The following is a 57671-nucleotide window of genomic DNA, read 5'->3' as shown; positions in this document are numbered from 1 at the left end:
CTGCCTTTGCCGCGACTCTCGAACCAGTCGATCAGCGCACGCAATTGTCGGCGAGAATCCTCGTCGAGCTCGGCCGGATCGAAGGTCGTGGGATCGAACAGCGCAAAGTGAGACACGTGGTGACCTCTCATAGTCGTTGACCCGAAGCTACCAGCGGGTAAACAACCGCGCAGAGAGATCGCGAGACTGTTCTACGGAGTGCGGCGCACGGCCTTCACGATCTCCCCGACCGCCGAGTCGATGTCCAGCTCGCGACTCTCACCGGAGAAGCGATCGCGGATCTCGACCTTGCCGTCGGCCCAGCCACGGCCGAGAACGACCACCAGCGGGACGCCGATCAGTTCCGAGTCCTTGAACTTCACTCCTGGTGAGGCCTTGCGATCATCGAAGAGTACCTCGATGCCCTGCGTATCGAGTTGTGTCGCAATCGATTCCGCACCGGCGCGAGCCGCGTCGTCCTTGTTCGCGATCACCAGATGGACATCGGCGGGCGCAACCTCCGACGGCCATCGCAGACCCTTGTCGTCGTGCATCTGCTCGGCGATCACGGCGACCAGACGGGAGACGCCCACACCGTACGAACCCTGAGTCAGGCGAACCGGCTTGCCGGTCTCACCGAGGACGTCGACCGAGAACGCATCGGTGTACTTGTAGCCGAGCTGGAAGATGTGCCCGATCTCGATTCCGCGAGCACTGACGAGCGGGCCGCGACCGTCGGGAGACATGTCGCCGTCGCGCACCTCGGCTGCTTCGATGGTGCCGTCGGGAACGAAATCGCGACCGGCGACGAGGTTCACCACGTGCTTGCCCTTGACGTCCGCGCCGGTGATCCACGACGTTCCGTCGACGACCCTCGGGTCGACGAGGTAGCGAACACCGTTGGCCTGCAACGCGCGGGGCCCGATGTACCCCTTGACGAGGAACGGATTGGCAGCGAAGTCCGCGTCGGTCAACAGGGCGAACTCGGCAGGCTCGAGAGACGCTTCGAGGCGCTTCTCGTCGACCTCTCGGTCACCGGGCAGGCCGACGGCGAGCAGTTCCCACTCCCCTTCGGCGTTGCGCACCTTGAGCAGAATGTTCTTGAGCGTGTCCGCGCCGGTGACGGTGCGTCCGAGATCCGCGGAGTTGGCCCACTCCACCAGGGTCGCGATGGTCGGGGTGTCGCCGGTCTCGTGGTCGACGGCGGCCGGCTGCCCCTCGATGGGCAGCGGCGCCGGTACCGGAGTGGTGACGGCCTCGACGTTGGCCGCGTATCCCGATTCGATGCAGCGCACGTAGGTGTCCTCACCGATGTCGCTCTCGGCCAGGAATTCCTCGGAGGCACTGCCTCCCATGGCACCGGACGTCGCGGCGACGATGACGTAGCTGACACCGAGGCGGGCGAATATGCGCTGGTACGCCTCGCGGTGGGCGGCGTAGGACTTCTTCAGTCCGTCCTCGTCCATGTCGAAGGAGTACGAGTCCTTCATCACGAATTCGCGGCCACGCAGAATGCCGGCGCGGGGACGTTCCTCGTCGCGGTACTTGGTCTGAATCTGATACAGCGTGACCGGCAGGTCCTTGTACGAGTTGTATTCGGCCTTGACCGTCAACGCGAACAATTCCTCGTGGGTGGGACCGAGCAGCATGTCGTTGCCCTTGCGGTCCTGCAGCCGGAACAACGCGTCGCCGTATTCGGTCCACCGATTGGTGGTCTCGTACGGCTCGCGCGGCAGCAGTGCGGGCAGAGAAATCTCCTGCGCACCGATAGCGTTCATCTCCTCGCGCACGACACGCTCGACCTGCCGCAGCACCCGCAGACCCAGCGGCAACCAGGAGTAGACGCCAGGCGCGATACGACGGACATAGCCGGCGCGGACCAACAGCTTGTGGCTGTCGACCTCGGCGTCGGCGGGGTCGTCGCGAAGGGTACGAAGGAACAACTGCGAAAGACGGGTGATCACGGGTTGTCAGACTAGTCGCTCACGCAGTGCCTGTGAGCAGGCGGCCGTACAGTGAGTAGCCTCGTGCCCGTGCTGATTCTGCTGCCTCCCTCCGAGACGAAGTCCGACGGCGGTTCCGGAGCACCTCTCGATCTGGACCGACTGTCGTTGCCCACGTTGACACCGCTCCGCCGAAAGCTCGCCGACGCGCTGGTGGAACTCGCCGGCGACGTCGATGCATCGATCGCGGCGCTCGGCCTCGGCCCCACCCAGAAGGACGAGATCGAACGCAACGCCCGAGTGTGGACCTCACCGACCACACCTGCGCTGCAGCGGTACACCGGCGTGCTCTACGACGCCCTCGATGCGGCGTCGTTCACTCGGGCCGGTCGCGCCCGAGCGGACGCGCGGCTGTGGATCGGCTCGGCCCTGTTCGGAGCCGTCCGTGCCTGCGACCCGATTCCGTACTACCGACTCTCCGGTGGATCGACCGTTCCGAATTTCGGCACCCTGCGCTCACACTGGAAGCCCGAACTCTCCGACGCCATCGACGCCGAGGACGAGGGGATCGTCGTCGACCTCCGATCCGGCACCTACCAGCAGCTCGGTCCCGTCCCCGGTGCGATCACCGCCACGGTGCTCACCGAGAAGCCCGACGGCACCCGTTCGGTGGTGAGCCACTTCAACAAGCATCACAAGGGCCTGCTGGCACGCGCGTTGACTCTGACCACCGCCGAGCCGAAGGACGTGAAAGCCGTTGCGCGCGTGGCGTCCAAGGCCGGACTGCGAGTCGAAGTGGCATCGAGCACCGAATTGATCGTGCTCACCGAATGAGCGAGATTCCTGGACTGCTCCGCCGCGGCGCCGACGCCTCGGTCGGCAAGACCAAGAGCCAACGCGTCGCCGACGACGTCGCGGATCGACTGGTCTCGATGGACGCGACCGAACTCGGCTCTCGCGCGCTGACGAACATGATCGAGACGATGTACGAAAACGGTTGGCAGCCCATGGATCTGGTGCACGTCGTGCGGCGTCAGCACACGGTGGCCGTGGCCGATCTCGCTGCCGCGGTACTGCTGCATCAGGCCGATCTCGCCGACGCGGACTCGCGGGCTCCACAGGACTGGGTGGATCAGATGTCCACGATCTGCGAGCAGTTCCCGAAGGTTGCGGCCCGGGTCGAGTCCACGCCCGATTTCCTGACCGCGTACCTGACCTCTTCCGGTAAGACCGATTACATCGCGGCCAGTGATCAGTGGCTCGACGTACTGACCCTGCTCGGTCGATGGCAGACACTCCCCCGGTGGCCTCAGCTCGGCCCGAAACCGTCCCAGTGGCCGCGCACTCGTCCCACGGTGACGGGTGTTTCCGGTTCCGACTCCCCGAACACCAAGATGCTGAGCAAGATTCGCGGCTTACTGGCCAAGGCCGACGCCACGGACTTCGAGGAGGAGGCCGAGACGCTGACGGCCAAGGCGCAGGAGTTGATGACGCGCTACTCCATCGACACCATGTTGCTCTCGCAGGGCCACATCGATATTCACGGCCGACGCGTTCATGTCGACGGCCCGCATGCCCCGGCCAAGGCGCAGCTGTTGCACGTCGTCGGAACCGCCAACCGCGTCAAGGCGATCTGGGACCCGGAGTTCGCCGTCGCAACTCTGGTCGGAGCGCCGGTGGACGTGGAGCAAACCGAGTTGCTGTTCACCTCTCTGCTCGTTCAGGCCACACGCGCCCTCGGGCATTCACCGCAGGCGAAGAAGCGCAAGAAGGCCGGATCGGCGGCGTTCGGCAAGGCATTCCTGTACGCGTACGCCGTCCGTATCGGAGACCGTCTGACCGACGCCGATGCGAACGCCCTCGAGGAGGCGAGTCACGAATCCGGTGATCTACTACCGATACTCGCCGCACAGACCGTCGCCGTCGAAGCCGAATTCGATCGACTGTTCCCGACGGCGAAGCCGATGCGCGGCCCACGCCTGGACGCCGAGGGATGGGATTCGGGCCAGGCTGCGGCGGATCGGGCCGATCTCTCGCGCTGAGGTATGTGAGTCGACCGCCCGTTCGCAAGGCAAAATGGTTCTGTGCCCGAAACTCTCGACGACATCATGACGCGAACGTCCGAACTCCTCACCGCCCGTGACATGGCCGCCCTGTCCACTCTGATGGGCGAGCTGTCGACGACCGATGCGGTGCGCATGCTCGAGCGTGTCGACTCGTCTCGACGCGCGGTGTTGTTTCGCCTTCTGCCCAAGGACGAGGCCGTGGCGGTCTTCGAACGCTTCGACGCCACCGTTCGCGGTGAGTTGTTCGAGAGTCTGCGCAGCGACGATGTGATCGCGCTGTTCGAGGATCTCGACCCGGACGACCGTGTCGAATTGCTCGACGAACTCCCCTCCAATGTCGCGCATCGACTGTTGGTGGGCCTGTCCCCCGACGAGCGCGCACTCACCGCGCCCATGCTGGGGTACGACCGCGGGTCGGTCGGCCGCCGGATGAGCCCGGAGTTCGTTCGGCTACGGACCGCCGCGACCGCCGGCGACGCACTCGTCGCCGTGCGGCGGACCGGCTCGGACGCCGAGTCGGTGTATCTGTTGCCGATCACCGACGATCACCGAACTCTGCTGGGGGTGGTGACCCTCGCCGATCTGGCGACGGCGGCACCGAGCACTCCGGTCGGGGATCTGTACTCGGATCATCCTGTGGTCGAGGCCGATTCGTCGGCGGAGGAGGCTGCACGGCTGTGCTTCGAGCACCGCAGTCCTGCGGTGGTGGTGGTCGATTCCGAGCAACGGCTGATCGGCATTCTCACACTCGAACAGTCCTCTCGAATCCTGGAGGAAGCCGAGGACGAGGACGCCGCTCGCGCGGGTGGCTCGGAGCCGCTGCGTCGGCCGTATCTGTCCACGCCGGTGCTGTCCATCGTTCGCTCGCGCGTGGTGTGGTTGCTGGTGTTGGCGCTGTCGGCCATCCTCACGGTGCAGGTTCTAGAGATCTTCGAGCACGCGCTCGCCGCAGTCGTCACTCTCGCGCTGTTCATTCCGCTGCTGACCGGGACCGGCGGCAACACCGGCTCGCAGGCCGCGACCACTGTCACGCGGGCACTTGCGCTGGGTGACGTGCGACCGCGGGACATCGCCTCGGTGCTGTTTCGCGAGGTTCGCGTCGGCGCGACGATGGGTGCGATGCTCGGCACCCTGGGCTTCGTCATCGCCGGACTCGTCTACGACTGGCACCTCGGGGTCGTCATCGGTACGACGCTGTTGTCGATCTGCACTCTCGCAGCCACGGTCGGCGGTGCGATGCCGCTGATCGCCAAGAAGATCGGGGTGGACCCGGCGGTCTTCTCGACGCCCTTCATCTCCACCTTCTGCGACGCGACGGGGTTGATCGTCTACTTCCTCATCGCCAAGGCCGTACTGGGCGTGTGATCGGCCCTGCTCGTCAGCCCTTCTGGGCGTCTTCCTGAGCGGCCTGTGCCTGCGCGACCTGCTCCGGGGTGAAGCGAATGAACACCGCAGCGATTCCCGCGACCACGGCGCAGACTGCGCAGCAGAAGAGCGCGAACATGTAGCCCGAGCTCAACGCGTCGAGTTGGCTGTCGTTCATCAACGTTGCCGGTCCGGAGATGCCACCGAGAGACAAGGTTCGAGAGGTCACCAGCGCACCGATCACGGCCAGCGCCAGCGGCCCGCCGAGGGTCTGGGCAACCAGGGCGATGGCGGTCAACGGGCCGATCTCGGTGGGGCTGACTCCAGCGATGGCGCACAGCGGGAGTGGCACGACCGTCAGGCCGACGCCGAATCCGATGCCGATGACGGGGAAGAACAGTCCGGGGAAGTACGACGAGTCGGCGTTCATCGTCGCGACCGACACCATCAGCCACCCGACCATGATGACGGCACCGCTCAGTATCAGCCACCGTGGGGCGATGCGCGTCACCAGCTGCGAGGCGAGGAATGCGGCGGCACCGAGTCCGAAGGCGAACGGCACGAACGCCAGGCCCGCATGCAACGGGCTGTATCCCAGGATGTCCTGGACGAACAGTGCCACGTAGGCGGCGAGGCAGAACATCACGCCACCGGCGAAGAAGATGGCCACGAACGTCGCCACCCGGTCTCGGCTGCCGAACAGCGAGAACGGCAGCAATGGGTTGTCGGCACGACGCTCGACCAGCAGGAACAGCCCGAGGAAGAGCAGACCGGCGATCAGCGAGACGATGACGATCGGATTGGTCCAGCCGAGTTCGGTGCCCTCGCTCAGAGCGAGCACCACTCCGGTGCAGCCCAGCGTCGCCAGAATCGCTCCCGGCACGTCGAGCGGTAGCTTCGCCCCCACCGTCTCCTGCAGCGACACGACTGCGAGCACCACGATGACGACACCGATCGGCACGTTGATCAGGAAGATCCACCGCCACGACACCTCGGTCAGCGCACCGCCGATGATCAGGCCTGCGATGGAGCCGACACCGGTCATGGCCGCGTAGATCGCGATGGCCTGGTTTCGTACCGGGCCCGGCGCGAAGGTGGTCGCCACCAGCGCGAACGCCGTGGGCGACGCCACCGCGGCTCCTACGCCCTGGAGCGCGCGTGCCGCTACCAGCGTCGCCTCGTTGACCGCGAGCCCGCACAGCAGGGACGCGATGGTGAACAGCACGACGCCGGCCAGGAACATCTTCTTGCGACCGAAGGCATCACCGAGTCTGCCGCCGAGGAGCATCAGCCCGCCGAAGGCGAGGGCATACGACGTGAGCACCCAGTTGCGTCCGGCATCGGACAGGCCCAGATCCGCCTGCAACGGAGCAAGTGCCAGATTGGCCACGGTGCCGTCGAGCACCACCATCAATTGCAGGCCGCTCAGGACGATGATCGCCAACCCGAACGCTCGGGTCGTCACCGGGTACTTGACCTCGGTACTGGAGGTATCGGACATCGATGATTCAGGCACGGGCGTTCACGTTACCGGCGTGTACAGAGAAACCGGCAACGGTTCCGATGACCACGATCGCCGGAGGCCTGATCTCCGCGTCGCGAACCGCATCGGCGACGGTGCTCAGAGACGCGCGAACTTCACGCTGGGTGCGCATGGTGCCTTCCTGGACGACGATCACCGGGGTGTCGGACGGCCGACCACCGGCAATGAGAACGTCGGCGAACAGCCCGATGCGTTCGACGGCCATCAGCAACACGATGGTGCCCTTGAGTTTGGCCAACGCGTCCCAGTCGACGAGCGAATCGGGATGGTCGGGTGCCACATGGCCGCTGACAACGACGAACTCGTGGGTGACGGCGCGATGCGTCACCGGGATCCCGGCGGACGAGGGCACCGAAATGGCGCTGGTGATGCCGGGCACCACGGTGACCGGAATTCCCTCGGCAGCGAGCGCTTCGAGTTCTTCGTATCCCCTACCGAACACGTAGGGGTCCCCGCCCTTGAGTCGGACGACGAACTTGCCTGCCTTCGCCCCGTCGATCAGCGCCTGGTTGATCGCCTCCTGCGCCATCGCGCGGCCGTACGGAATCTTCGAGGCATCGATGACCTCCACGTGCGGGCCCAGTTCGGCCAGCAGCTCGGGCGGCGCGAGCCGATCGGCCACCACGACATCGGCATAGGCGAGCAGCCTGCGCCCGCGGACGGTGATGAGGTCCGGATCGCCGGGTCCGCCCCCGACCAGCGCGACGCCCGTCAACGGCGCACGGTCCGAGTCGGCGACCACACCGGACTGCAGGGCTTCCATGACGGCATTGCGTACCGCGGCCGATCGACGGTGCTCACCGCCGGCGAGCACTCCGAGGGTCAGCCCGTCCCATTCGGCGGACGCCGGGGTGACCGCGGTGCCGTCCTTGGCGATGTCGGCTCGCACGCAGAAGATCTTGGACGCGGTGGCCTCGGCGACGATGGCGATGTTGGTCGCGGCCTCGTCGGTGCACGCGACGGCGTACCAGGCGTCGGCGAGGTCGCCCTCGCGATAGTCACGCAACTCCATGGTCACCTGACCGGCAGTTGCCATCGCCTCCACAGCGGGCGTGGCCTCCCGAGTGATGACGTGAACCACGGCACCGCAGGAGATGAGCAGCGGCAATCGGCGCTGCGCGACGGTGCCGCCACCGACCACGACGACGCGTCGACCTTCCAGATTGAGGCCGACCAGATAGGGAGAGTCAGTCGCGTTCACGAGAGGAAACGCTACCGCGCGCGCTGCACCCGCTTCTCGTCCCATACGGGCTCGTTCGATTCGTAGGCCTGACCGGTGCTGCCGAACACGAGGAATCGGTCGAAGCTGCGCGCGAACCAGCGGTCGTGGGTCACGGCGATGACGGTGCCGTCGAACGCGGCGATGGCGTCTTCGAGTGCGTCGGCGGACATCAGGTCGAGGTTGTCGGTCGGCTCGTCCAGCAGCAGCAGGGTGGCCCCGGAGAGTTCGAGCAGCAGAATCTGTACGCGCGCCTGCTGGCCACCGGAAAGATTGTCGTAGGTCTGTTCGGCGGCTCGGGCCAGACCGTAGCGGTCCAGTGCCCGGCCTGCGGCCTCCCGGCCCATGCCGTCGCGGTGTTCGTTGCCCATGTGCAGGATGTCGAGGAGTGTGTTGCCCGCGAGATCGGGCCGAGTGTGGGTCTGCGCGAACAGGCCGGGCCGAACGCGAGCGCCGAGCACCGCGGTGCCGGTGTGCGGAACGGGATCGAGTGCCAGTTCCTGAACCGGCTCGTGCTCCTTCTCCGGATCGGTTCCACCGTTGGCGAGCAAACGCAGGAAGTGCGATTTGCCGGAACCGTTGGAGCCCAGCACGGCGACGCGGTCTCCGTACCAGATCTCGGTGTCGAAGGGCTTCATCAGTCCGGTCAGTTCCAGTGCCGTACACACCAACGCGCGCTTGGCTGTGCGGCCGCCGCGCAGACGAACGGTGACGTGCTGCTTCAACGGCACCGCTTCCGGCGGTCCGGCCTCCTCGAACTTCGCCAATCGAGTCTGAGACGCGTGGTAGCGCGCAGCGACCCCGTCGTTGAACTTGGCCTTCTCCCGCAGGCGCAGCACCAGTGCACGGAGTTTGACGAGTTCCTCGTCCCACCGCCGTCGCAGTTCGTCGAGCCGAGCATTCCGGTCCTCACGCGCAGCGTGATACGTCGCGAACCCGCCGCCGTGCACCCAGGAAGTGGCACCGCTGACGCCCGGTTCCAGGGTCACGATCCGATTCGCGGCGTTGGCGATGAGCTCCCGGTCGTGACTGATGAACAGGACGGACTTGTCGGAATCACGAATGGTCGATTCGAGCCAGCGCTTGCCCGGCACATCGAGGTAGTTGTCCGGTTCGTCGAGAAGCAACAGATTGTCCGAGCCCGCGAACAACGCTTCGAGCACCAGGCGCTTCTGCTCACCGCCACTGAGAGTCGATGCAGCGCGCCACTTCGCGCGGTCGAACGGCATTCCGAGGGCCGCCGTGGTGACCTTGTCCCAGAACGGCTCGAGGTCGTAACCGCCGACATCGCCCCAATCCGACAGGGCCTGCGCGTATTTCATCTGGGTCTTCTCGTCGTCGACCTCGATCATCGTGTTCTCGGCAGTGTCGAGGGCAGCGGCGGCCGTCCGCACGGCCGGGGACGCAACCGACAGCAGCAGATCACGCACTGTCGAGTCGTCTCGTAGCTGGCCGACGAACTGCCGCATCACTCCGAGCGAGCCCGAACTCGACACCGATCCCTCGTCGGGGGTCTCGTCACCCGCGATGATGCGCGTCAGCGTGGTCTTACCGGTTCCGTTGGGCCCGATGAGGGCGGTCTTGGCACCGTCGCCGACACGAAACCCGACACCGTTGAGCAACTGCCGCCCGTCGGGCAGGAAGTAGACGATGTCGTTGAGTTCGAGGTGGGCCACAACGAACCAGCCAACCTCATCGGCCCGGCTATGGCCAATCGTTTACCGTTCGCTAGGCGAGGGCCAGGGTCGACGTCTCGGTGAGCACCTGCTTGCCCGCGTCGTCGACATGAGCATGGTGCACCCGCAACCGGGCGGAGTCGCCGTGCAGAGTCAGCAGCATGACGCCGTTGGCGAACCATGGCCCGGCCTCGGCCTCCCATTCGACACCGGAGGGGCCCACGTGGGCAGCGCGCGCCAGCTTCGACAGAATTCGGGCGGCGGGACGCTTGATGGCCAGCTTGTTGACCGCGCGAATCGGCAGATCGAGTGGATTGCGGAACGGCGACATAGTGAGCTGATACGTGGCCGGTACCTCGCGCCCGCCGACACCGAAGTCCGCGTTCGCCACGTAGGAGCAGTGCACGTCTCCGGACAGCCACATGATCGAGGCGGGTTTGTTCTCGCCGCGGGAGAGCTCACGCGTCAGAGCGGCCATGTCGTTGAACGAGTTGGTGAAAGCGGCCCAGTGTTCGAGATCGAGACCGATCCGCATCTTCTCGGCCACCTTTGCCGACATCGAGCCCCAACTGCCCTGCGCCACAGCCTCGTTCCACTGTTCCAGGTAGTGCAGCGCGGGCAGCATGAGGTAGGGCAACGACGATCCGAACAGCAGATGCCGCGGAGTGGTCTCGAGCGCGCGTTCACGTACCCACGCCCACTCCTTCTCGTCAACCATTTCTCTGTTGTCCGGATCCAGGTTTCGCGAGCAGCGCGAATCGATCATGATCAGCCGCGTGTCGCCGAAGTCGCGGTAGAAGCTCCAGCGTCCGGTCTCGGGCCGCCGGTCGACTCGTAAAGCGAAGTCGGACAACAACTTCTCGCGCTCTGCGTCACTGGCGGCCGATCGTACCGCGGCATACATCTCGTCCTGCGCAAGCTCCTTGGGCGAGAGGTTGCCCAAGTGCTGATACACCCAGTACGACGAATACGCGCCGACCACTCGGTCGTTCCACCAGGGCCGCGTCACGATGTCTCGACGCCAGGAAGCGGATGAATTCCAGTCGTCGCGCAGGTCGTGGTCGTCGAGGATCATGCACGACGGGATGCTCGCCAACAGTGTCCGCACCGGCTCGAGTCCCCAGGACTCTCGGTACAGCCACGAGTACTCCTCGAAATCGCAGATCTCGTTCTCCGCGTCGGTACCGACGGCACTGCGTGGACCCTCGCCGGACCGACGCCGCGCCTGCAGCCGTTCGACGATTTCCGGCGACGGATCGTCGGCGTAGACCTGATCGCCCAGGAGCAGCAAGGCCTGCGGCCACCGGCTCGGGTCCTCCTCGATCAGCGCGTTCCCGAGCCCGGCCAACGCGTCGGCTCCGATCTCCTTCAAGGATTCGTCGCTGTAGTTGTCCCCTCGCCGACAGGATCCGAATGCCAGCGTGACAGGCCCCTCCGCGTCGACCGTGTGAATGGCGGCCCTTCGGCCTTCCGGCGGCCACACTCGACGCTCGTCGACGAACACCTCGTAGTGCACCGGAGAGTTGGCGGGCAGACCTTCCAGTGGCACCAGCGCATAGTGGTGTCCGTGCACGCCCCACGTTCGTTCTTCTGCGCGGACGCCGACGTCGGTCACGACCGTTACGGTCGACGATTCGGCCATCTCGAACCACAGGGTCGCAGTCTCGGTGCCGACGTACCGGACGATCGGGCCGAGTAGGACGAGGCTGTCGGAAGTCATTGGATCCAGATTGCCTGCGTCGGCCCGCTTTCGCCAGTCAGTGGCGCGGATCGGTCCTCACGAGCGGGATGCGATCACAACCTTTCCCCGTACGTGCCCGGTTTCGACCAACCGATGCGCTTCGCGCAGCTGCTCGGCATCGATCGGAGACAGAACCGTCGTGACGGTGGTGCGCACCGAACCCGCATCGACGAGCTCGGCCACCCTGGTCAGTAGCTCGTGCTGGCGAATCAGATCCGGCGTGTCGTGCATCGGACGCGCGAACATGAACTCCCAGTGCCACGAGATCGCCTTCGTCTTGAGCGGCAGAACGTCGAGGGTCTCCGGATCGTCGATCGCCACGATCTGACCGAACGGCGTCAACAGGTCCGCGTAGATCTCGACCTGCCCGGAGGAATGAGCAGTGAACACGTAATCGACGCCGTCGGGCGCTACTCGGCGTACTTCCTCCCGAAGATCGCGTCGGTGATTCACCACCTCGGCTGCACCGAGAGAACGGACCCACTCCATGGCGTCCTCGTCCGCTGCCGTCGCGATCACGCGGACGCCAGGAACGAGGCCCCGAACCAGCTGCAGCACAACGGATCCCACACCCCCGGTGGCGCCCACCATCAGCAAAGTTCCGGTGGTCTCGGCAGTGATGCGGAGCTTGTCGAACAGACCTTCCCAGGCAGTGATCGCAGTCAGCGGCAATGCCGCAGCCTGTGCGAAATCGAGGGTGGTCGGCTTCTTCGCCACGATGCGTTCGTCCACTGCATGGAACTGCGAGTTCGTTCCGGGTCTGCCGATGTCGCCCGCGTAGTAGACCTCGTCGCCGGGCGCGAACATGGTGACGTCGGCACCGACAGCGCGCACCACACCGGCGGCGTCGAACCCGAGGACCTTCGGGGTGCCCTGCGGATCGTTGCCGGCGCGGACCTTGACATCCACCGGATTCACCGACACGGCACGCACGTCGACCAGAAGATCGCGCGGGCGCACGGTGGGCACGTCGATGACCGCATCCGTAAGGCTGGCAGGATCGTAGATCGGAAGCGAGCGGGTGTAGGCAACGGCTTTCATCGTCTCGGTCATACCTACAGGATGGCCCGAACCCCCTGTCCACCGTCAAGGCAGAGCTCGACCACGGCAACGGTGACACCGTCCAGACCGAACCTGGGTACCGTCACCTCCGTCGAACGACCGGCCAGCAGTGCCGCTGCTTCGGCGACGCTGGCGCATCCGACGGCATCGAGCACACGCACCGACACGGTGGGTGTCACGACGGTCGACAGTTCGAGCGCGGAGTACGTCACGCCCCGAACCCCCATGCTCGACGCCACCGCGGCAACCAGGTCGGCTTTCCGGTCGATGGAGGCGATCGCCTCGACGCTCCAGTCCGGTTGCAGCACCGTCGAGATCGCCGCCTCGACGTCGGCGGCATCGACGCCGGCTCGGGCACCTATTCCGACGACGACCCGCATTCTCGCGATCCCTCTACACTCGCGCGTAGTCGACTGCGGCGGCAACGAACCGGGTGATGGATCCGGGATTGCCCGCCGCATGGGTGTGCAGGTACGACGCGTGAACACCGCCCTGCACGAATCCCTCGCGCGCCGCAGTTCTGCCGTCGGGGCTCTGCTTGTGCCAGCCCCACGCGGCCGAGGCGCTCTCGCGCACGTCCACGAGTTTCGTTCGGTGGAACTCGTGGCCGGTGACGCGGGTACCCGCGTCGAACAGTGTGGACGATTCGAGGGCAACCGCATCGCGGTATCCCAGCGTGAGGGTGTTCCCGAATTCCGCGTCCACGTCGACGACCCCGGCCATGGCATGACCGTCCAATCGGCTTGCCAGATACAGCAATCCGGCGCATTCGGCATGAATGGGCAAACCCTTGGCCGCGGCCGTCCTGATATCGGCCAGCAGCAGTTCGTTCGCCGCCAACGCGGCCGCATGCTCCTCGGGGAATCCACCGGGAAGAACGACTCCTGCTGTGCCGGGCGGCAATCCGTCACGCAGCGGATCGAACACGGCCACGTCGGCCCCGGCTGCGCGGAGCAGTTCGACGTGTTCGGTGTATCCGAAGGTGAATGCGGGGCCACCGGCCACCGCGATCACGGGCGATCCATCGGAGCTGTGTACCTCGTTCTCCGGGGACCACTGCGGCGCTGTCACCGACGATCGAGCCAGGGCGCTCACTGCCTCGATGTCGACGAACCGGGAGACGAGTGCGCTCATCGCGTCGACGGCATCGGTTGCGGCACCACCGTGTTCGACTGCGGTGATCAGCCCCAGATGCCGTGACGGGACGACCAGTTCGCTCATGCGCGGCAACGCGCCGAGTACCGGAACACCTACCCGTTCGCACGCTTGACGCAACACGTCCTCGTGCCGCTGACTGCCGACGCGATTGAGAATCACACCGCCGATGCGGACGCTGGCGTCGAACGTCGAGAACCCGTGCAGCACAGCGGCAAGCGACTGACTGTGTCCACGGGAGTCGACCACGAGGATCACCGGGGCACCGAGCATCGCGGCCACCCGTGCGGTCGATCCCTCGGCGGAGGCCTCCCCCGGTCCGGTCATGTCGATCTTGCCGTCGAACAGTCCCATGACGCCCTCGACGACCGCGATGTCGCACCCCCGACTGCCGTGTCGGAACAGGGGCCCGATGCGGTCGGCACCGACCATCACGGCGTCGAGGTTGCGGCCCGGGAGCCCGGCCGCGAGCGAGTGATATCCGGGGTCGATGTAGTCCGGCCCCACTTTGAACGGTGCGACGGTGCGACCGGCGTTGCGCAGCGCACCCATCAGTCCGGTGGCCACCGTCGTCTTTCCGCTGCCCGACGCGGGGGCCGCGATCACCACTGCGGGACAGGACGCGTTCACCATTCGATGCCTCGCTGACCCTTGCGTCCCGCGTCCATCGGATGCTTGACCTTGGCCATCTCGGTGACCAGGTCCGCTGCCTCGATCAGTTCACGGGGTGCGTCGCGTCCGGTGATGACGACGTGCTGATTGCCGGGTCGGTGGGTCAGGACGTCGACCACCTCGGCGACGTCGACCCACCCCCACTTGAGTGGATAGGTGAACTCGTCCAGTACGTAGAACCGGTGCGACTGCTGCTCGATTCGTCGAGCGATCTCCCGCCAGCCCTCTGCCGCAGCCTCGGCATGGTCGACATCGCTGCCCTTCTTGCGAGTCCACGACCAGCCCTCGCCCATCTTGTGCCATTCGACGGCTCCGCCGACCCCGGTGCTCTCGTGCAGTTCGCCGAGGGTGCGAAATGCCGCTTCCTCGCCGACTTTCCACTTGGCACTCTTGACGAACTGGAACACTCCGACGTCGAAACCCTGATTCCAGGCCCGCAACGCCATGCCGAATGCGGCGGTCGATTTCCCCTTGCCCGGGCCGGTGTGCACGGCAAGGACGGGCAGATTGCGGCGCTGACGCGTCGTGAGGCCGTCCTGCGGAACGGTTCCGGGAGCCGGTACACCCTGAGGCATCGCGTACCCCCTACGCCGCTGCGCGAACGACGGCAGCGACCTGCTCCGCCGACAGATCCGCCAGGGCCACGTAACCGCCGCCGAGGCACGCCGCGAAATCTGCGGCGAGTCCGAGGCGGACCATTCCCGATTCGCAGTCGACGACCACGGAGGCGATCTTGTCCGACGCGATGCGTCCCGCGGCGATCCGGGCCCGGCCGACGGGGTCGGTGCCTCCGGTGGCACGGCCGTCGGTCAACGCGACGACCAGAGCGCGGCGCAGTGGGTCTCGAACACGCTCTCGCAGAACGAGTTCCCGTGCCTGCAGAAAGCCCTGCGCCAGTGGCGATCTGCCACCGGTCTTCATCTTCCGCAACCGCGTCACCGCCACGTCCACCGACGACGTCGGCGGCAACACCGTCTCGGCTTCCGTGCCGCGCACGGTGATCACCGCAACCTTGTCGCGGCGCTGATACGCATCGCGCAGCAGCGAGAGCACCGCACCGGTCACCGCGGACAGTCGATCTCGCGCAGCCATCGAACCCGAGGCATCGACGACGAAGACGATCAGGTTGCCCTCGCGGCCCTCCTTGATCGCGCCCCGCAGATCCGCGGGCTCGAGCTTCAGCCGGCCGGAGGTGCGGCCGCGGACGACCTGCTGCTCGGCCGCGGCGAACAGGGTGCCAACCAGGTGCAGGCCCTTGCCCGACTCGACGGTGGGACGTACCGATCGTCCGTGCGCGGACCGTGACCGCGAGCGTCGACCAGGCGCACCCTCGCCCACTCCGGGAACCTCGAGCAACCGGGCTCTGAACTGTGCTCCCGGAGTGCCTGCCTGCTTCTCGCTGCCGGTACCCGAGGGCGGCGGTGGTTGCGCCGAATCCTCGTTCGAATTAAAGGACTGTGTGTCGGAGGACGGGGACTGGGAGGCGTCGTCGGGAGCCTCGGGATCGGGAGCTCCCCCACCACCGTCGGGGTCTGGATCCGGATCCGGCTGCTGCTCGGCCTGTTCGGCCGCGTCCCGCATGGCGTCGTCCAGTTGCTTGTCGTCGATGCCCGGCTCGTCGAAGGGATCGCGCCGACGCCGGTGCGGCAGAGCCAGTTCGGCGGCAATCCGCACGTCTTCCTCGGCCACGTCGCTTGCGCCTCGCCAGGCGGCGTGGGCGGATGCGGTGCGAGCGAGCACAAGATCGGCGCGCATACCGTCGACGTCGAATGATGCGCAGAGCGCGGCGATACGCCGAAGTTCCTTGTCGCTCAACACCACATCGTCGAGAATCTTTCGGGCGGCCAGAATCTGCTCGGCCACGGCGATGTCCTCGTTGCGGTACTCGGCGGCGAATGCGTGCGGGTCACGCTCGTAGTTCATCCGGCGGCGGACGACGTTCATGCGAACGTCCACGTCCCGCGACGCCGTCACCTCCACTGCCAGACCGAACCGGTCGAGCAGCTGCGGGCGAAGCTCGCCCTCCTCGGGATTCATCGTGCCCACGAGAACGAATTGCGCTGGGTGAGAATGAGAGACTCCGTCACGCTCGACATGCACCCGACCCATCGCGGCCGCGTCGAGCAACACGTCGACCAGGTGATCGTGCAGCAGATTCACTTCGTCGACGTAGAGAACACCACGGTGCGCAGCCGCGAGCAGACCGGGTTGAAACGCACGTTCGCCGTCGCGCAGAACCTTCTCGAGGTCGATGGACCCCACCACTCGGTCCTCCGTTGCCCCCACCGGAAGTTCGACGAGCTTCGCCGGACGCGAGCCGTCCTCGTCTTCCACGGCGGGCAGCAGTGCCGCGAGTGCGCGCACCACCGTCGATTTCGCTGTGCCCTTCTCTCCTCGCACCAGTACACCGCCGATACCGGGGTGCACGGCACACAGAATCAGCGACAACCTCAGCTGATCCTGACCGACGATCGCACTGAACGGATATCCCGGTTCGGGAACACTCCCACTTCGCTGCACAGCCAATTCCCTTCGTGCCCGGAGTTCCGCGCCGGACGTTCGGTCGAGATACGCGAAGCCGAGCGGCGATCTGGCTGACAGGGGAATCTCCTCGAGCGAAAATTCTCCTGAACACAGTGGCGGGACCGCGCCTGATTGACACAGGACTTCTCCGCGACCGACTTCGAACGGAACACTACCGCCGAACGAACGAATGCCACGCACGGTAGGGCCGTGTGTGGCATTCGTTCTTGTCGTACTACAGGGAGGTCAGCTCTCGCTCCAGGCGGTGCCGCCACCCCGACGCATCGGCGTGTGCGGGATGCCGTCCTCGAGAACTTCCTCACCGTCCGGCAGGAAGCCGTGCTTGGCGTACATGTCGACGAGGTAGCTCTGAGCGTTGATCCGGCACGGGGCCGAACCGACCTCGGCAAGCGCGGCTCGCAGAATTCGCGTGGTGTGGCCCTGTCCCCTGGCCGAGCGCTGCGTGCAGAGCCGGCCGATACGGAACGCCTTCTCGCCGTCGTCGTGCTCCTCGAGCAGGCGAAGTGTGCACACCACTTCGCCGTCCCGTTCGAGCCAGAAGTGCCGTGTCTCGGTCAGCAGGTCACGCCCGTCCAACTCCGGGTACGCACACGCCTGCTCGACCACGAACACCTCGACACGCAGCTTCAACAGGTCGTACAACGTGCTGTTGGACAGGTCTAGAGCCCATGATCGTTTGAGAGCTGCTGCTTGCGTATTCATACCTTTTGCTATCACACACCCGTGGGCTGTGCGAGCTCACGAGCATTTTCCAGTTGCAGTGTCTTGGACGTCCAGCCCCAGACCTCGTCGAACAACGAGCTGTTCTGCGCCAGCTTGACCCCCAGCGACGGGACCATTTCCTTGAGCTTGGGCTGCCACGCGTCGTACTTGTCACCGAAGCACCGCTGCAGCACGTCCAGCATGGCCGGAACGGCGGTGGATGCGCCGGGAGAGGCACCGAGCAGTCCGGCGATGGTGCCGTCCGCTGCGTTGACCACAGCGGTGCCGAACTCGAGCACACCGCCGCGACCCTTCTTGCGGATCACCTGGACGCGCTGACCCGCGGTGACCAGCTCCCAGTTCTCGCCGAGCACCGAGGGCGCGAACTCGCGCAGCGTCTCGACACGATCTGCCTGCGACTGAGCCAGTTCACTGACCAGATACTTGACGAGTCCGAGTTCGGTCACACCGACCCCGAGCATCGACATCAGGTTTCCGGGCTTCACCGAGGTGGGCAGGTCGGTGATCTTGCCCTGCTTGAGGAACTTGGGCGACCAGCCGGCGTACGGGCCGAACAGCAGACCCTGCTGGCCGTTGATCACGCGGGTGTCGAGGTGCGGGACCGACATCGGCGGAGCACCGACCGAAGCCTTGCCGTACACCTTGGCCGAGTGCTGCTCGATCAGAGCCGGATCGGTGCACCGCAACCACTCGCCGCTGACCGGGAAGCCGCCGAATCCCTTGATCTCCGCGATTCCGGACTTCTGCAGCAGGTGCAGTGCGCCGCCGCCTGCGCCGACGAACACGAACTTGGCGTTGACGGTCTTCTTGACGCCGGTGCGCTGGTTGGCGACCTTGACGTCCCAGCTGCCGTCGGACTGCTTGGTGATGTTGCGCACATCGTGTCCGAAGTGCACTGTGCCGCCCGCGGACGACAGGTAGTTCAGCAGTTGCTTGGTGAGCGCACCGAAGTCGACGTCGGTGCCTTCCTGACTCCAGTTCAGGGCCACGGGATCGGAGAAGTCACGGCCCTTGGCCATCAACGGCAGTCGCGCCGAGAACTCGTCCTTGGAGTCGATGTACTCCATGCCTGCGAACAGTGGGTTGCCCACGAGCGCCTCGTACCGCGCACGGAGGTACTTCACGTTCTCGGCCCCGTGCACGAAGCTCACGTGCGGAATGGGGTTGATGAAGTTCTTGGCGTCGGAGAGCACACCGGTCTCGATGCCGTGTGCCCAGAACTGACGCGACACCTGGAACTGCTCGTTGACGTTGAGCGCCTTGGCGATATCGACGCTGCCGTCCTTGTTCTGCGGCGTGTAGTTCAGTTCGCACAGTGCCGAGTGGCCGGTGCCCGCGTTGTTCCACGCGTCGCTGCTCTCGGCTGCGGCCGCGTCGAGCCGCTCGTAGACGTCGATCGACCAGTTCGGCTCGAGCTGACGGAGCAGCGCACCGAGGGTGGCGCTCATGATTCCGGCACCGACCAGAACGACGTCGGTCTTGATCCGCTTACCCTGCTCATCTTTGGACACTGGAGAATCGACTTCCTTGTCTGTGGAGGTCTCGGCCGGTGGCGGTATCGACCGGAGAACTCTGCTGTAGAGGGCTACTTCACCCGATGCGGTCAGGTTACTAGCTGGGCCTACCCCGTCGGACACCACGTCAACCCGGTTCCGATTGTGCTCCTCGGACGCCGCCCGCGGTGCCCACTACAGTTGTGATCTGTGACTACCTGGGTGCCCGACGTCCTCGGCGACGGCTACGAACAGACGACCATTCCACTCGGCAACGATCCGGACGGCGAAGGGCAGGTCGAGGCCACTCTCGTGCGGTACCAACCGCCCGGTGCCGCCAACTTCGAGCGTTCGGTGATCTACGTCCACGGGTTCACCGACTACTTCTTCCAGCGCCACATCGCCGAGCACTTCGCAGCGCAGGGATACGCCTTCTACGCCCTGGACCTGCGTAAATGCGGACGCTCGCGCCGCGAGGGCCAGACCGCACACTTCGTGACCGATCTGGCGATGTACGACGCCGAGCTGAACGAGGCTCTCGCCCTGGTCCGCACGGAACGCCCGGGTGCCCCGGTCCTGCTCATCGCGCACTCGACCGGCGGCCTCGTACTGCCGCTGTGGCTGAACCGTCTCAACCGTCAGGAGGGCGGATCGGCTGGGCTGGGCCTGTCGGGTGTGGTCCTCAACAGCCCGTGGTTCGATCTGCAGGGCCCACCTGCCATCCGCAGCGTCGGTACCGCCGCGATCGACGTCATCGGCAGGTTCCGGTCCAAGGCACAGGTTCCCGGCGGCGGGCTCGATACGTACGGGTTGTCGCTCGCGGCATCGGAAAACGGCGAGTGGGACTACGACCTCGACTGGAAGCCCCTGGCCGGCTTCCCCATCACCTTCGGGTGGATTCGCGCCGTCCGCCACGGACACGCCGAACTTCATCGCGGCCTCGACATCGGTATCCCCGCACTGATTCTGCGCTCTAAGGTGACGCACTTCTCGCGCCGATACAGCTCCGCAGTCGACGCCGCAGACGCCGTACTCGACGTTCGCCAGATCGCGCGCTGGGCGGGCTGCCTGGGCGACCGCACCACGATCGTGCCCATCGAGGGAGCCCGCCACGACGTCTTTCTGTCCACCGAGACTCCACGCGCTCGGGCCTTCGAGGAAATGGACGAGTGGATCGAGTGGTTGCACCGAAGCGAGAGCACCGACCACGCGTCGGGCAAGGACCACACCGAGAGCGGGCACATTTCATGACCGAGCATTTCGACGTCGCGATCATCGGCTCCGGATCCGGCAACTCGATCGCCGATTCGCGCTTCGAAGACAAGAAGATCGCTCTGATCGAGGAGAACTCGACCTTCGGCGGCACCTGCCTCAACGTCGGCTGCATCCCCACCAAGATGTTCGTCTACGCCGCCGAGGTTGCGCGGACGGTACGCGATTCCTCGAAATACGGTGTCGACGCCCACGTGGACGCAGTGCGCTGGCCGGACATCGTCGATCGCGTCTTCGGCCGCATCGACCCGATCTCGGAGGGCGGCAAGCGTTACCGCGCCGAAGGCAGCCCCAATCTCACCCTGTTCGAGGGTCACGCGCGCTTCGTCGGCCCGCGCACCATCGACACCGGCACCGGCGCCGTGATCACCGCCGACCAGATCGTCGTCGCCGCCGGATCTCGTCCGACGGTGCCGCAGGCCATCGCCGATTCGGGTGTCGCGTACCACACCAACAGTGATGTGATGCGTCTCCGCGAGCTACCCGAGCACCTGGTGATTCTCGGATCCGGTTACATCGCAGCAGAATTCGCGCACGTCTTCTCTGCTCTCGGCTCCAAGGTGTCGATCGTGGCCCGCAAGGACGCCTTGCTTCGCGCACTCGACGCCGACATCTCGAAGCGGTTCACCGAGCTCGCCCGCGCCAAGTGGGACGTACACCTCGACTCCGGCGAAACCACTCCCCTGTCCGAGGGAGGCTTGCACGGGGTCCAACTTGCCGACGGCACCAAGGTCCTCGGCGATGCGTTCCTCGTCGCCGTGGGCCGCGAGCCCAACGGAGACCGTCTCGATCCGGCTGCGGCAGGCATCGAGCTCGACGACGAAGGCCGCATCGTGGTGGACGAATTCGGCCGCACCACGGCCGAGGGAGTGTTCGCACTCGGCGACGTATCGTCTCCCTACCAACTCAAGCATGTGGCCAACCAGGAAGCTCGCGTCGTTCAGTACAACCTGCTGCAGGACGCGTGGCACGGCGACACCTCGACGCTACGGAAGAACGACCATCGGTTCGTTCCCGCTGCGGTGTTCACCGATCCCCAGATCGCCGAGGTGGGCATGACCGAAGAGCACGCCCGCGACGCCGGCCTGGACATCACCGTCAAGGTCCAGAACTACGGAGATGTCGCCTACGGCTGGGCCATGGAGGACAGCGAAGGTCTGTGCAAGATCATCGCCGAGAAGGGCACCGGGAAGATCCTCGGCGCGCACATCATCGGCGCACAGGCCCCCACGTTGATCCAGCCACTCATCCAGGCCATGAGCTTCGGTTTGTCCGCCCAGGACATGGCCCGCGGTCAGTACTGGATCCACCCCGGTCTTCCCGAGGTGGTCGAGAACGCTCTCCTGGGACTCGAACTGTAGTTCCGGTTCACCAGGGGCTGGTGCGGAGCACGATCTCGGTGGCCAGCGCAGCCGGCTCGTCGGCGACGACATTCGCGCTGCCGTCGAGTTGGACCACGCGGAAGTCCGCGTAGACGAACCGTCCGCTCGCGTCGGCGGATGCGCGGCCCAACGAGGACCCGACGACCAATGTCGTCGGCAGCTCGACCGGGGGGCAATCCGCGCCGCGTACGGTTCCCTGCTCGTCCGCGATCGCGGGGTGGCACCGGTTCACCGCGATCAGACTTGCGAAGCGTCCGAAGGTCTTGGCGGCCAACGTCCATGCCGTTTCCGCACCCGCTCCGCTGCCGACGAGGTGCACCCACGACAGCTTCAGCTCGTCGAGAACCGTCAGGATCGCCTCGTCGCTGATGCCGTCGATGCTCTCCAGCGCAACAGTTTTCAGATCCGAATTGTGCAACCGTTCACTGACGGCGTCGTAGACATCCACCGGATCGCCTGCATCGGGAAGCAAGAGAACGGCGTGCCTGCTGTCCGGGCCTGCGACTCGCACCGAACATTGCCCACCCGCAGCACTCACATGCGTGAACTCCATGGGGACGACGGTACTGCCTCTTGCGCCGACCACGCGTCGGTTCTATGGTTAGTTACATGAGTAATGAACCACTGAGGCAAGCAACCTCGACGCACCGGCGGCGGTTCTGATGGACGAGGGCAGGCCAATCTTCCTGCAGATTGCCGAGATGATCGAGAACTCGATCATCGACGGCTCCCTGGCAGAGGAAGAGCAGGTCCCCTCGACCAACGAACTGGCCGCATTCCATCGAATCAACCCGGCCACCGCAGGAAAGGGACTCGCCAAGCTCGTCGCCGACGGTGTCGTCTACAAGAAACGAGGAATCGGAATGTTCGTGACCACAGGCGCTCGGGACGCTCTTCGATTCCGTCGCCGAGACCTCTTCGCTCGCCAGTACATCGATCCGCTCGTCACCGAGGCTCGCAAGCTCGGCATGACCGTCGACGAACTCAAGACCATGCTCGACAACTGGGAGGCAGCACGATGAGCGTCCACACCCTCGACTCGTTCGACGAACCCAGCAGCATCGTTGCGTCGGCCACTCACCTGACCAAGAATTTCGGCTCGTTCACCGCGGTGGACGATGTGAGTTTCGAGATCGAACGCAACAAGATCTACGGCTTCCTCGGCCGCAACGGCGCGGGTAAGACCACCGTCATGCAGATGATGACGGCTCAAATGCGCCAGAGCGCCGGGGACATCTCGGTGTTCGGACAACGTCCGTGGGAAAACCCTCACGCGCTCGGTCACGTGTGCTTCGTCAAGGAAAGCCAGAAGTATCCCGACGATCTCAAGGTCAAGCACGCCGTCTCGCACGCGTCACATGTCCTTCCACACTGGGACGGCGACTTCGCCGCCGAGTTGCTGCGCGACTTCGACCTGCCCCTCGGCCGCAAGATCAAGAAGCTCTCGCGAGGAATGACGTCGGCTCTCGGAATCGTCATCGGACTCGCGTCGCGTGCACCACTGACCTTTTTCGACGAGCCCTACTTGGGACTGGACGCGGTCTCGCGACACCTGTTCTACGACAGATTGCTGGCCGACTACGCCGAGCACCCCAGGACCGTGGTTCTGTCCACTCACCTCATCGATGAGGTCAGCGATCTCATCGAACACGTGATCCTCATCGACAAGGGCAGGATCGTGCTCGACGACGAGTCGGATACCCTGCGCGAGAGTGCGTTCGAGATCACCGGTCCTGCGCCGGCTGTCGACGCGTTCACCGCTGCTCACCGGACCCTGCACCGCTCCGCTCTTGGACCGAGCGTACGAACGACGATCGACGCCCGACTGACTGCTCAGCAGAGATCCGACGGCCGAGCCGCAGGGCTCACCATCGAAGCTGTTCCACTGCAGCAGTTGATCATCGAACGCACCACCGCCGAGGAGGCGTTGTCATGAAACGGATACTGAACGTAGCTCGCATCCACAACACTTCGTGGGCAACGACATTCGTGTGGCCGATGGCGGTTCTCGCGATTGCCTTCGTGATCACCTTCGGCATATTTCTGGTCATCCCGACCACAGACTCCGAATACAACTTCACCGGTAGCGTCTTCTCGATCTATGGATTCGCCATGGCGTTCTACATCACCGCGATCACTCAGTGCTTTCCCTATGCCCTGGGTCTGAGCATCACTCGCCGCGAATTCCTCACCGCCACAGCGTTGGTAGGTGTATGCCAGTCGATTGCATTCGGCACGATCATCTACGTGCTGTCCTTGATCGAAGCAGCCACGGATGGATTCGGCCTGAAACTGCGAATGTTCGGCATCGCTCGGTACGCGACAGACAATCCGTTGGTGCAGTGGGCCGCACTCGTTACCGTCATGCTGCTCCTCGGCGGCTTCGGTGCATTCATCGGCGTCGTGTATCGACGGTTCCGCACCAACGGATTGTTCACCCTCGGACTCGGAGCGCTCGTAGTCTTCGGCGGCGGATCTGTACTCGTGACCTGGCAGAACTGGTGGCCCAACGTCGGCGATTTCTTCACCGACACACCGCGAATTCTGCTACTGGTCGTCATTCCGTTGACCATCACGGCGATACTGTCTGCGGCCAGCTGGTTCGGTCTGCTCAAAGCAACTGCGTGACAATGGTGTCGAGGCCCGGATCGACGCCGTGCTCGATGAGGTCGAGTACGGCGTCGACGTCGAGGTTGTCTTCCACCAGATCGGCCAACAGATCCAACTGCTGCTCCCGCAGTGCCGCGACCGACGTGTCGGGTGCCACCTCGAATCCCGTACGACCCGACTTCTCTGCCACCCAGGTGAGCAGGGAACGACGGAAATCGTCGGACTCGAGCAATCCGTGCCAGTGGGTACCCAGAACGCTGCCGCGTAGGCTGCCTTCGGCGATACCCGACGCGGTGGTCGACAAGGCGTCGTCGCCGTTTCGTGCGACCCTGCCGTGGTGAATCTCGTAGCCCGACACGGGATTCGGGCCGAACTGTATCGACTGCCCCGCCACCTGCGCGAGTACCTTGTCGGCTGCGAACTCGATGTCGAGATCGAGCAGACCGAGACCCCGGACTGCCCCCGCTCCGGATTCGACGGTGTCGTCGATCGTTCGGCCCAACATCTGATAGCCACCGCAGATCCCCAGAACCGGAAGGCCCGCAGCCCCGCGTGCCGCGATCGCATCGGCAAGACCGGTGCGCCGCAACCACTCCAGGTCCGACACGGTGGACTTGCTGCCCGGAACGACCACCAGATCCACATCCTCGAGCCGGGACGGCTCGGTGACCCAGTGGACCGACACCCCGGGCTCGCAGGCCAACGCCTCGACATCGGTGGTGTTGGAGATTCTCGGCAAACGCACCGCAGCGACGCGCAACCACTGCGAGCCGTGCGGTGCACGCGGCCGCCCCACCGGAGCATCGGGAACGGTTCCGAGTGAATCCTCGGCGTCCATCCACAATCCGTCCGCGAAGGGAACGACACCGTACGTCGGACGTCCCGTCAACGCGCGTAACTGATCGAGACCGGGTGCCAGCAGAGCAGGATCACCGCGGAACTTGTTGATCACGAACCCGGCGACGAGCGCCTGATCCCCCGGAGACAGCACCGCAACGGTGCCGAACAGATGAGCCAGCACTCCCCCTCGATCGATATCCCCCACCACGATCACCGGAAGAGACGCCGCCGTCGCCAACCCCATGTTGGCCAGGTCCGTGGCGCGCAGATTGATCTCGGCGGGCGAGCCCGCCCCCTCGCAGATCACCACATCGAATTCCTCGCGCAGAGAGGACAATTCGTCTGCAACCACAGCGCGCAACGACTGCCGATGCTCGATGTAGTTGCTCGCACTCACCTGCGCAACGGCCCGCCCGCGCACCACCAACTGCGAGGTCCGGTCACTCCCCGGTTTCAGCAACACCGGATTGAAGCGGACACTCGGCTCGAGACCGCAGGCCGACGCCTGCATCGCCTGCGCTCGACCGATCTCACCGCCATCGAGCGTGACCACCGAATTGTTGGACATGTTCTGCGCCTTGAACGGAGCAACCCGCACGCCCCGTCTCGCCAACATCCGACACAGCCCGGCAACCAACACACTCTTGCCTGCGTCGGATGTCGTCCCCGCAACCAGCAGAGCGCCTTTCGGATTCACGGCATCGTATTTCTATTCACTCCGCAGGCTCCGCTCACGGGAGGGTCAGAATCTCGCTGCCCGTCTCGGTGACCACGAGGGTGTGCTCGAACTGCGCGGTCCACTTCTTGTCGTGCGTGACCACCGTCCAGCCGTCGTCCCACATCTCGGCGTTGATCGTGCCCAGGTTGATCATCGGTTCGATCGTGAACGTCATACCCGGCTCGATGACGGTGTCCACCGACGGCTGGTCGTAATGCAGAACGACGAGACCGTTGTGGAAGGTGGTACCGATGCCGTGGCCGGTGAAGTCCTCCACCACGCCGTAGCCGAACCGGTGCGCATACGACTCGATGACGCGGCCGATCACGTTGAGCGCGCGCCCCGGCTTGACCGCCTTGATGGCACGCATGGTGGCCTCGTGCGTACGTTCGACCAGCAGGCGCGCTTCCTCGGAGACGTTGCCGGCCAGGAAGGTCGCGTTGGTGTCGCCGTGGACGCCGTCGATGTACGCGGTGACGTCGATGTTGACGATGTCACCGTCCTCGATCACGGTGCGTACCCGTCCACGTTGGGCTACCGAGGGTTCCCGAAGTCCTGCTGCACGTCCCTGAACGAGGTCATCTGCCACGGCATCCCGGATTCCACCGTGATCGATCATGTACTCGTGGGCAATCCGGTCCAGCTCGTCGGTGGTGATTCCCGGTGCCACCGCCCGGCCCGCTTCCTGTAGTGCCCTGGCCGCGATCTTCGACGCCACTCGCATCTTCTCGATGACCTCGGGGGTCTGGACCCAGGGCTCACTGCCTTCGGCCACGGTCGACTTCCAGGCGTATTCGGGGCGCTCGATGGACTTGGGCACCGCGAGGACGGGCGATACGACGCCTGGTACGAGTGGCTGACGGGGCTTGCTCTCGGCGGTCACAGACATGGCGTCCAGAGTAGTCGGCTCGTATTCGGCCCCGAACCGCAGCGCAGTGGCCCGTGCCAGTCGAAACAGCGCTTGCCGTTGTGGATATGATCTGGATCACGTTCGTCGCTCGTGCATCCGACACGGGAAAGGAAGCTCCGTGGTCCATTCGAATCTGTTGCGGCCCCGTGACGGCGATGCCCTGCGCGCCGAACTGCGCCAGGTGGCAGCGGCGTCCGACGTGCCCGTCGTGTTCGGCGGCGAGGTCTCCTCGGAGACCCTGTACCTGAGTGAATTCCACGGAACCAGAACCCGAGGCCTGGACGGACTCGCCATCCCACCCAGATCCGGCCTCGGCGGGCGAGTCATGGAACAGCGCAGGCCCGCGGCCGTGAGCGATTACGGCGCGTCGATGTCGATCACCCATCACTTCGACCGACCGGTACTCGGCGAGGGCCTCAAATCGATACTGGCGGTGCCGGTGGTCGTTGCCGGTGTGGCGCGAATAGTGATGTACGCGGCCCTACGCGAACGCGGACCCCTCGGAGATCGCGTCGGCGACATCATGACGACCGCCGCCAGGCGTCTCGGCCAGGAGATCTCCGTGCGTGACGAGGTCGACCGCCGGATCCGTCTGCTGGCGACCACCCGCTCGATGCTGGACTCGGATGTCTCCCGCACGGCCGAACTGCGCAGCGTCCACGAGGAACTGTCCGATCTCGCCCGATCTGTCGGTGACGTGGCGATCCGGCGCAGACTCGACGCGGTCGCAGCCCGCCTGGCCGCCTCACTAGGCCAGGAGATGCCCCACGACCCACGGACCCAGGACGGGTCGCAGTCGCTGACACCACGAGAGATCGACGTGATCTCACAGGTTGCCCTGGGCTGCACCAACATCGAGGTCGCCGCGCGTTTGTCGATCGGTGCCGAGACCGTCAAGTCGTACCTGCGCAGCGTGATGCGCAAAACCGAATCGCACACTCGATACGAAGCCGTGGTGGCCTGCCGTCGACTCGGTGTGCTGCCCTCCTGAACCGGGCACACCGCCGAGCGGTCAGTACCCGGGCGGCAGTTGCTCGAACATCTCTCGGGTCACCGCGACCGCATTGTCCGAGCTGCCGCCCCGCACCACGAGGGTGGCGAAGGCGATGTCTCCGCGGTAGCCGACGAACCACGAGTGCGAGCCGCCGTCGACCTCTGCTTCGCCTGTCTTGCCGTACACCTCGCCCTGGTCTGCGATGCGCTCGGCCGTACCGCTGGTGACCACCGAACGCATCATCCCGCGCAGCCCGTCGACCATCGCAGGCTCGATTTGCGGAAGCTCTCCCGTGATGACGGTGTCGCGTCCGACCAGGAGGTTCGGCACCGGCGTCGAGCCATGGGCCACCGTCGCGGCGGCCAGGGCCATACCGAACGTCGACACGACCACTCGGCCCTGACCGAAGCCGTCCTCGGTGCGCTGGACGAGCTCCTCGGCCGGGGGCACCGAACCGGAATCGGTAGGCAGCCCGACGACGTCGTAGTCCGGCCCGACGCCGAACTGAGATGCCGCCACGGTCAATGCATCCGGTGCCATCTCGCTGGCCAGCTTGGCGAACGAGGTGTTGCACGAGCGGGTGAACGCAGTACTCATCGTCACGTCACCCAATGCGAACTCGTTGTAGTTGGGCACACTGCGCTCACCGATCACGATTCGACCCGGACACGGGACGGTGCTGCCCGGAGACGCGAGTCCGCTCGAGATGGCGGCACCGGCGGTGATGATCTTGAAGGTCGATCCGGGTGGGTAGAGGCCGGCCGACGCGACCGGTCCGTCCCGATCGGCAGCCGGGTTCTGTGCCACCGCCAGAATCGCCCCGGTGGACGGCTGGATGACCACCGTCATCGCCTGCTCGGTGCGTGCGTTCACCGCACGCTGCGCCGCGACCTGAATGTTGCGATCGAGACTGATGGAGAACGACGGAGAGGGCTCCGGCGGAGTGTCGGTGAGGACATCGATGTCGACGCCGTTGCGATTCGTGGTGACCACACTCCACCCCGCCTTGCCGTCGACCTCGTCGATGACGGCCTTCTTGACCTGGCCGACCAGGTCCGGCGCGAACGTGGGGTCGGTGGACACCAGATCCGATTCGTCCGATGCGGTCACTCCCGGGATCTCGGTCAGCGCGGCCGAGATCGGCTGGTAGTCACTGTCTCGAAGCAACGCCACCGGATAGTCGCCGTCGACAGAGGTGGCGGATTCGACGATGGACTGCGCGGTGATGGACGCATCGAACGGTGTCAGCAATGTCGACAGCGCCGTCGCCGAGGCAACCACATTGTTCGCATCGGCCGCGTCGAATTTGATTCGGTGCACCACCCCGGGCACCAACACGTCGGTCCCGGAGCGCTCGTTGACTCGTGCGCGCGGAGCCGCCGTGGATCGCAACGACATCGTTTGAGTGTCACCGAGCTTGGGATGGATGTCCGACGCCGTCCAGCGCACCACCCACTCGCCCTCGCTGCGACCCATGTTCAGCTGACCGTCGTACGTCCACACCCGATCCTTCGGCAGCTGCCACGTGTAGGTGTAGCCGACTGTGGCGGTGTCACCGTCGACCTGCACCGACGTCGTCTCCGCTTCCAGAGCCTCGGCCTGAAGATTGGTCCACGCCTCGGTCAGTGCCGTGGCCGCCGCGTCGGGCTTGTCGGTGTCCGCGGCCGCGGCGGCGATGTCGTTGGACTCGAACGCGGCGAGAAATGCCTGGGCAGCCGGCTCCGGGCCGTCGGGCTTGGGGGTACATCCGGCGAGGGCGGCAGCAACGACGGCTGCGACCACCGATACCGCGCCGATCCGATACCGCACTTCGGTTGCACCACGTGATCTCATTGCGCCCCATAGTAATAGGGCGCTGCCTCCGGCTGCGGCAACGAATCGCGGTTCGGCACAACCCGTTCGAGCGACGGCCGATCTAGTCGAGGAGCACGGTCGTGAAGGTCGCCACCTGGGTCAGACCGATCTTCGCGTACGCCCGTCTGGCGACGTAGTTGAAACTGTTGACGTAGAGGCTTGCGGTGCGGCCCTGGCGGACCACCGAATTCACCACCGCTGCGGTACCGGACGCACCGAGACCGTGCCCACGCCGATCGGGGTGAACCCATACCCCCTGGATCTGCCCCACCGTCGCCGACTGCGACCCGATCTCGGCCTTGAACACCACCCGACCGTCCTCGAATCGAGCCCACGCACGCTGCGCGGCAATCAGACTCGAGATCCGTCGCCGGTATCCGCGGCCGCCGTCGTTCTGCCTCGGGTCGACTCCGACTTCCTCGATGAACATGGCCACGGCCGCAGTCAGATACACGTCCAGTTCCTCTGGGCGAACGAGACGTACGTGTGGATCGGGGGTGACCGACGATCGGACCGACGTGGCCAGCAGCGGTTGCTCACCACGAACTTCCCGGGCCGGGCCCCAGTCGGTTTCGAGCATCTCCCACAGCGGCAGTGTCAGTTCGGCTCGTCCGACCAGTGAGGAACACAGCCGTGGACCGCGGCACGCGCGGTCGGCGAACGACCGCAGATCGTCACTCGATCCGAGCAGAGGGACGAGGTTGGCTCCGTAGAAGCACAATGACTCGTCCGGTCCGCCCCGGCTCCACATCTCACCGTGAAACGACCTCGGATCCAGTCCGGATTCCTGCACCCTCGCGGCGACCATGCAGGTGGCAACCGGGTCGGCATCGAGCACCCGTAAGACATGCGCAACGTCCCGATTACCGAGAGGCTTCGCACCGAGGAGCTTGAGCACCTGCCGACCTCCTGACCCACCTACCGCATACACACCGACCGAGCGTGTAGCGAATCATTCCAGAGAACCTGTTCCCTCGGTGGCAGAGCGGCAAACCGGACACCGACCGGATCGATCCTGCTCAGCTGACCGTCACCACCGGAGCGCCGCCGTCTGCGGTCTCATCCTTCTCGAATTCCTCGGCGATGCGCATTGCTTCCTCGATCAAGGTCTCCACGATCTGCGCCTCGGGCACGGTCTTGATGACCTTGCCCTTGACGAAGATCTGGCCCTTGCCGTTGCCCGACGCCACGCCGAGGTCGGCGTCGCGCGCCTCGCCCGGACCGTTGACGACGCATCCCATGACGGCAACGCGCAGCGGAATTTCCATGCCCTCCAGGCCTGCGGTGACCTCGTCGGCGAGGGTGTACACGTCGACCTGCGCGCGTCCGCACGACGGGCAGGAGACGATTTCGAGCTTGCGGGGACGCAGGTTGAGCGACTGCAGAATCTGGTTACCGACCTTGATCTCCTCGGCCGGCGGAGCCGACAGGGACACGCGGATGGTGTCGCCGATTCCACGAGACAGCAGTGCGCCGAAGGCCACCGAGGATTTGATGGTGCCCTGGAAAGCGGGGCCGGCCTCGGTGACACCGAGGTGCAGCGGGTAGTCGCACTGCGCGGCCAGCTGCTCGTACGCGGCGACCATGATGACGGGGTCGTTGTGCTTGACGGAGATCTTGATGTCACCGAATCCGTGTTCCTCGAACAGACCCGCCTCCCACAGCGCGGACTCCACGAGGGCCTCCGGTGTCGCCTTGCCGTACTTCTTCATCAGGCGAGGATCGAGCGAACCGGCATTGACGCCGATGCGGATCGGAATGTTCGCGTCACCGGCTGCCTTGGCGACTTCCTTGACCCGGCCGTCGAATTCCTTGATGTTCCCCGGGTTGACGCGCACAGCGGCGCATCCTGCATCGATCGCGGCGAAGATGTACTTGGGCTGGAAGTGGATGTCGGCGATCACCGGAATCTGACTCTTCTTGGCGATGATCGACAGCGCATCCGCGTCGTCCTGTGTGGGGCATGCCACACGCACGATGTCGCAGCCCGACGCCGTCAGTTCGGCGATCTGCTGCAGAGTGGCGTTGATGTCGTGGGTCTTGGTGGTGCACATGGACTGCACCGAGATGGGGCTGTCGCTGCCCACTCCCACCGACCCGACCTGGAGCTGCCTGGTCTTTCGACGCGGCGCGAGTACCGGTACCGGCGGTGCCGGCATTCCCAATCCGACTGACACGGACACAGTGGCCTTCTTTCCTAGCTACGACTGACGAGTCTACTTAGAACAATTGAATCGGGTTGACGATGTCCGCCGTGAGTGTCAACAAGGAGAACCCGATGAAAACGACGATGACCACGTAAGTGACCGGCATCAGCTTCATGTAGTCCACCGGCGCGCCGTCCGGTAGGCCACGGCGGTTTCGGAAGATGTTGCGAATGCGCTCGTAGATGGTCACGGCGATGTGGCCACCGTCGAGCGGCAACAGCGGCACGAGGTTGAACGCCCCGAGGAAGAAATTCAACGACGCGAGCAACCCGATGAACGTCGCCCAGTTCTCCGTCTCCGCTGCCTGACCACCGATGACACTGGCACCGACGACGCTCATCGGGGTGTCGAGGCCACGCTCACCGCCGAAGATCGACTCCCACAGCGCCTGCACCTTGGTCGGCAGTTGCACGAGTGCCTTGCCGGTCTGTACGAAGATGTCGCCGGTGAAAGCGAACGTCTCCGGCACCGCCTCGATCGGGTTGTACGTGATGTTCGGTGGCGGACCCCCGGTGACACCCACCGCCCCGACCGTCGTCGACTCCCTCGCTCCGGTGTCGGGATCGACGACGTATCGCTGAACCTGTGTGACCGGGACGGTGATGGTCTGCGAAGCACCGTTGCGATCCACTGTCAGCTCGACCGAGCCGGTGGAGGCCTGAATGGCCAGAACCGCATCCGACCAGACCTCCGTGGGGGTGCCGTCCACCGCTGTGATGATGTCGCCCTCACGCAGCCCTGCCGCGGCGGCCGGACCGTCACCCGAGCAATCGGCGATCTCACCGTCCGGTGTCTGCGTCGTTCCGACGCAGCCGACACCCTGGACAGTCGTGGTCGGAGTGACCCGATCGGGCGTGCCCCACCCGAGAACGAGCGCATAGATCAGCACGATTCCCAGTACGAAGTTCATCGCGATGCCGCCGACCATGACGACGATCCGCTTCCACGTCTTCTGGCGATACATCGCGCGCTCGACCTCGTCGGGTGCGAGCTCGTCGATCGCCGTCATTCCGGCGATGTCGCAGAATCCGCCGGCCGGAATTGCCTTGAGGCCGTATTCGGTCTCGCCGCGTCGGAAGGAGAAGATCTTGGGGCCGAACCCGATGTAGTACCGGCGGACCTTCATGCCGAGCGCTTTCGCGGTCCACATGTGTCCTGCCTCGTGCAGCGCGATCGACACACCGATGCCGACGGCGAACAGCACCACACCCAGAGCGAACAGCATGTAACTCAGAGGCCCTTCTGTTTCAGGAGCTCACTCGCACGTGCGCGAGCCCAGGAATCCGCCGCGAGGACGTCGTCCACGTCGGTCGGCACCGTCGACCATTGTCCACTGCCGTCATCGACGACGGCACGCACCGTCTGCACTATCTGCGGGAACTCGATGCGCCCGGCGAGGAACGCCTCGGCCGCGATCTCGTTGGACGCGTTGTACACCGCCGTCGTGCACCCGCCCATGATTCCGGCCTCGCGGGCCAGCTGCACGGCGGGGAACACTCGATCGTCGAGTGGCTCGAAGTCCCAGGAGAACGCTGCAGTGAAATCGAGTGCACGCGCAACATCGGGAACTCGATCGGGCCACCCGAGCGCCAACCCGATCGGAAGCTTCATGTCCGGCGGGCTGGCCTGGGCAATGGTGGATCCGTCCACGAACGTCACCATCGAATGGACGATGGATTGCCGATGCACGGTGACGTCGATCTTGTCGTACGGCACCCCGAACAGCAGATGCGCTTCGATCAACTCGAGGCCCTTGTTGACCAAGGTTGCCGAGTTCAACGTGTTCATCGGACCCATCGACCAGGTCGGATGAGCCGCGGCCTGGGCAGGCGTCACCGACTTCAGTTCCGCTTCGCTCCACCCACGGAACGGTCCGCCCGAAGCGGTCAGGATCAGTCGATCCACCTCGCTTCGGTGGCCACTGCGCAGGCACTGCGCCAGCGCCGAGTGCTCCGAGTCCACCGGAACTATCTGTCCCGGTGCGGCGGCAGCGAGCACCAGTTCCCCGCCAGCGACCAGAGATTCCTTGTTCGCCAACGCCAGCCGGGCTCCGGTCTTCAACGCCGCCAACGTCGGCTCGAGACCGAGCGAGCCCACCAGTGCGTTGAGCACCACGTCCGCCTGCGTGGACTCAACGAGCTCGGTGACCGCGCGCGGCCCGCTCAGAACCCCGGGAAAGTCGAGCTCGGCGGCAGCGGCGGGGTCGGCCACGGCCACGCGTCGAGCACCGGTCTCGGCGATCTGACGGCGAAGTAGCTCGATCTTTCCACCGCCCGCAGCAAGACCGACGACGACGAAACGGTCGGGGTCGGTGGCGATGACGTCGAGCGCTTGGGTTCCGATCGAGCCGGTGCTACCCAACAGCAACACTCGAATCGGCTCGGGACGATCCGAGGAGGTCGTTCGCTCACGATGGTCTGGCACCGGTCCATTGTTGCCTACCGAGGCTGAGAAACCCCTATGTGCCGCCGTAGCTGGCACGCTGGAGGGCATGGACGTCTCGAAGTATCGCGCGGCATCGTTCAACTACGTCGACGTAGGAGCAACGAGCGGCAGGCTCCCGTCCGGCTACCACCACGTCGAGAAATCGCGGGTCATCGGATCCGGACTCGAGGACTTCGTGGCCGCAGCGGACACGCTGATGCGCTGGGACATGCACCGCGGCACCGGACTGAAGGTCCATTCCGACGCCGACAACGCCGTCCCCGACGCCGTGGTCGTTCTCACGCTCGGGCCCGTCCGCATCCCCTGCCGTGTCGTCTACGTCATCGACGAAGCCAACCGACAGGGCTTCGCCTACGGCACCCTGGACGGCCATCCCGAGTCCGGCGAGGAACTCTTCTACGTCGACTTTTCCCCCGAGGACGGGACGGTCTCCGCGCACATCACCGCGTTCTCGAACCCCGGCCGCTGGTACACCAGGCTCGGCGGTCCGGTGGGCCAGCGGGTGCAGGCCCTGTTCACCGACCGCTATCTGACGGCGTTGTCGTCGGCGTGCCGGTCGCCGCGCTGAGTCAGGAGGAGGGTGGGTGCACTGCGCGCCAGTGCTCGGCGATGTCGATTCGCTTGGCCACCCACACCTTGTCGTGAGACTGAACGTGATCGAGAAAACGCTCAAGGGCGGCGATACGAGCCGGTCTGCCCACCAGCCTGCAGTGCAGTCCGACCGAGAGCATCTTGGGGCTGCCGTTCTCCCCCTCGGCGTACAGCACGTCGAACGCGTCCCGTAGATGCGCGTAGAACTCGTCTCCGGTCGAGAACCCTCCGGGCGACGCGAAACGCATGTCGTTGGTATCGAGGGTGTACGGCACCACCAGGTGATCGACGATCTCGGAGCCACGAGAGACCTTCTCCCAGTAGGGAAGATCGTCGGCGTAGGAATCCGAGTCGTACACGAAGCCGCCGTGCTCGACGACGAGCGACCGGGTGTTCGGAGAGTCACGTCCAGTGTACCACCCGAGCGGGGCCGAGCCGGTGAGGCCCTGAAGGATGGCCACGGCCTCGGCCATGTGCTCGCGCTCGACGTTCTCGTCGATCTGCTGGTAGGACAGCCACCGCAGACCGTGGCAGGCGATCTCGTGACCCAATTCCGACAGTGCGGCAACCACTTCCGGGTTTCGTTCCATGGCCTTCGCGACAGCGAACACCGTCAGGGGTAGGTCGCGCTTCTCGAACGCCCGCAGCACCCGCCACACGCCTGCCCTCGAGCCGTACTCGTACAGCGACTCCATGCTCATGTGCCGATTCGGAAAGGCTTGTGCCCCGATCATTTCCGAGAGGAACGTCTCGGATTTGGTGTCACCGTCGAGGACGTTGTTCTCCGCACCCTCCTCGTAGTTGAGGACGAACTGGACGGCGATGTTGGCCTGACCCGGCCACTGGGCGTGCGGCGGCGTGCGGCCGTACCCCACCATGTCTCGGGGGTAGCTCAGCGGAAACTGGGTCAGTGGATGCGGAAGGCGCTCGGACGTCACCGCCGCAGTCTCTCACCGAAGTCGGCAGTCGCGCCGGGTGAGCACACAACCCTGATGGCTACGACGGGCGGTCGTATGCCAATATTGTCCGAACGCGCAGGCTCGACGCCTCGTGAAGGACGACTTCGAGAATTCATCACCCGAGAGGACCGACCGGTGGCAAATACCGAACTGGAATCCGCTTCGTACGACCCGGTCGTCGATACCCGCAACGAGGTGCCGGACGTGCCGTCCGCCGAGTGGGGGTGGAGTGGTGAATCGAATCGCGCGATGCGGGTGGCCGCCATCGTCGTAGCCGTGTTCCTGCTGTTCATGATGATCGGCAACCACACCGGCAAGGTCGAGGATCTGTGGTTGATCGGATTCGCAGCGATGCTGGTCGGGCTCGTGGTGCGAGACATCGTCGTCCGCCGCAAGCCCCGCTAGCAACCGAGTCAGTTCTCGGCTGCCAGCTGACCGCACGCTGCGGCGATCTCCTGACCGCGGGTGTCTCGGACGGTGCACGAGACGCCCTGCGCAATCACCCGTCGGACGAACTCTCGCTCCACCGGCTTCGGGCTGGCGTCCCATTCGCTACCCGGAGTCGGATTGAGTGGGATCAGGTTCACGTGAACTCGTGAGCCGAGTGCCTTGTGCAGCTTCTTGCCCAGCATGTCTGCTCGCCACGGCTGGTCGTTGACGTCTCGGATCATTGCGTACTCGATCGAGACACGACGACCGGTCTGGTCTGCGTAGTACCTTGCCGCCGACAACACCTCTGCCACCGACCAACGGTTGTTCACGGGCACCAGCGTGTCGCGGAGTTCGTCGTCGGGCGTGTGCAACGACACCGCCAGCGTCACCGACAGTCCCTCGTCGGCCAGCTTGCGGATTGCCGGTGCCAGACCGACCGTCGACACCGTCACCGAGCGCTGCGAGAGACCGAGTCCGTCGGGTGCGGGCGAGACGATCTTGCGCACCGCGGAGACGACCCTCTTGTAGTTCGCCAGGGGCTCGCCCATCCCCATGAAGACCACGTTCGACAGTCGACCTTCACCCCCGTGGACCACGCCGTCGCGCAGGTCGGCTGCAGCCGAACGGACCTGGTCGACGATCTCGGCCGTCGACAGGTTCCTCGTCAGACCCGCTTGGCCGGTCGCGCAGAAGGGACAGGCCATTCCGCAGCCGGCCTGACTGGAGATGCACAGAGTGGCCCGATCCGGGTACCGCATCAGAACGCTCTCGAGCAAGGTCCCGTCGTTGGCCTTCCACAGGGTCTTGCGAGTGTCACCGTCATCACATGCCAGGTGCTTGATCGGCGTCAGCAGCGTGGGGAAGAGATCGGCACCGACCTTTTCGCGGGCCTCGGCCGGAAGATCGGTCATCTTGGTGGTGTCGGCCTCGAGACGCCCGTAGTAGTGCCGGGCCAGCTGATCGGCGCGAAACGCAGGTAGACCGAGCGCCTTCACCGCATCCCGCAGACCCTCTTTGTCCAGGTCGGCGAGGTGGCGCGACGGCATACCGCGACGCGGCGCAGTGAAGACCAAGGGGAGATTGGGCCTCTTCTGCTCGGTCGACGTGTTCGTTGCCTCGACGGAGTCGCTCATACTCCACCCCACATCTTTCGGTGACACTGCATTCCTCCATTGTCCACCCCATCGCCTCGCAGTCCTATTCGCGACTGTTTCCGTCCGTTATCCGATGGGTATCGAGGTCGTGGCCGGATGCACGTGCATTCGGCCTTCACGTGCGGAAGGATCATCGACATGGCCACCAGAGCTGACGACAATCACGAGACATCGCTGGACAAATCGGGCGCAGCGCACCCCGGCGAGCACAGCGCCTCGGGCGACCTCGCTCCGATCACTACTCCGGATTCGGACGGCCATTCCGCTCCCGATCCCGAGTTCGTTCCCGAGCGACAGGCTGCCGCTCCGACCGATATCGCCCACACTCGCACCGCCGCCCTGTGGACCGGCCTGGTGGTCGGAGCTGTGGTCCTGGTGATCCTGCTGGTGTTCATCGTGCAGAATCTCGACTCCGTCACGGTCCAGATCTTCGCGTGGCAGCTCGATCTGCCCCTCGGCATCAGTATGTTGCTGGCCGCGATCGCCGGCGCGCTGGTGATGGCAATGGTGGGCGGCGCTCGAATCCTTCAGGTGCGACGTTCGGCCAAGAAGAAGTAGCGCCACTCGTGAACACTATGTACAGAAGCTGGCGCTGACTCACTGAATCGATCAGGCTTGGGGTGCCCCACTTCACTCGAGGAGCATGACGTGACAACTTTCATGGAGACACCTGTGGCATCCGGCGTTGCCCCGGACCGAGCCCGGTCCTGGCTGCTGGTGCCGGCCACCAAGCCCGAGACCTTCGGCGACGCCGTCGCGTCGGGAGTCGATGCCGTCATCCTCGACATCGAGGACGCAGTCGCTCCGGCCAAGAAGCCGGCCGCGCGCGAGGCCGTCGTGCAGTGGCTCGGCGAAGGAAACTCTGCGTGGGTACGCATCAACGATGCAACGACGCCGTATTGGGCCGATGACCTCGCCGCGTTGTCCGGTCTGCCCGGACTGGTCGGCGTCATGCTCGCGAAGACCGAGAGTGGCGGTCAGGTCGAGGCCACAGCTGCTCGCCTGGCACCCGGCACTCCGATCCTGGCACTGGTCGAGTCCGCGATGGGCCTCGAAGCCGCGACGGAGATCGCCCGCGCAGAGTCGACCTTCCGTCTCGCTTTCGGCAGTGGCGACTTCCGCCGCGACACGGGTATGAGCGACGACCCGCTGGCTATGGCGTACCCCCGTTCACGCCTCGTCGTCTCCTCACGCGCAGCGCGCATTCCGGGACCGATCGACGGACCGACGCTGACGGCCAACGACAGCATCCTCGGACGCGACGCAGCTCTGACCCTGTCGATGGGCATGACGGGCAAGCTGTGCATGCACTCGGAGCAGGCTGCCATCGTCAACCGCGAGCTCGCGCCGTCACCGACGGATGTGTCGTGGGCCCGTGACGTCATCGATGCCCTCGGTGCCGACGGCGCGCACGTCAAGGACGGAAGCGACCTGCCCCGCCTGGCGAAGGCGCTCAAGATCAACGAGCTGGCCGAGATCTTCGGGATTTCCGCCGCCTCCTGAAATCACCTGGGGTCGAGGTGCGTTCGGCGAAAAGCCCATCGGCTCGCTAATGCAGCTCGATTCCGGTCGGTTTGTACCGGACGTGGACTCGATACCGCACGTCGAACGAGACACCGTCCACCGACTTCGCGGCCTCACGTGCGACGCGTGGACCGAACTCGATTCCCAGCACATCGCGCAGCATGCGTCGATTCGGAAACGACCATCTCGTGTCGACACGGGTGAGTGCGAAACCCTGTGCCTCGAAGAACGCCTCGACTGTTGCCGGGTCGTAATGCGGCAGATCGGCCCGCATCCAATCCCCGTACGGCAACGCGGTCGCGTCCAGATCCACGACGACCAACGCCCCTCCCGGCCCGAGCACGCGCATGGCGTCGACGATTCCCGGCCCGCAGCCCGGTCCGAAAAAGTACGCGGTGCGCGCATGGACGACGTCCACGGTGCCGTCGTCGATCGGGAGGGAATCCGCTTGCGCGATCTTCACCTCGACATTCGGCAGGTTCGCGACTCGCAGTCTCGCCGCAGCAGCGAGTGGTTCGTGCGGCTCGACGCCTATCACCCGGTCCGCGTCGGCCGCGAACACCGGAAGATGAAAGCCGCTTCCGCAACCGACGTCGACGACCGTCTTGGCCGTCCAGTCAGCCACCGAACGGATCGCGTCGAACAGAGCACCGTCGACGTCCTGAGCACGGTTCTCCGCCTCGTACAGGTGAGGCCAGTTCCAGATGTTCGGGCTGGGAATCACCCCGGTGACTTCGCTGCGCACGCCCGAGAACAGTCTGCTCAGAGGAGAACGGTGAAGACGAGCCATGCCACGAACGCCGAGGGCAGCAGCGAATCGAGCCTGTCCATGATGCCGCCGTGGCCGGGCAGCAGGGTGCCCATGTCCTTGATGCGGAGGTCACGCTTGACCTGCGACTCGATCAGATCACCCAACGTGCCGGTCACCACCAGAACCACGCCGAGAAGGATGCCGATCATCGAGTTGGCCTCGAGGATGAGCGTCACCGTCAGCAGACATCCGATGATGCAGAAGATGAGCGAACCGGCGAGCCCTTCCCAGGACTTCTTCGGGCTGATGGCGGGTGCCATCGGATGCTTTCCGAACAACACACCCGCGATGTATCCGCCGATGTCCGAGCACACGACGCCGATGACGAACACCAGGATGCGGCCTGCGCCGTTGTCCTGCAGCACCATCAAAACGGTGAACGAGGCCAGCAGCGGCAACCAACATGCCACGAGGACGGTGACGGAGAGTTCTTCGAGGTAGTTCTTCGGAGCGGTGCCGAATCCCTGCCGCAGCAGCAGCCACACCATGCACACCAGGACGGTGCCCACCGCCGCGCTGAGCACACCGACTGCCCCGAACGGCCAGCCGAGCCAGATCATCGCCTGACCGCCGAGGATCAGGGGGATGCGGGGCACGAGGACCCCACCCTCGCGCAGGCGCTTGGACACCTCGTAGGTAGCGACGGCCAACGCGACGGCCACCACGCCGATCCACACCAGCGGCACGAAGACCAGGACGAGAATCAGGCCGATTCCCAACGACCCGCCGACTCCGATCGCGGCAGGAAGATTACGACCTGCCTTGCCCGTCGACTTCGCTGCGGCGACCCCGGACGAGGCAGCGGGCGTACCGCTGCCCTCCTGCCGATCCGGTCCCACCACTGTCGTCATCTCCTCGAAATTCATCGTCGTCCGTCGCGAAAAGCAGCTGTCGAGGTCGGGTCAGACCTCCATCAGCTCGCCCTCTTTACGCTTGACGAGTTCGTCCACGGAAGCGGTGTACTTGGCAGTGGTCTTGTCCAGATCGTTCTCGGCGCGGACGACCTCGTCCTCGCCTGCTTCGCCGTCCTTCTGAATGCGCTTGAGCTCTTCCATCGTCTTCCGGCGAACGTTGCGAATCGATACCTTCGCGTCCTCGCCCTTGCCCTTGGCCTGCTTGACGAATTCGCGGCGACGTTCCTCGGTGAGCTGCGGAACTCCGATTCGAATGAGGTTGCCGTCGTTGGTGGGATTGACACCGAGATCGGAGTTGCGAATGGCGGTTTCGATCGGTCCCAGCTGATTGGACTCGTACGGCTTGATGACCACGAGGCGCGCTTCGGGGACGCTGATACTTGCCAGCTGGGTGATCGGTGTCGGAGCACCGTAGTACTCGATGACGATGCGGGAGAACATCCCGGGGTTGGCACGTCCGGTGCGAATCGAGGACAGATCGTCACGTGCAACCGATACGGCCTTTTCCATCTTCTCTTCGGCATCGAAGAGAGCTTCGTCAATCACGATCTGTCCTCCATCGTCTTCGTCTTCGATTCGCTCACGTCACTGTCGGCAACGATCACGACGTGACCAGCGTGCCGATCTTCTCACCGGAAACGGCGCGAGCGATATTTCCCTGAATCAGCAAATTGAACACCAGCATCGGCATCTGATTGTCCATGCACAGACTGAAGGCCGTCGCATCGGCAACCTTGAGTCCCTGTTCGATGGCCTCGCGGTGCGTGATTGTGTCGAACATCGTCGCATCGGGGTCCAGTCGCGGATCGGCCGAATACACGCCGTCGACCGCCTTGGCCATCAACAACACCTCGGCACCGATTTCCAGCGCGCGCTGCGCAGCCGTGGTGTCGGTGGAGAAATACGGCATACCCATGCCGGCTCCGAAGATCACCACGCGCCCCTTCTCCAGATGACGTCGTGCGCGGAGCGGGAGGTACGGCTCTGCGACCTGACCCATCGTGATCGCGGTCTGCACCCTGGTGGCAACGCCTTGCTTCTCCAGGAAGTCCTGCAGCGCAAGACAATTCATGACGGTTCCGAGCATGCCCATGTAGTCCGAACGGGACCTGTCCATGCCGCGCTGCTGCAGTTCGGCACCACGGAAGAAATTGCCACCGCCGATCACCACTGCGACTTGGACCCCGGTGGCCACCACCTCGGCGATCTGTTCGGCAACGTTGTTCACGACATCCGGATCGAGACCGACCTGGCCGCCTCCGAACATCTCCCCACCCAGTTTGAGCATCACGCGTCGGAACCCGGGACGGTCAGGGGCCGGATCGGTCATAGCTCTCCTCGGTACTCGTCGAACACTACGGTTTCCTCTTGGATCATCCTGCCCTATCGAGGCCCGGGTGGTGGACAGGGCTCCGGCCTGCACACCCACCTGCCCCGCGCACGAGCGATGCCGCCCACTCGATGGAATCGAATGAACGGCATCGCTCGACCGAACCGGTGCGCAGACTAGCTGGCACCGACCTCGAAGCGCGAGAAGCGGGTGATGGTGACGCCGGCCTCGTCGAGAATGGCCTTGACGGTCTTGTTGCCGTCCTGCACCGACTTCTGTTCGGTGAGAACGACGTCCTTGAAGAATCCGTTGACGCGACCTTCGACGATCTTCGGCAGTGCCTGTTCCGGCTTGCCTTCTTCGCGAGCGGTTTCCTCGGCGATGCGACGCTCGGCGGCCACCAGGTCCTCGGGGACCTCGTCGCGCGTGACGTACTTGGCCTTGAGGGCGGCGATCTGCATCGCAGCTGCGCGCGCGGCATCGCCTGCGGCGTCGCCGTCACCGGTGTACTCGACGAGCACGCCCACGGCAGGCGGCAAGTCCGCGCTGCGCTTGTGCAGGTACGTCGCGGTGTTGCCGTCGTAGGACACGACGCGACGCAGCTCGAGCTTCTCGCCGATCTTGGCCGACAGCTCGTTCAGAGCCGTTTCGACAGTCTTGCCGTCGAGGTCGAGCGCCTTGAGGGCATCGACGTCGGCAGGCTTGCCTGCTGCAGCCGTCGCTGCAACGGATGCGGCGAACGTCTGGAACTCGTCGTTCTTGGCCACGAAGTCGGTTTCGGAGTTGATCTCGACGAGCACTCCACCCTCGGCGACGACGAGGCCTTCGGCGGTGTTGCGCTCGGCGCGCTTGCCGACGTCCTTGGCACCCTTGATACGCAGGTACTCGACGGCCTTGTCGTAGTCGCCGTCGTTCTCGGCGAGCGCGTTCTTGCAGTCCATCATTCCGGAGCCGGTGAGCTCACGGAGCCGCTTGACGTCGGCGGCAGTGTAGTTCGCCATCGTGGGCGAGCCTCCTCAAATGTCTGGGTACGGGCGTTGACGAAAAATGCTGTTCTCAGGGCGTGATCGACGGACTCGTTGCGGAGCCGTGCCGACCTCGACCCTGACATACCGAAGCGGCCCCGGCCCACCCCTGAGGGTGAACCGGGACCGAATTCGATCAAGCCTGAGCGGCCGGTGCTTCTTCTGCTGCCGGTGCTTCTGCTGCCGGGGCATCGGCTGCGGGAGCGTCCGCTGCCGGGGCGTCCGCTGCGGGAGCCTCTGCTGCCGGTGAAGCCTGAGCGAGCTGCTCGAGCTCCCACTCGGCGAGGGGCTCGCCTGCGCCGACCTCGGGCTTGGCGTCGGATGCAGTGTTCTGACCTGCTCGCGCCTGCACGCCCTCGGCGACTGCGGATGCGACAACCTTGGTCAGCAGCGCAGCGGAACGGATCGCGTCGTCGTTACCCGGGATCGGGTAATCGACCACGTCGGGATCGCAGTTGGTGTCGAGGATCGCGATGACCGGGATGTTCAGCTTGCGAGCCTCGGCAACCGCGAGGTGCTCCTTGTTGGTGTCGACGATCCAGATGGCCGACGGAACCTTGGACATGTCCCGGATGCCACCGAGGGTGCGGTCGAGCTTGGTCATCTCACGCGTGAGCATGAGGATTTCCTTCTTGGTGCGTCCCTCGAAGCCACCGGTCTGCTCCATGGCCTCGAGCTCCTTGAGGCGGAGCAGACGCTTGTGCACCGTCTGGAAGTTGGTGAGCATGCCACCGAGCCAGCGCTGGTTCACGTAGGGCATGCCCACGCGGGTTGCCTCAGCGGCGATGGACTCCTGCGCCTGCTTCTTGGTGCCGACGAACAGAACCGTGCCGTTGTGGGCGACGGTCTCCTTGACGAACTCGTAGGCCTTGTCGATGAAGGTCAGAGTCTGCTGCAAGTCGATGATGTAGATGCCGTTGCGGTCGGTGAAGATGAATCGCTTCATCTTCGGGTTCCAGCGACGGGTCTGGTGTCCGAAGTGTGTGCCGCTGTCGAGCAGCTGCTTCATTGTTACTACAGCCATGGCTGAAGAACTCTCTTTCGATGGTGCGGTTGACGCAGAGTGTCGGTGACCTCTGCCCTGGCGCCCGCTGAAGTTGCCGGACCCGACATCACGAAGATCTCGGGACCGCCGACAACCGGTTCTCGTATCGGTGATTCTGCGCGAGGCAGACGATGCGATGACGCGGACGCGCGAAGTCGACCCGTGCACGCACAGGCCGCAAGTGACGAGTGTAGACCTGCCACGTCCCCCGTCATAACCAGGCCCGACTGTCAAGGGATTCCGATGCCTGTGGACAAAGAAACTTCTTGTCCACAAATCGCGTCCGGGTTCGTTCGATTGCTCATATCCACGACATGGTCGACGGGTGAACATCTCTCTCGCGCTCCGCGCACTCGCGGTGTGCCTCGTCACCGCGGTAACGCTCTCGACGCCGGTCGCCTCGGCGCAGCCAGGCGCATTCGCCTGGCCGCTGCAGCCGAAACCGCAGGTCGTCACCCCGTTCGACCGTCCCGAGCAGAACTGGCTGCCCGGCCACCGTGGTGTCGACCTCGCCGCCCGCGAGGGCCAGTCGGTTCTCGCCGTCGCCGACGGAATCGTGGTGTACGCCGGGTCGGTCGCGGGAAAGCCCGTCGTATCGGTCGATCATCCGGGCGGACTGAGATCGACGTACGAACCGGTGTCGGCGTCGGTTGCCGCCGGCACGCGGGTTCGGCGAGGGACCGTGCTGGGTTCGGTGACATCGGGGCACGAGGGCTGCTCGTCGACGTGCCTTCACTGGGGCATCAGACGTGGCCGGGACTACCTCGATCCCACGGCGACGGTGCGCGCAAGCCCGATCAGGTTGAAACCCCTCGACGAATGACGGCAGATGACCGTCAGCGCTGGGGGCCGGAATGCCTGCCGGACGCCGCAGGAAAATCGTCGGCCACCATCGCGGCGAGCTCGACGAACGCGCTTCGAGTCTGGGGACGCAACAGGTCGAGGTCGACCACGGCACCCTCGGCCAGGTGTTCGTCGAACGGAATCACCAGCACAGCACGGCAGCGCTCGAGAAAGTGCTGTTGCAGCAGGTTCATGTCCACCGCCGACGAACCCGGGCGAACCGAACTGATCACCACGACGGTCCGCTCCACCAGATGTCCGTAGCCGTGCAATTCCAACCAGTCCAGCGTCGCCGCAGCACTGCGCGCGCCGTCGACTGCAGGCGAGCTGACCAGAACCAGTGCGTTCGCCAGTTGCAGCACCCCGTTCATCGCCGAGTGCATGATCCCGGTACCGCAGTCGGTCAGGATCAGGTTGTAGTACACCTGCAACATGTCGATGACGGCGCGGTAGTCCTCCTCGCCGAACATCTCCGACGCTGCGGGATCGCGCTCGCCTGCCAACACTTCGAGTCGACTCGGTGCTTGCGAGGTGTGCTCGCGGATGTCGGAGTAACGACGAATGTGTGGTGCCGCGGCGAGCAGATCACGCACGGTCGACGACGTCTGCCGCGGAACTCGCTCACCCAGGGTGCCGAAGTCGGGGTTCGCGTCCACGGCGATGACGCAATCTCCGCGCAGCGACGCGAAAGTCGAACCGAGACCCAGCGTGGTCGTCGTCTTGCCGACGCCACCCTTGAGCGACAGAAACGCGATCCGGTAGTCGCCGAGCACCGGCTGCCGAATACGTTCGACCTGGTTTCGGTACCGCTCTTCCGCCGTCGATTCGCCGGGGTTGATGACTCCGCCGGTGAGTCGGTGCACTCCTCGCCGCCAACCGGAGTTCGACGCTCGCTTGGGACGCTTGAGCAACGAATCCGCGCCCAGATCCTGACTGTTGGGTCGGTAGGCGTTGGGTGCCCCCGACCACGGTTGCGGCGACCACCGATCCGGCTGCGTTCGCGAATCCTCGGTGTGTGGCGGTACCGGCAGGTACCGGTCCGGCTGCGCTGCCGGCGGCCCTGGCTCGAGCGGCACCGGCGGGCTGTACCTCGGCGGCAACGGCTGTCTCTCGCCCGAGTCGGGCGTCTGCCAGGGTGGAGGTTGCCGAGGCGTCGAACGAGGAGTGGACATCGAGCCCGACGATACGGGCCCGCTGCCGTTGTCGCGTGCGTTGTCCGATCGCCCAGGGGGATTCCGATGGTCGGCGGCCGAGCCGTCGCGGACATGCATGGACCACGTCTCCGAAGTACCTTGCGGTCGGTCGCGGTCCACGGTCCCCCGTATTCGGTGTCGTAAGTCGTCCACGACGCTACCAAACGTTGCGCCGCCGACGCTCGGCTCATGCCCGGGGATGAGCCTGATCGTGCACGGCACGCAGCCGTTCCACCGACACGTGTGTGTAGATCTGGGTGGTCGCCAAAGAGGCGTGGCCGAGCAGCTCCTGCACCACTCTCAGATCGGCCCCACCTTCGAGCAGATGTGTCGCTGCGGTGTGGCGCAGGCCGTGCGGACCGAGGCTGGGACCACCGGGGACGGTGTCGAGTACCTCGTGCACCGCCGTTCTGGCCTGCCGTTGATCGAGCCGTCCACCTCGCCGTCCCAGCAGCAATGCCGCACCGGATCGATCGGAGGCCAGTTCGGGCCTGCCGCTGACCAGCCAGTTCTCGACCGCATGCGCTGCCGGCGCACCGTACGGTGCCGAGCGTTCCTTGTTGCCCTTGCCGAGCACACGGATCAAGCGACGCTCGGTGTCCACGTCGTCGACGTCGAGTCCGCACAGCTCCCCCACGCGCACCCCGGTCGCGTACAGCAACTCGACGATGAGCCTGTCCCGCAGCGCGATGGGGTCGAGCTCGGCGGCACCCGATTCGGCCGCGGCCAGCGCGTGCTCCGCCTGGCTGTGGCGAAGAACACCGGGCAGCGTGCGGTGGCCGGCCGGTCCGGCCAACCGTTCCGCCGGTGCCACCGCCACCGCTCCCACCCGTTCGAGCCACTTCCCGAACGTCCTCGCCGACGAGGTGCGTCTCGCCATCGAGGTCCTGGCGGATCCGGCGGCCGAGTGCGTGGCCAACCACGAGCGCACCGCGCGGAGGTCGAGGTCGGCGATGGTCGCATCCGGCGAGCACTCCGCGAAGTGCGCGAGCAACGAACGAGCGTCCGAGACGTAGGCCCGAATGGTGTGCTCGGATCGCTCTCGACCGAGTCGAAGATGCTCGGCGAACTCCTCGACGTGAATGCCGAGGTGAGGCGGCAGCGAATCGGTCATCGGGTCAGCTTGGGCTCTGGCAGGCCGCGCGACAACCGGACACGCCGTTCGGGGTGGGTCGTCGCGGGATCAGGCGTCGACACCGGATTCGGCCTGCGCGAGTTCGCGCTTCCACACTCGGAACGTCTCCTCGGTTCGGCCGCGACGCCAGTAGCCCGAGATCGAGGCCCACTCGGCACCGACACCCCGCTCCTTACGGATGTAGGGCCGAATGTTGTGCATGACGGCCTGGGCTTCGCCGTGCACGAAGACCTGAGCCTGCCCCGGCAGCCATTCCGTTTCCTTCACCGCTGCGATCAGCGGTGCGTTGTCTCCGGCTCGGTCGTCTCCGACCTCGTTCGAGGACGCACCCCGGTGAATCCAGGTCACGTCGACGACAGCGAGCGTCTCCATGTAGATCTCGTCGTGCCTGTCGGCAACTTCGATGAAGACCTTGGCGACGGCATCCTCCGGGAGTGCTTCGACAGCAGCCGAAATCGCCGGAATCGCCGATTCGTCGCCGGCGAAGAGGTGCCAGTCCGCGTCGGGGCGCGGGGCGTACCCACCCGACGGGCCGAAGAACGACATCTCGTCCCCCGGCTTCGCCCGGGTGGCCCACGGCCCGGCGACTCCCTCGTCTCCGTGCACCACGAAGTCGATGGCGATCTCCCGAGCGCGAGTATCCACCGAGCGAACGGTGTACGTGCGCATGATCGGTTCGTCATCGGTCCCGAAGAACAACTTGACGTAGGCGTCGGTCTCGTCGATCGCATCGAAGTCGTCGAAACCGGCCCCACCCAGGTAGACCCGGTGCATGTGCGGGGTGAGCGCTTCGGTGCGCAGGACGGACAGGGTGGTTTTCTTGCGTGGCACTTCTGACCCCTCTTCGAGTGAACGACGCCGACAGCCGATGCGTCGACTAAGCATTACCTAACACCCTACCGTTAGGCTCTCGAATCGTGGTGCGCTCACCCACGCACGACGCGGAACCATCCGGTCTCGTCGCTGGCGACGAAACCGTCCATCTCCAGTACCGGCAGGGATGCGCGCACCTTGTTCAGCGGAACACCGGAGTGCTCGGACAGCTCTCTACTCGATACCGAACCGGTTGCCGGCAACGCGTCGTAGATCAGCAGGGCGGTGTCCGACAGCGCATCGGTCTCCCGAAAGAGGTCGGGTCGAGGCTCCTCCGGGGACCCGAGTGCACCCGCCTCGGCGACCACATCGTGCGAGCTCGACACCAGCACGGCCTCGCCGTCCCGGATCATGCGGTGGCAGCCCGTGGACGTCGGCGAGGTGACCGGCCCAGGGACCGCGAGCACGGGCCTACCCAATTTCGCCGCCCACGCCGCTGTGTTGCGAGCACCGCTGCGCCACCCGGCCTCGACGACCACCACAGCCGATCCGAGTGCCGCGACGAGCCTGTTGCGAGCGAGGAAACGATGCTTCGCCGGTGTCGTACCCGGCGCGTATTCACTGAGAACCAGGCCACTGGCAGCGATCTGCCGCAGTAACCGCGAATGGCCCGCTGGATACGCACGATCGACGCCACAGGCGAGTACCGCCATCGTCGTACCCTCGACTCCGAGAGCCGCCCGGTGCGCCGCGGCGTCGATACCGAAAGCGGCTCCCGAAATGACGGTCCACCCGTCGAGCGCCAGATCGGCGGATATCTCCGCCGTCACATGATCACCGTAGGGACTCGAGGCGCGTGTCCCGACGATGGACACCGACCGCTCGGTGATCGTTGCGACCGGCCGAGTTCCCAGCGCCCACAACGCAATCGGTGGGCAGGTATCCACCCCTGCGGTCATACCCGGTCCGTCGAATCCGAGAAATCGCCACGCCGGCCACTCGTCGTCGTCCGGCGTGATCAACCGACCACCGAGCGCAGCGATGTGATCGAGATCTGCTGCCGCGGTGTCGATGTGGGCTCGGACCGCGAGCCGCTCCCCCAACCTGCCCGCCCGCACGGCTTCTGCCGTCGCTTCGGGACCGTGCGCTGCAGCATGATCGACCACCGGCCGATGCGGACCTTGCGCCACGCGAGAGAGATACGCCCAGGCGAGTCGACGCGCGTCGTGCGTCATGCCACTCCCCTGTCACGGAAATCCAACGCGGCTCCGACCTCGTCGGCACCGGGGACCGAACCACCGGCGAGATCGTTCAGCGTCCACGCCACCCGAATGGCTCGGTCTGCGCCGCGCGCGGTCAGCGATCCGTTGCGCAACGCACGCTCGACCGGAGCGAGCGTCGAGCGTGCCAATCGAAATCGTTGGCGCAGAGCGGGTCCGGGAACCTCCGCATTGGTCCTCCAGCCGAACTCTCGCCACCGCTGCGCGGCGGCGTCCCTGGCCCCCGTCACGCGTGCGCGAATTTCGCTCGTACCCTCCCCCACCTCGTCGACCAGTGCACCTGTCGCGACACCCATCATCTGAATTCGCAGATCGACGCGATCCAGCAATGGCCCGGACAGCTTGCCGAGATATTTGCGTCGCGCTGTGGGCGGGCAGACGCAGTCGACCTGCCGCGCAGGCGCACACGGACACGGATTGGCTGCGAGAACCAACTGAAACCTGGCCGGATACCTGGCCACACCGTCACGACGGGCAATACGAATCTCTCCGTCCTCCAACGGAGTACGCAACGCCTCGAGTACCCGGACGCTCATCTCGGCGCACTCGTCCAGAAACAGGACTCCGCGATGTGCGCGGCTGACTGCCCCCGGTTTGGCCATTCCGGTTCCGCCCCCGACCAAGGCACTCACCGAGGTCGAATGATGCGGCGCGATGAACGGCGGTGACGTGATGAGCGGCCGCGCCGTGGTCAACAGGCCCGCCACCGAGTGGATGGCTGTCACTTCGAGCGCTTCGGATTCGGTCAGCGGCGGCAGAATCCCCGGAAGACGTTGCGCCAACATCGTTTTTCCGATGCCCGGTGGCCCGGTCAACATGATGTGATGTGCGCCTGCGGCGGCGACCTCCAGAGCCCATCGCGCATCGGCCTGTCCGGCAACATCACTGAGGTCCGGATAGATCTCCTCGTGCCATTCGGTCGGGACGGGTGATTCGAGGGCCTGCTCACCACGAAGCCAGGCCACCACGTCCCCGAGCGAACCCGCACCCAGCACCTCGATTCCGTCCACCAGACCCGCCTCGGGCAGACATTGCAGCGGAACGACCACTCGCTGCCAGCCCGCACTCTTGACCGCGAGCACCCCGGGCAGGACCCCACGGACTGCGCGCAGCCTCCCATCGAGTGCCAGCTCACCCAGAAACACGGTCTCGGACAGGCATCCACGCGGAATCGCCTTCGCGGCATCGAGAACCGACAACGCGAGTGCGAGGTCGTACACCGATCCGCCCTTGGGCAACGTCGCGGGCGACAGAGCGAGAATCACCCGACTGTCCGGCCAGGTACCGCCCGAGTTCTTCACAGCGGCTTTGACCCGGTCACGCGATTCGTTCAGCGCAGTATCGGGAAGACCGACAAGATGTGTGCCAGGTAGGCCCTGCCCGATATCGGCTTCGATTTCCACCAGCACACCGTCGACCCCGTTGACCGCCACCGAATGCGCTCTCCCGAGTGGCATCAGAACGCGGCCCGAACGTGCGTGATGACCGGTTCCTCGAGGCGACCGACCACGATCGCGATCACGTCGAATCTGATCTGCACCCACGGTCCCTGCTGCAGCGAAAGCCACCGCAGCGCCAGCCCTCTGATTCGAGTCTGTTTCGTGTACGTCACCGCTTCGGCGGGTGTTCCGTATCCGATTCCCGATCGAGTCTTCACTTCGACGAACACCACCGTCTCGCCCTCGCGCGCAATGATGTCGAGTTCTCCGGAACGATGCCGCCAGTTCCGCTCGATCACCTCGAGACCGATGTCCTCGAGATGGCGCACCGCGAGTTCCTCACCGCGCGCACCGAGTTCCTGGTTGGTTGCCATGTCCGCCATTCCTCCACTCTCCGACCGTGCATTGCGGCCGATTCGGTCGTCTCGACGGTGGCACGACCCGAAAGAGGAGAAGCGAAGAAAGCGCAGGTGGGAAATTGCCCTGTGGACAACTGCTCGACTGTGGACGAACGGTCCGATTGTCGGCGGCGATCAGTCCACCGTGTCGGACCGCCGTGCTATGGCTCGTAGCGTGTCCGAGCCGCCGGGCGAAAGCGGACTCCATACGCAAAAAGCTCCGTCCTGATTCAAGGAATCGGACGGAGCTGATGCGGCTTGTCGATACCGACATCGAAAGTGCCGATACGCAAAACGTGCTGCCGAGACACCGAGCCTCGGTTCGCGAAAGGACGGTCAGTGAGCAGCCTCGTAGGCCGCTTGCACATCCTGACTGATACGGCCGCGGGCACTGACCTCGTGACCGTTCTCGCGGGCCCATGCTCGAATGTCCTGCAGATCCACCTTGCCGCGAGCCGGTGCCGATGCAGCGCCGCCCTTACGGGTGCGGCGTCCGGAAATCTTCTCGGCGTGCTCGATCCAGAATGCCAACTGTTCGTGCAATTCGTTGGCATGTTTGAGGTTCAAATCGATGCGGTACTGGTTTCCATCGATGCCGAATTCGATGGATTCACCTTGGCCGTCTTTGATGACCGATCCGTCCACATCGTCGATCATCTGCACAAGCGTCTTGCGTGCCATCTCGTACCTCTTACACGTCTGGGGGATGTGATATTCAAGTTCTACCACCCATTCTCGTATCCACGCAAAGAACTGCAGGCGTTTCGTGACGTGTCGAATCGACGAATATCGGTGCAGAAATTGTCCAGCATTTCGAGCGACTAATCGACCAATTCGAATAGCTTTGTTGCGCAATCGATTTCACACGGGAAACCCGATCGCAACCGCCGTGCACCATTGGACGGGGAACAACTTTCCGTGACACCGAACACGGAAACAGGACATGCGGACCGATTTGGCCGGGCGTCCAATTTTTCGGGTGGCAAAACGATCGGTACAGCACGACCGCATCGCATCGGGTGGTTCGCAGCAGGCTGATCCGACATCCGACGCTCAGGGCGACTCCGTCAGGCCCCAGCCTCGGACGAGGAGCTATTCCGGCAGACGAAGATCTGGTTTGTCCAACTCTTCGATGTTGACGTCCTTGAAGGTGATCACCCGGACATGCTTGACGAAACGGGCGGGGCGATACATGTCCCACACCCACGAGTCGGACATGCGCAATTCGAAGTAGATTTCACCGTCGGCGTTGTGCGGAATGAGTTCTACGGAGTTCGCCAGATAGAACCGCCGCTCGGTTTCGACGACGTAGTTGAACTGACCCACGATGTCCCGATACTCGCGATACAGCGAGAGCTCCATCTCGGTTTCGTACTTTTCGAGATCTTCGGCACTCATCGGTCTCTTTCATCCTCCAGTCGGGCGTGAACAGCAATCATCGCGTACCGGCGTCGCGGCAGTCCATTCGCCCCAGGGCGTCGACGGCGTCAGGAGAAAGCCCCGCGGCGGCCGCTGCGACATTCGCGTAGGACATTCGATGCTCGCGGCTGGGCCCGAGAGCGGTCATGGCGGCCGAGTGAGCACGGGTGCTGTACCCCTTGTGCACGGCGAATCCGTAGCCGGGAATCGTTTCGTCCAACTGCACCATCAATCGGTCCCGGGAGACCTTCGCGAGCACGCTCGCCGCGGCGATGCACGCTGCGGTGGCGTCACCGGCGATCACCGGTAGCGACGGAACCGGAAGGCCGGGCACTCGAAAGCCGTCGGTGAGTACGTAGCCCGGGGTCATGCCGAGCCCGGCAACAGCGCGACGCATTCCTTCGATGTTCGCCACGTGGACCCCGATGCGGTCGACCTCGGCCGCATCGATCGACACCACACTCCATGCCAGTGCCAGCCTCTGGATCTTGGGAAAGAGCTCTTCGCGCCGTCGCTCGGTCAACTTCTTCGAGTCGTCCAGATCCGCCAGGGCGGCATGTGCTCGCGCCCCGAGAACACACGCTGCGACCGTCAACGGACCGGCGCAGGCTCCTCTTCCCGCTTCGTCGACTCCTGCGACCGGACCGAGTCCGCCCCGCTCCAACGCCGATTCCATCGTCCGTAATCCGGCCGCTCGTCGGATGATCGGACGCGGCGGCCACGACGACCGAGTCAGAGTTGCGCGCGCACGCGGCGCACGTCGCGGGGTTGCCGTCATCGACCCTGGATGTCGGGAGAATCCAGGATGCCGGTTCGTGACGGCGGCAGTGCGATGAACACGGCCTTCCCGATCACGTTGTCGAGGGGAACGGTTCCGGTGAATTCGTCGGTGACGTGATACCGGGAATCTCGCGAGTTGCTCCGGTTGTCGCCCATGACCCAGACGTTGCCCTCCGGCACGGTGACGGGGTCGAAGCATCGTCCGGACTTCAGTTCGGTGTCGCACGTCATCGTTCCCGGGGTGAACGGGAAATCCATCTGGATGTACGGCTCGTCCAACGGCTGTCCGTCGACGAGCACTCGACCTTGATCGTCACAGCATTCGACGGTCTGACCGCCGGTGGCGATGACGCGCTTGACCAGATCGTTCTCGTCGGGCGCGACGACTCCGATCAACGAGCCGACTTCCTGTGCGCCACGAATCACCGAGTTGTCGGACCGCTGTGACACGAATTCGTCGTTCCACGAATCCGGGCCACGGAAGACGACGATGTCGCCGGGCTTCGGGTCGCCGAACCGGTATCCGATCTTCTCCACCACGATGCGGTCACCGGTGCAGCCGGTGCAGCCGTGCAACGTCGGCTCCATCGATTCGGACGGGATCAGATACACCCGTGCGACGAATGTCTGGAGCAGAAAACTCAGTACCAGCGCTACCAGAATCAGAATGGGGAGCTCACGCCAGAACGATCGGGGCTTGCGTTCCCGACGCTTCTTCCGTGAAGACTCGTCGTCGGGCTCGTCGGTTGGATCCTGTGGGGACTGCGTCACGTGATCAGGTTAGCCGGAACCGTCGCCCGCACGGCCGGACGGTCTGCGCATGGGCGGTTCGCGGCTCTCGATCCGCCCGTCGGCAGGGTGGAATGCGGGCAGAACGCACCATGCCGCGTCGCCCTGACGGGCAACGCGGCATGGTGTGAACTGATGTGTCCGGGCGGAACCGGTCAGCGCTTTTCCTTGATCTTGGCGGCCTTGCCACGCAGATCACGGAGGTAGTAGAGCTTGGCGCGACGGACGTCACCGCGGGTGAGGACCTCGAACTGAGCGATGTTGGGGCTGTGCACCGGGAAGGTGCGCTCGACACCGACGCCGAACGAGACCTTGCGGACCGTGAACGTTTCGCGAACGCCACCGCCCTGACGTCGGATGACGACGCCCTTGAAGATCTGAATGCGCTCCTTCGAGCCTTCGATGACCTTGACGTGCACGTTCAGCGTGTCGCCGGGGCGGAAATCGGGGATGTCGCTACGCAGCGACTGATTGTCGAGAAAGTCCAGAGTGTTCATCGGTTGTGCCATCCTTGCGTTCTGCGCATGAGTAGAGGAACCGAGCGGCTCGCTGACACAGCGGCTCGACTGGTTCGTACTCCGAGTGAGGTCCGTGCCTGCTAGAGGCAACCCGACCATTGTGCCAGACCATCAGGCGTTCGACGAAATCGGCGCTTCTCGGCTCGCCGCCGTCCCGCTCGGCATCGGCGCAGGCAGTACCGTCCGCGCCAATTCTTGCTCCGTGGCCTCACGTGCATGCACGATGCTCGGCTTGCCTGCGATCGCGTCCTGAAGATAGATCTTGGCCCGAATGATCGGCCGTCGCCACCGCTTCTCCCGGCGCAGTGCGCGTTCCATCTTCTTCGGCCTGGTGGTGTACCGCCACCTCGCCCACGGGGCACTCGGCCTGCTCAACCGCACTGCGGCCAGAACGAGGATCGGCAGGACGAACAGCCCGAGCAGTCCGGTCCAGATCTTTCCTTTCAGCAGTACGACGACACCCAGCGCGAGATTGGCCAGGGCCAACACCGCAAGGGTGCCGCGCACCCACGGGTCGGGATCGGCCCGGAAGCCGGCCGGGCTGAGCAGCTCCAGAGGGTGCAAGCCGAGCAGCAGCAGGCCGGTGAATCCCACTGCCGCGAACACGGCGTCCACCGACGTGCGCCCCTGTTCGGACCAGTAGACATCGCGGAGATAGAAGATCAACGCGAACTCGTCGAGGACGAGAGCTGCCCCGATACCGAAGATCGCGGCCAGCATCGCCCCGACCGACTCGGAACCGTCGACGTACACCGCGATCAAGCCGATCCCCGCCAGCAGCATCAACACGATCCCGAAGACGACATGGTGGATGTGCTGACCGCCGGGCGTGATGTTTCCCGGCCACCACTTCACATCTGCGCGAATCATCCTGACGCTGAGTCGGATCAGCAGGAACCCCAGCAACAGCCCCAGTAGGAAGCACAGCAGCGGCAGGCGGCCGTGATCGATGACCCCGTGTTGCAACCACCTCACGTGTGGCTCACGTCCTTCCTGCCGAACGGCCGAACGACCGGTGAATCACCGTTCACACTATTCGTGTTCGGGACCGCCCAGGGCAGCATCGACCCGAGGATCCGCCCGCTATTTTCCGAATCCCGCCTTCCGAAGCGCATCGGCCATGGAACCGGCCGCCGGTGCTGCCGACTGGCCGCCGCCGCGCTGTGGGCGCGCGTCTCGACTTCGGTTGCTCTGGCCGCTGCCCGCAGCTCTGCCCTGGCCTCGGGGCCGGTCGGGCTGCTGTCCGCGAGAGGCGTCCTTGCCGCCACCGGCACCGGGCTCGTCGTCCAGCCGCAGACTCAGGCCGATGCGCTGCCGCGGGAGGTCGACCTCCATGACCTTGACGCGCACCACGTCACCGGACTTGACCACCTCGCGGGGGTCCTTGACGAAGTTGTGCGACATCGCCGAGACGTGCACCAACCCGTCCTGGTGCACACCGACGTCGACGAACGCGCCGAACGCTGCCACGTTGGTCACGACACCTTCGAGCGTCATACCCGGCTTCAGATCGGCGACCTTCTCGATACCGGCGGCGAAGGTGGCGGTCTTGAACTCGGGGCGAGGGTCGCGACCCGGCTTCTCGAGTTCGGAAATGATGTCGGTGACGGTGGGCAGACCGAATCGCTCGTCCACGAATTCGGCAGGGTCGAGACCTCTCAGCAGAGCCGTGTTACCGACTACCTCGCGCACACCCAGGCCTGCCTTGCCGACGATGCGCCGCACGACGGGATACGCCTCCGGGTGAACACTCGACCGGTCCAGGGGATCCTCTCCCCCGGAGATACGAAGGAATCCGGCGCACTGCTCGAAAGCCTTGGGGCCCAGACGAGGTACATCTTTGAGCGTGCTGCGGCTGGAGAACGGACCGTTCTGGTCGCGGTGCGCCACGATGCTCTCGGCGAGAGAGCCGGCGATACCGGAGACCCGCGAGAGCAACGGAACCGACGCGGTGTTGACGTCGACGCCGACGGCGTTCACCGCGTCCTCGACGACGGCCCCGAGGGAACGGGCCAGCAGGGTTTCGGAGATGTCGTGCTGGTACTGCCCGACGCCGATGGACTTGGGATCGATCTTGACCAACTCGGCCAGCGGATCCTGCAACCTGCGGGCGATCGAGACGGCACCGCGGATCGAGACGTCGAGTTCGGGCAGCTCGCTCGAGGCGTACGCGGAAGCGGAGTACACCGACGCTCCGGCCTCGGACACCACCACCTTGGTCAGGTTGGCGGCAGGGAACTTGGCGATCAATTCTGCTGCCAGCGAGTCGGTTTCACGCGATGCGGTGCCGTTGCCGATGGCGATCAGTTCGACCTTGTGCTTGGCGGCCAGGCCGGCGAGGGTGGCCACCGCCTGATCCCACTTGCCCTGCGGCTTGTGCGGGTAGATGGTGTCGTGGTCGACGACCTTGCCGGTGGCGTCGACGATGGCGACCTTGGTGCCGGTACGGAAGCCCGGGTCCAAGCCCATGGTGGTGCGGTTGCCGGCCGGTGCGGCGAGCAGCAGATCCTTGAGGTTGCTCGCGAAGACGTCGACGGCGTCCTTCTCGGCCGACTGACGCAGTCGCATACGAGTGTCGAGGGAGACGGTCACCAGCATCTTGGTGCGCCACGCCCATCGGACGGTATCGAGCAGCCACTTGTCGGCAGGCCGTCCTCGATTCTCGATCCCGAACTTGGTCGCGATCCGACCTTCGTAGACACTCGGCACCCCGGGGGTCGGTTCGTCGCGCTCGGGCTCGAAACCGAGGGAAAGTATTTCTTCCTTCTCGCCTCTGAGCGTGGCGAGGATTCGGTGCGAGGGCAAGGAGGAGGAGGGTGCCAAGTTCTCCGATTACTTCGAGTTCTCGGAACCGTTCACGAGCCNG

At 65.0% G+C, this 57671-nt stretch carries 55 protein-coding genes and 1 pseudogene (1 of these 56 running past the window's edge); 14 read left to right on the top strand and 42 right to left on the bottom strand.

Going from position 1 to position 57671, the window contains the following annotated elements:
• Both CH256_RS13450 and CH256_RS13445 read right to left on the bottom strand, forming a co-directional pair.
• On the bottom strand, positions 1-131 hold the start of the coding sequence (locus CH256_RS13450; protein ID WP_094669827.1) for an acyl-CoA dehydrogenase family protein. 1609 nt of this gene lie to the left of the window's left edge; only the first 131 of its 1740 coding nucleotides appear in the window; it begins with the start codon at positions 129-131; its stop codon lies beyond the left edge, outside the window.
• A gap of 60 nt (positions 132-191) precedes the next feature.
• Positions 192-1943, bottom strand: a complete 1752-nt coding sequence (locus CH256_RS13445; protein ID WP_094669826.1) for a proline--tRNA ligase — start codon at positions 1941-1943, stop codon at positions 192-194.
• A gap of 69 nt (positions 1944-2012) precedes the next feature.
• Between CH256_RS13445 and yaaA the strand changes: the two genes are divergently transcribed.
• Genes yaaA through mgtE form a run of 3 tightly spaced genes read left to right on the top strand, consistent with a single transcriptional unit; the run spans position 2013 to position 5353 of the window.
• Complete coding sequence (gene yaaA, locus CH256_RS13440) at positions 2013-2756, top strand: peroxide stress protein YaaA (RefSeq protein WP_068050222.1); 744 nt, start codon at positions 2013-2015, stop codon at positions 2754-2756.
• The gene (locus CH256_RS13435) at positions 2753-3964 is read left to right on the top strand and encodes a DUF2786 domain-containing protein (RefSeq protein ID WP_094669825.1); all 1212 of its coding nucleotides are present in this window, start codon (positions 2753-2755) and stop codon (positions 3962-3964) included. The genes yaaA and CH256_RS13435 overlap by 4 nt, the downstream gene beginning before the upstream one ends.
• Positions 3965-4006: 42 nt before the next feature.
• A complete protein-coding gene (gene mgtE / locus CH256_RS13430; RefSeq protein ID WP_094669824.1) occupies positions 4007-5353 on the top strand; it encodes a magnesium transporter in 1347 nt (448 codons plus the stop codon).
• A 13-nt stretch (positions 5354-5366) separates the two neighbouring features.
• On the opposite strand, the gene CH256_RS13425 is transcribed toward mgtE, so the two are convergent.
• The 11 genes from CH256_RS13425 to mqo all read right to left on the bottom strand — a co-directional run bounded on the left by CH256_RS13425 (position 5367) and on the right by mqo (position 19199).
• Positions 5367-6854 (bottom strand): MFS transporter, encoded by a 1488-nt coding sequence (locus CH256_RS13425; RefSeq protein ID WP_094642161.1) that lies wholly within the window; start codon positions 6852-6854, stop codon positions 5367-5369.
• 7 nt (positions 6855-6861) lie between these two features.
• Positions 6862-8142, bottom strand: coding sequence for a uroporphyrinogen-III C-methyltransferase (gene cobA / locus CH256_RS13420; RefSeq protein WP_094642163.1), 1281 nt, complete (start codon positions 8140-8142; stop codon positions 6862-6864).
• Entirely contained in the window at positions 8109-9791 is a 1683-nt protein-coding gene (locus tag CH256_RS13415; protein ID WP_094669823.1) for an ATP-binding cassette domain-containing protein, read from the bottom strand. Before CH256_RS13415 ends, cobA begins: the two co-directional genes overlap by 34 nt.
• 52 nt (positions 9792-9843) lie before the next feature.
• Positions 9844-11511, bottom strand: a complete 1668-nt coding sequence (locus CH256_RS13410; protein ID WP_179272093.1) for a DUF7800 domain-containing protein — start codon at positions 11509-11511, stop codon at positions 9844-9846.
• A 57-nt stretch (positions 11512-11568) separates the two neighbouring features.
• Positions 11569-12585 (bottom strand): zinc-binding alcohol dehydrogenase family protein, encoded by a 1017-nt coding sequence (locus CH256_RS13405; protein WP_094669821.1) that lies wholly within the window; start codon positions 12583-12585, stop codon positions 11569-11571.
• Positions 12586-12587: 2 nt separating this feature from the next.
• Positions 12588-12974, bottom strand: coding sequence for a cobalamin biosynthesis protein (locus CH256_RS13400; RefSeq protein WP_068050234.1), 387 nt, complete (start codon positions 12972-12974; stop codon positions 12588-12590).
• 13 nt (positions 12975-12987) lie between these two features.
• Positions 12988-14382 (bottom strand): cobyrinate a,c-diamide synthase, encoded by a 1395-nt coding sequence (locus tag CH256_RS13395; protein ID WP_179272092.1) that lies wholly within the window; start codon positions 14380-14382, stop codon positions 12988-12990.
• Positions 14376-14996: a cob(I)yrinic acid a,c-diamide adenosyltransferase gene (cobO, locus tag CH256_RS13390; RefSeq protein WP_037189604.1), complete on the bottom strand. Its 621-nt coding sequence runs from the start codon at positions 14994-14996 to the stop codon at positions 14376-14378. The genes CH256_RS13395 and cobO overlap by 7 nt, the downstream gene beginning before the upstream one ends.
• A gap of 10 nt (positions 14997-15006) precedes the next feature.
• Positions 15007-16947, bottom strand: a complete 1941-nt coding sequence (locus CH256_RS13385) for a magnesium chelatase subunit D family protein (protein WP_179272091.1) — start codon at positions 16945-16947, stop codon at positions 15007-15009.
• Between the two features lie 243 nt (positions 16948-17190).
• Positions 17191-17667 (bottom strand): GNAT family N-acetyltransferase, encoded by a 477-nt coding sequence (locus CH256_RS13380; RefSeq protein WP_068050238.1) that lies wholly within the window; start codon positions 17665-17667, stop codon positions 17191-17193.
• An 11-nt stretch (positions 17668-17678) separates the two neighbouring features.
• The gene (gene mqo, locus CH256_RS13375) at positions 17679-19199 is read right to left on the bottom strand and encodes a malate dehydrogenase (quinone) (protein ID WP_094669818.1); all 1521 of its coding nucleotides are present in this window, start codon (positions 19197-19199) and stop codon (positions 17679-17681) included.
• A 192-nt stretch (positions 19200-19391) separates the two neighbouring features.
• On the opposite strand from mqo, the gene CH256_RS13370 reads away from it, so the two are divergent.
• Both CH256_RS13370 and mtr read left to right on the top strand, forming a co-directional pair.
• Positions 19392-20432 carry an alpha/beta hydrolase gene (locus CH256_RS13370; protein ID WP_179272090.1) on the top strand — a complete coding sequence of 347 codons (1041 nt, stop codon included), beginning with the start codon at positions 19392-19394 and terminating at the stop codon, positions 20430-20432.
• Positions 20429-21814: a mycothione reductase gene (gene mtr / locus CH256_RS13365; RefSeq protein WP_094669817.1), complete on the top strand. Its 1386-nt coding sequence runs from the start codon at positions 20429-20431 to the stop codon at positions 21812-21814. Before CH256_RS13370 ends, mtr begins: the two co-directional genes overlap by 4 nt.
• 7 nt (positions 21815-21821) lie before the next feature.
• On the opposite strand, the gene CH256_RS13360 is transcribed toward mtr, so the two are convergent.
• A complete protein-coding gene (locus CH256_RS13360; protein WP_094669816.1) occupies positions 21822-22388 on the bottom strand; it encodes an alpha/beta fold hydrolase in 567 nt (188 codons plus the stop codon).
• A gap of 106 nt (positions 22389-22494) precedes the next feature.
• On the opposite strand from CH256_RS13360, the gene CH256_RS13355 reads away from it, so the two are divergent.
• The 3 genes from CH256_RS13355 to CH256_RS13345 are packed head-to-tail and all read left to right on the top strand — an operon-like array spanning position 22495 to position 24463.
• A complete protein-coding gene (locus CH256_RS13355) occupies positions 22495-22857 on the top strand; it encodes a GntR family transcriptional regulator (protein WP_176460506.1) in 363 nt (120 codons plus the stop codon).
• Positions 22854-23771 carry an ABC transporter ATP-binding protein gene (locus CH256_RS13350; protein ID WP_094669815.1) on the top strand — a complete coding sequence of 306 codons (918 nt, stop codon included), beginning with the start codon at positions 22854-22856 and terminating at the stop codon, positions 23769-23771. The genes CH256_RS13355 and CH256_RS13350 overlap by 4 nt, the downstream gene beginning before the upstream one ends.
• On the top strand, positions 23768-24463 hold the full coding sequence (locus CH256_RS13345) for an ABC transporter permease (protein WP_094669814.1): 696 nt from the start codon (positions 23768-23770) through the stop codon (positions 24461-24463). Before CH256_RS13350 ends, CH256_RS13345 begins: the two co-directional genes overlap by 4 nt.
• On the opposite strand, the gene CH256_RS13340 is transcribed toward CH256_RS13345, so the two are convergent.
• Together CH256_RS13340 and map are read right to left on the bottom strand one after the other, a co-directional pair.
• Positions 24447-25982 carry a cobyric acid synthase gene (locus CH256_RS13340; protein WP_068050253.1) on the bottom strand — a complete coding sequence of 512 codons (1536 nt, stop codon included), beginning with the start codon at positions 25980-25982 and terminating at the stop codon, positions 24447-24449. The genes CH256_RS13345 and CH256_RS13340 overlap by 17 nt on opposite strands.
• A gap of 34 nt (positions 25983-26016) precedes the next feature.
• Entirely contained in the window at positions 26017-26727 is a 711-nt protein-coding gene (gene map, locus CH256_RS13335) for a type I methionyl aminopeptidase (protein WP_373454819.1), read from the bottom strand.
• Positions 26728-27031: 304 nt separating this feature from the next.
• On the opposite strand from map, the gene CH256_RS13330 reads away from it, so the two are divergent.
• On the top strand, positions 27032-27904 hold the full coding sequence (locus CH256_RS13330; RefSeq protein ID WP_256989435.1) for a helix-turn-helix transcriptional regulator: 873 nt from the start codon (positions 27032-27034) through the stop codon (positions 27902-27904).
• Between the two features lie 21 nt (positions 27905-27925).
• On the opposite strand, the gene CH256_RS13325 is transcribed toward CH256_RS13330, so the two are convergent.
• The 5 genes from CH256_RS13325 to dxr all read right to left on the bottom strand — a co-directional run bounded on the left by CH256_RS13325 (position 27926) and on the right by dxr (position 34338).
• Positions 27926-29740: a penicillin-binding transpeptidase domain-containing protein gene (locus tag CH256_RS13325; protein ID WP_179272089.1), complete on the bottom strand. Its 1815-nt coding sequence runs from the start codon at positions 29738-29740 to the stop codon at positions 27926-27928.
• Positions 29741-29822: 82 nt separating this feature from the next.
• Positions 29823-30659, bottom strand: coding sequence for a GNAT family N-acetyltransferase (locus CH256_RS13320; protein ID WP_068050264.1), 837 nt, complete (start codon positions 30657-30659; stop codon positions 29823-29825).
• A gap of 121 nt (positions 30660-30780) precedes the next feature.
• Positions 30781-31920 (bottom strand): flavodoxin-dependent (E)-4-hydroxy-3-methylbut-2-enyl-diphosphate synthase, encoded by a 1140-nt coding sequence (gene ispG / locus CH256_RS13315; RefSeq protein WP_068050276.1) that lies wholly within the window; start codon positions 31918-31920, stop codon positions 30781-30783.
• A gap of 61 nt (positions 31921-31981) precedes the next feature.
• The gene (locus CH256_RS13310) at positions 31982-33193 is read right to left on the bottom strand and encodes a M50 family metallopeptidase (RefSeq protein ID WP_068050266.1); all 1212 of its coding nucleotides are present in this window, start codon (positions 33191-33193) and stop codon (positions 31982-31984) included.
• A 5-nt stretch (positions 33194-33198) separates the two neighbouring features.
• A complete protein-coding gene (gene dxr / locus CH256_RS13305) occupies positions 33199-34338 on the bottom strand; it encodes a 1-deoxy-D-xylulose-5-phosphate reductoisomerase (protein ID WP_094669835.1) in 1140 nt (379 codons plus the stop codon).
• 121 nt (positions 34339-34459) lie between these two features.
• Here dxr and CH256_RS13300 point away from each other — a divergent pair, with 121 nt between their 5' ends.
• Positions 34460-34981, top strand: a complete 522-nt coding sequence (locus CH256_RS13300) for a DUF1990 family protein (RefSeq protein WP_094669811.1) — start codon at positions 34460-34462, stop codon at positions 34979-34981.
• Position 34982: 1 nt separating this feature from the next.
• Here the strand turns inward: CH256_RS13300 and puuE are convergent, their stop codons facing one another.
• The gene (puuE, locus tag CH256_RS13295; protein WP_176460507.1) at positions 34983-35882 is read right to left on the bottom strand and encodes an allantoinase PuuE; all 900 of its coding nucleotides are present in this window, start codon (positions 35880-35882) and stop codon (positions 34983-34985) included.
• Between the two features lie 216 nt (positions 35883-36098).
• On the opposite strand from puuE, the gene CH256_RS13290 reads away from it, so the two are divergent.
• Complete coding sequence (locus CH256_RS13290; RefSeq protein WP_068050271.1) at positions 36099-36368, top strand: DUF2631 domain-containing protein; 270 nt, start codon at positions 36099-36101, stop codon at positions 36366-36368.
• Between the two features lie 8 nt (positions 36369-36376).
• Here CH256_RS13290 and rlmN read toward each other — a convergent pair whose 3' ends face one another.
• Positions 36377-37528, bottom strand: a complete 1152-nt coding sequence (rlmN, locus tag CH256_RS13285; RefSeq protein ID WP_094642194.1) for a 23S rRNA (adenine(2503)-C(2))-methyltransferase RlmN — start codon at positions 37526-37528, stop codon at positions 36377-36379.
• Between the two features lie 159 nt (positions 37529-37687).
• Between rlmN and CH256_RS13280 the strand changes: the two genes are divergently transcribed.
• Both CH256_RS13280 and CH256_RS13275 read left to right on the top strand, forming a co-directional pair.
• On the top strand, positions 37688-38107 hold the full coding sequence (locus CH256_RS13280; RefSeq protein ID WP_094642422.1) for a LapA family protein: 420 nt from the start codon (positions 37688-37690) through the stop codon (positions 38105-38107).
• Positions 38108-38209: 102 nt separating this feature from the next.
• A complete protein-coding gene (locus CH256_RS13275) occupies positions 38210-39052 on the top strand; it encodes an HpcH/HpaI aldolase/citrate lyase family protein (RefSeq protein WP_094642195.1) in 843 nt (280 codons plus the stop codon).
• Positions 39053-39098: 46 nt separating this feature from the next.
• Here the strand turns inward: CH256_RS13275 and CH256_RS13270 are convergent, their stop codons facing one another.
• The 6 genes from CH256_RS13270 to rpsB all read right to left on the bottom strand — a co-directional run bounded on the left by CH256_RS13270 (position 39099) and on the right by rpsB (position 44177).
• Entirely contained in the window at positions 39099-39818 is a 720-nt protein-coding gene (locus tag CH256_RS13270; protein WP_373454815.1) for a class I SAM-dependent methyltransferase, read from the bottom strand.
• A 17-nt stretch (positions 39819-39835) separates the two neighbouring features.
• Positions 39836-40750: a phosphatidate cytidylyltransferase gene (locus tag CH256_RS13265; protein WP_068050284.1), complete on the bottom strand. Its 915-nt coding sequence runs from the start codon at positions 40748-40750 to the stop codon at positions 39836-39838.
• Between the two features lie 36 nt (positions 40751-40786).
• Positions 40787-41344, bottom strand: coding sequence for a ribosome recycling factor (gene frr / locus CH256_RS13260; RefSeq protein WP_094642199.1), 558 nt, complete (start codon positions 41342-41344; stop codon positions 40787-40789).
• 55 nt (positions 41345-41399) lie between these two features.
• Complete coding sequence (pyrH, locus tag CH256_RS13255) at positions 41400-42128, bottom strand: UMP kinase (RefSeq protein WP_032397808.1); 729 nt, start codon at positions 42126-42128, stop codon at positions 41400-41402.
• Between the two features lie 176 nt (positions 42129-42304).
• Positions 42305-43129 (bottom strand): translation elongation factor Ts, encoded by an 825-nt coding sequence (gene tsf, locus CH256_RS13250; protein WP_068050288.1) that lies wholly within the window; start codon positions 43127-43129, stop codon positions 42305-42307.
• Between the two features lie 160 nt (positions 43130-43289).
• Complete coding sequence (rpsB, locus tag CH256_RS13245) at positions 43290-44177, bottom strand: 30S ribosomal protein S2 (protein WP_068050290.1); 888 nt, start codon at positions 44175-44177, stop codon at positions 43290-43292.
• Positions 44178-44523: 346 nt separating this feature from the next.
• Between rpsB and CH256_RS13240 the strand changes: the two genes are divergently transcribed.
• Positions 44524-45021: a M23 family metallopeptidase gene (locus tag CH256_RS13240; RefSeq protein ID WP_094669809.1), complete on the top strand. Its 498-nt coding sequence runs from the start codon at positions 44524-44526 to the stop codon at positions 45019-45021.
• Between the two features lie 13 nt (positions 45022-45034).
• Here CH256_RS13240 and CH256_RS13235 read toward each other — a convergent pair whose 3' ends face one another.
• From CH256_RS13235 to CH256_RS13175, 13 genes and pseudogenes are all read right to left on the bottom strand, one after another.
• Positions 45035-46213, bottom strand: a complete 1179-nt coding sequence (locus tag CH256_RS13235) for a MinD/ParA family ATP-binding protein (RefSeq protein ID WP_306438717.1) — start codon at positions 46211-46213, stop codon at positions 45035-45037.
• A gap of 208 nt (positions 46214-46421) precedes the next feature.
• The gene (locus tag CH256_RS13230; protein ID WP_094642201.1) at positions 46422-47348 is read right to left on the bottom strand and encodes a tyrosine recombinase XerC; all 927 of its coding nucleotides are present in this window, start codon (positions 47346-47348) and stop codon (positions 46422-46424) included.
• 69 nt (positions 47349-47417) lie between these two features.
• On the bottom strand, positions 47418-48200 hold the full coding sequence (locus tag CH256_RS13225) for a siderophore-interacting protein (RefSeq protein WP_094669808.1): 783 nt from the start codon (positions 48198-48200) through the stop codon (positions 47418-47420).
• A 95-nt stretch (positions 48201-48295) separates the two neighbouring features.
• Positions 48296-49417, bottom strand: coding sequence for a DNA-processing protein DprA (gene dprA / locus CH256_RS13220; RefSeq protein WP_068282569.1), 1122 nt, complete (start codon positions 49415-49417; stop codon positions 48296-48298).
• A complete protein-coding gene (locus tag CH256_RS13215) occupies positions 49414-50919 on the bottom strand; it encodes a YifB family Mg chelatase-like AAA ATPase (protein ID WP_068049610.1) in 1506 nt (501 codons plus the stop codon). The genes dprA and CH256_RS13215 overlap by 4 nt, the downstream gene beginning before the upstream one ends.
• Entirely contained in the window at positions 50919-51275 is a 357-nt protein-coding gene (locus CH256_RS13210; protein WP_094669833.1) for a YraN family protein, read from the bottom strand. Before CH256_RS13210 ends, CH256_RS13215 begins: the two co-directional genes overlap by 1 nt.
• Before the next feature lie 360 nt (positions 51276-51635).
• A complete protein-coding gene (locus CH256_RS13205; RefSeq protein WP_094669807.1) occupies positions 51636-51980 on the bottom strand; it encodes a histone-like nucleoid-structuring protein Lsr2 in 345 nt (114 codons plus the stop codon).
• A gap of 411 nt (positions 51981-52391) precedes the next feature.
• Positions 52392-52697, bottom strand: coding sequence for a DUF2469 domain-containing protein (locus CH256_RS13200; RefSeq protein ID WP_008717288.1), 306 nt, complete (start codon positions 52695-52697; stop codon positions 52392-52394).
• A gap of 37 nt (positions 52698-52734) precedes the next feature.
• On the bottom strand, positions 52735-53496 hold the full coding sequence (locus CH256_RS13195; protein WP_197477985.1) for a ribonuclease HII: 762 nt from the start codon (positions 53494-53496) through the stop codon (positions 52735-52737).
• Positions 53493-54269, bottom strand: coding sequence for a signal peptidase I (gene lepB, locus CH256_RS13190; RefSeq protein ID WP_068049600.1), 777 nt, complete (start codon positions 54267-54269; stop codon positions 53493-53495). The genes CH256_RS13195 and lepB overlap by 4 nt, the downstream gene beginning before the upstream one ends.
• A gap of 173 nt (positions 54270-54442) precedes the next feature.
• Entirely contained in the window at positions 54443-54784 is a 342-nt protein-coding gene (gene rplS / locus CH256_RS13185) for a 50S ribosomal protein L19 (protein WP_027496692.1), read from the bottom strand.
• A gap of 132 nt (positions 54785-54916) precedes the next feature.
• Positions 54917-55771 (bottom strand): hypothetical protein, encoded by an 855-nt coding sequence (locus CH256_RS13180; RefSeq protein ID WP_094642429.1) that lies wholly within the window; start codon positions 55769-55771, stop codon positions 54917-54919.
• Positions 55772-55888: 117 nt separating this feature from the next.
• Positions 55889-57622: pseudogene (locus tag CH256_RS13175) on the bottom strand (helix-hairpin-helix domain-containing protein); the annotation flags it as partial.
• Between the last annotated feature and the right edge of the window lie 49 nt (positions 57623-57671).

Source organism: Rhodococcus sp. 05-2254-6 (genome assembly GCF_002258565.1).
Taxonomy (GTDB): Bacteria; Actinomycetota; Actinomycetes; order Mycobacteriales; family Mycobacteriaceae; genus Rhodococcoides.
This window is presented reverse-complemented; position numbering and strand designations above follow the sequence as displayed.

Coding starts and splice junctions, on each gene's coding strand:
- CH256_RS13435 (WP_094669825.1), top strand. CDS start 2,753: ATGAGCGAGATTCCTGGACTGCTCCGCCGCGGCGCCGACGCCTCGGTC.
- CH256_RS13230 (WP_094642201.1), bottom strand. CDS start 47,348: ATGACCGATTCGCTGCCGCCTCACCTCGGCATTCACGTCGAGGAGTTC.
- CH256_RS13275 (WP_094642195.1), top strand. CDS start 38,210: ATGGAGACACCTGTGGCATCCGGCGTTGCCCCGGACCGAGCCCGGTCC.
- CH256_RS13280 (WP_094642422.1), top strand. CDS start 37,688: ATGGCCACCAGAGCTGACGACAATCACGAGACATCGCTGGACAAATCG.
- CH256_RS13310 (WP_068050266.1), bottom strand. CDS start 33,193: ATGCTGTTCGCTCTGGGTGTGGTGCTGTTCGCCGTCGGCATCGGTGTG.
- rpsB (WP_068050290.1), bottom strand. CDS start 44,177: ATGGCTGTAGTAACAATGAAGCAGCTGCTCGACAGCGGCACACACTTC.
- cobA (WP_094642163.1), bottom strand. CDS start 8,142: ATGGGACGAGAAGCGGGTGCAGCGCGCGCGGTAGCGTTTCCTCTCGTG.
- CH256_RS13395 (WP_179272092.1), bottom strand. CDS start 14,382: ATGGTGAACGCGTCCTGTCCCGCAGTGGTGATCGCGGCCCCCGCGTCG.
- CH256_RS13400 (WP_068050234.1), bottom strand. CDS start 12,974: ATGCGGGTCGTCGTCGGAATAGGTGCCCGAGCCGGCGTCGATGCCGCC.
- mtr (WP_094669817.1), top strand. CDS start 20,429: ATGACCGAGCATTTCGACGTCGCGATCATCGGCTCCGGATCCGGCAAC.
- CH256_RS13205 (WP_094669807.1), bottom strand. CDS start 51,980: ATGGCACGCAAGACGCTTGTGCAGATGATCGACGATGTGGACGGATCG.
- rlmN (WP_094642194.1), bottom strand. CDS start 37,528: ATGAGCGACTCCGTCGAGGCAACGAACACGTCGACCGAGCAGAAGAGG.
- CH256_RS13410 (WP_179272093.1), bottom strand. CDS start 11,511: ATGACTTCCGACAGCCTCGTCCTACTCGGCCCGATCGTCCGGTACGTC.
- CH256_RS13325 (WP_179272089.1), bottom strand. CDS start 29,740: ATGAGATCACGTGGTGCAACCGAAGTGCGGTATCGGATCGGCGCGGTA.
- CH256_RS13405 (WP_094669821.1), bottom strand. CDS start 12,585: ATGACCGAGACGATGAAAGCCGTTGCCTACACCCGCTCGCTTCCGATC.
- CH256_RS13195 (WP_197477985.1), bottom strand. CDS start 53,496: ATGACGGCAACCCCGCGACGTGCGCCGCGTGCGCGCGCAACTCTGACT.
- CH256_RS13265 (WP_068050284.1), bottom strand. CDS start 40,750: ATGAATTTCGAGGAGATGACGACAGTGGTGGGACCGGATCGGCAGGAG.
- rplS (WP_027496692.1), bottom strand. CDS start 54,784: ATGAACACTCTGGACTTTCTCGACAATCAGTCGCTGCGTAGCGACATC.
- CH256_RS13425 (WP_094642161.1), bottom strand. CDS start 6,854: ATGTCCGATACCTCCAGTACCGAGGTCAAGTACCCGGTGACGACCCGA.
- CH256_RS13360 (WP_094669816.1), bottom strand. CDS start 22,388: ATGGAGTTCACGCATGTGAGTGCTGCGGGTGGGCAATGTTCGGTGCGA.
- map (WP_373454819.1), bottom strand. CDS start 26,727: ATGCGAGTGGCGTCGAAGATCGCGGCCAGGGCACTACAGGAAGCGGGC.
- CH256_RS13380 (WP_068050238.1), bottom strand. CDS start 17,667: ATGAATACGCAAGCAGCAGCTCTCAAACGATCATGGGCTCTAGACCTG.
- pyrH (WP_032397808.1), bottom strand. CDS start 42,128: ATGACCGATCCGGCCCCTGACCGTCCCGGGTTCCGACGCGTGATGCTC.
- CH256_RS13200 (WP_008717288.1), bottom strand. CDS start 52,697: ATGAGTGCCGAAGATCTCGAAAAGTACGAAACCGAGATGGAGCTCTCG.
- CH256_RS13235 (WP_306438717.1), bottom strand. CDS start 46,213: ATGTCCACTCCTCGTTCGACGCCTCGGCAACCTCCACCCTGGCAGACG.
- cobO (WP_037189604.1), bottom strand. CDS start 14,996: ATGCCTCAGGGTGTACCGGCTCCCGGAACCGTTCCGCAGGACGGCCTC.
- CH256_RS13210 (WP_094669833.1), bottom strand. CDS start 51,275: ATGGCAACCAACCAGGAACTCGGTGCGCGCGGTGAGGAACTCGCGGTG.
- CH256_RS13345 (WP_094669814.1), top strand. CDS start 23,768: ATGAAACGGATACTGAACGTAGCTCGCATCCACAACACTTCGTGGGCA.
- puuE (WP_176460507.1), bottom strand. CDS start 35,882: ATGGTGGGGTACGGCCGCACGCCGCCGCACGCCCAGTGGCCGGGTCAG.
- tsf (WP_068050288.1), bottom strand. CDS start 43,129: ATGGCGAACTACACTGCCGCCGACGTCAAGCGGCTCCGTGAGCTCACC.
- CH256_RS13215 (WP_068049610.1), bottom strand. CDS start 50,919: ATGCCACTCGGGAGAGCGCATTCGGTGGCGGTCAACGGGGTCGACGGT.
- CH256_RS13300 (WP_094669811.1), top strand. CDS start 34,460: ATGGACGTCTCGAAGTATCGCGCGGCATCGTTCAACTACGTCGACGTA.
- dprA (WP_068282569.1), bottom strand. CDS start 49,417: ATGACGCACGACGCGCGTCGACTCGCCTGGGCGTATCTCTCTCGCGTG.
- ispG (WP_068050276.1), bottom strand. CDS start 31,920: ATGCCGGCACCGCCGGTACCGGTACTCGCGCCGCGTCGAAAGACCAGG.
- CH256_RS13350 (WP_094669815.1), top strand. CDS start 22,854: ATGAGCGTCCACACCCTCGACTCGTTCGACGAACCCAGCAGCATCGTT.